This window comes from Streptomyces sp. NPDC093097 (assembly GCF_044754325.1).
GTDB lineage: Bacteria > Actinomycetota > Actinomycetes > Streptomycetales > Streptomycetaceae > Streptomyces.
In genome coordinates this window covers 1-57,671 of the sequence record NZ_JBIVOW010000022.1, presented here as the reverse complement: position 1 = coordinate 57,671, position 57,671 = coordinate 1, and the positions used below count along the sequence as shown (strand labels likewise).

Genomic DNA, 57,671 nt, shown 5'->3' with positions numbered 1-57,671 from the left:
TGTCGGGGACCTCGTCGGCGAACCGGGCGGCGTGGATGCGGCGCTGCTCCTGCCATGCCGCTCCGTACTCGACGGCGTCCGGCCCGAAGCCCAGATGCACAAAGCGCAGCCCCTCGGGTGCGGGGGTCTCCCCCCGAGAGATCGCAGTCACGGCAGCTCCTCTTCGACCCTTGTCGCAGTTGCGTGCGACGTCTCATGCCTCGTGCGAAACACGGGCGATTGCTCGTCGCGCCCATGCCACTGTACGGCCGCCGTGTGCGCCCCCGGCACGGGGCCGGTGCGCCGTGCGGCCGCCGTCGCGCCCACGGCGTGCTCACACGATCGGATGAACGCGAGGCGCAGGCCGCGAGAAAGGCGCCGAAGGCCGTTACATTCACGCCGTTCCACAAGGGCGAAGAGCACGCCGGACTGGGTCAGTCGAGCCCGGCGGCCCAGCCCGGAAGGCAGGAGACCGGTAAAGCTGATGACGGAACGACCCCCGCACCACACGCCCAATCGGCAGCTCGCCGCGCTCATCGCCGAGGCGGGCTTCTCCAACGCAGGGCTGGCCAGACGGGTTGATCAACTCGGCATCGAGCACGGCCTCGATCTGCGCTACGACAAGACCTCGGTGACGCGCTGGCTGCGCGGGCAGCAGCCCAGAGGCACCACCCCCGCCCTGATCGCGGAGGTCTTCACCCGCCGGCTGGGGCGCCGGCTGTCCGCCCAGGACCTCGGCCTGGACGCCTGTGCGCCGGTGTACGCCGGGCTGGAGTTCGCCTCGACCCCCAGCGAGGCGGTGGACATCGTCAGCGGGCTGTGGCGCAAGGACTCCGGCAGCCATGCCGAGCTCCGCAAGATCGCGTTCACCCCGGCCGGGCTGGTGGTGCCGAGCCGGGACTGGCTGATCGGCCGGCCCGACGAGCGCGTCGCCCACGGCGACCAGTCGGCCGAGGCCGGCGAGCGGGTCCCCCTCCAGGGCGGGCGGACGGGCGTGCCCCGGCAGCGCCAGACCGAGCGGGTGGACCGCGTCCAGGGCAGCCGGGTCACCTCCGGCGACATCGCGGCGCTGCGCTCGGTCGGCGAGCTGTTCCGCGCCCTGGACCACGCCTACGGCGGCGGCCACGCCCGGCAGGCCCTGGTGCGCTACCTGGAGCACGAGGCCGAGCCGATGCTCCGCGGCACCTACGGGGAGGCGGTCGGCCGCCGGCTGTTCTCGGCCGCCGCCGACCTGACCCGGCTCGCCGGCTGGACGTCCTACGACATCGCCGCGCACGGCCTGGCGCAGCGGTACTTCGTCCAGGCGCTGCGGCTGTCCCAGGCCGCCGGCGACCGGGCCTACGGGGCCTACGTCCTGGTGACGATGAGCCGGCAGGCGGTCTATCTGGGGCACGGCAGGGAGGCCGTCCAACTGGCCCGGGTCGCCCAGCAGGGCGTCGGCAGCGGCGTACCGACCACCGTGCAGGCGCTGCTGCACGCCGCCGAGGCGCGCGGCCACGGCGTCCTGGGCGAGGTCCGGGCCTGCACGGCCGCGCTGGCCCGCGCCGAGCGGGCCCTGGAGAGCGCCCGCCCCGGGGACGACACCCCCTACTGGGCGCGCTTCTTCGACGAGGCCCAGCTCGCCGACGAACTCGCGCACTGCCACCGCGACCTCCAGCAGTACCGCGCCGCCTCCCAGCACGCCGAGCGCTCCCTTCAGCTGCGCGCCGCCGGGTTCGCCCGCAGCCGGCTGTTCTGCCGGGTGGTGCTGGCGACCGCGCGGCTGGGCCTGGGCGAACTGGAGCAGGCGTGCACCCTGGGCGCCGAGGCGGCCCTCCAGGCGTCCGAGATGCGGTCCGTACGGGCCCACGAGTACGTCCGGGACTTCGAGCGCCGGCTGGAGCCCTACCGGGACGCCGCGGCGGTGCGCGGCTACCGGGAGCGGGTGGCCGCGCTGGGGTGACCGACGGGTGGCGGGGCGGCCCCGGTGGGGCGGCCCCGCTCCCTCAGGGCGGCCTAGGCCGCCGCCCGTATGGCGTCCGGTTCCGGGCGGGCCGGCAGGCCGAAGTCCTGGAGCAGTGCGCGGGCGGCCCGGTGGCCGGAGCGCAGCGCGCCCTGGAGCGTGCTGGTGTCGCGGTGGTCGCCGCACACGTACAGCCCGGCCAGGACGCGCACCGTGCGCTGCGGGTCGTGCGGGGCGGCCATCGCGGGTACCGCGTACGGGTCGTGATGGCCGGTCAGCAGCTGCCAGCCGTCGGTCCGCAGGCCGTAGATCCGGTCGAGCTGCGGCCGGACGGTCTTGTCGAGGGCGTCCAGCGGCAGCGCCGCGGCGGAGCCGAGGACGACCGTGGTGACCAGCGGGCGGCCCGGCGGGGTGCGCGACGGGTCGATCGCGCCGGCCAGGTAGCTGAAGGCGACCGGGCCGTCCGTCGGCACGATCAGCGCCGTCTCCCGGCCCGGGCCGCCGCGGGCGCCGGCCGGCGCGTCCGCGGTGTGGTGCAGCACCGTCACGGGATGGAAGGCGGGCAGCCGCAGCCCCGGCAGCAGGTCGGCGGCGGCCCGCGCGCCGGTCGCCACCAGCACCGCCCGGCACGGGATCCGGCCGTGCTCACGGGTGCTGACCCCGTTGGTGGCGACGGCCGTGACCTCCACCGACGTCCGGACCGTGCCCGGTGGCAGGCCGGCCGCCAGCAGCTCGGGGATGGCGCCGGCGCCGCCCGCCGGGAGCGCCAACCGCCCCTCGGCGAAGGCCCGCAGCACCTGCGCGGCGCCCCGGCTGGAGCCGAGCAGCCGGGGATCGCACAGCAGCGCGCCCAGCAGCGGCCGCAGGAAGGTGTCGTGGGTGCGCGGCGGGAACGCCGGGCGGCCGGCCAGGGCGTCGCTGACCGGGCGGTCCGGGGGCGCGACGGTGACGCCGGACCGGTCCGTACGACGGTCGGGGCGCGTGAGGGCGCGCGCGGCGGAGAGTGCGCCCCTTGTGCACCGCAGCGGGCTGATCCGCTGGGTCCGCTGGCCGTTGTGCAGGCCCAGCCCGGCGGCGAACGGACGCAGCGTCAGCTCCGCCAGGCCGGGCGTGCGGCGCAGCGCGGTCGGGGAGACCGCCAACGGGCGGCCGCAGCGGTCCAGGCGGAAGCCGTCCACCTCGTCGGTGACGGACCGGCCGCCGACCCGGGAAGCGGCCTCCAGGACCGTGACCGTGACTCCTGCCCCGGTCAGATGGCGGGCGGCGGCGAGGCCGGCCGGCCCGGCCCCCACGATGACGACGTCGACGGCCGATGAGGTGCGCAGCACATGCCCCTCCCGAGGTCGGTTCCGGCGGCAGCGCACGGTGCTCATGCCCGGTGCGGCCGCCAGGGATGCCAGTGGTGTGTCCGAGGACCGTAGGGAGTGCCGTGGCCCGGCCGACAGGGGCGCCCTGGGGGCGCGCGGGTGCGCCCGGTGCCACAGGGCCGGGCGCCGGGCGGTCTACGCCCCCAGGGCGGCGCGCACCGCGTCGCCGATCCGGGGGTGCGCGAAGGTGAATCCGGAGTCCAGCAGCCGCCGCGGAACGATCCGTTGACTGCCCAGCACGTCGCCCGCGAACTCCCCGAGGACCAGCCGCAGCACCGGCGCCGGCACGGTGCACAGCGTGGGGCGGCGCAGCAGACGGCCCATCACCGCCGTCGCCTCGCGGTTGGTGACCGGTTCCGGCGCGGTGAGGTTGACCGGCCCGGACAGCTCCTCGGTGGCCAGCAGATGGCGGAGCGCGGCGATGTGGTCCCGCAGGGAGATGAAGCTCCAGTACTGGCTGCCGTCGCCGAGCCGGCCGCCCAACCCCAGCCGGAAGACCGGGAAGAGCCGCCCCCAGGCGCCGCCGGAGCCCGCCACGACCAGGCCGGTCCGGGGGAAGACGGTCCGGATGCCGGCGTCCTGGGCGGGTGCCGCGGCGTCCTCCCACGCCACGCAGAGCTCCGGCAGGAAGCCGGTGCCGGCCGGTGCGCTCTCGTCGGTGCGCCGGTCGCCGGTGTCGCCGTAGTAGCCGATCGCGCTGCCCGAGACGAACACCCGCGGCGGGACGTCCAGCGCGGCCAGCGCGGTGGCCAGTGTCCGGGTGCCCAACACCCGGCTGTCGTACAGCTCCTGCTTGTACGCGGCCGTCCAGCGGTGGTCGGCGACGCCCGCCCCGGCGAGGTGGACCACCGCCTCGCAGCCGGCCAGCGCGGCCGGATCGAGCCGGCGGCCCTTGGGGTCCCAGGTCACCTCGTCGGTGTCCGCCGGCTGCCGGCGGACGAGCCGGACGACGTCGTGGCCGTCCGCGCGCAGGTTCCGGACGAGCGCCGTGCCGATGAGTCCGGTCGAGCCGGTGATCGCGATCCGCATGGGAGCATCCTGCCCGCAACCCGGGGCGGCACCGGGGAGGGGCCGGGGCGAGCCGGGCGGGAGTCCGCCGCGGCGCGGGACGGTCAGCGGCGGAAGCGGTCCCACAGCCGCGGGAAGCGCGCGGCGAGGGTCGCGTCGTCGTCGAGGTCGAGGTAGGTGCCGAGCGGTTCCGGCGGGGCCGGGGGGAGCTCCAGGTCGGGCATGACGGTGCCGGTCAGCTGCTCGTACGCCTCGTCGGCGGCGTAGCCGAGTTCCTCGGCGTCGCCGTCGGTCCCCTCGTCGAAGTCCTCGATGAGAACGGCCAGCTGGTCCGGGTCGTGCAGCGCGCCCTCGAAGAGGTGCCGGCCCTGGCCGATCAGCCAGCAGCGGAAGAAGTCGAAGGCGTCGTCGCTGGCGCCGTCCAACATCAGTGCCGCGGCGGCCCACAGGTCCCAGGTGTACGCCCGGTTGTAGCGGGACTCGAAGTGGCGGGCGAAGTCGATGATGCGGTCCGGGTCGAGTCCGAGCAGCCGCTCCACCAGCGCGTCGGCCTGCTCCTCGGGGTCGCCGCCGGCGGCCGCGCGGGAGCCGTCGACCAGCTCCCAGAACTCCGTCTCGTCCATCACCGCTCCAGCATCCGCCCTGCTGACGCGGCCCGCACGCGGAGTGCCCCGGATGCGGCGGGGCGGTGTCCGGGCCGCCGGTCCGGGGCGTCGGGGACGGTGGCCGTGCGGTGACCGTGCCGGGATTTCCTCGTTGTGCGGCATGCAACGACGGCAGCGCAGAACCACCAGCACCCCCCCACCCAGTGATCTCCCCATCCCCCCACCGCACTCCCATTTCGTGAAGGGCGCATCCCGCCATGCCCATGGACGAACGAACCCGGGCCGAGGTCGAACGCGCCGAGGCGGCCCTCGTGGAGCACTATCCGCGGCTGGTCCGCCTCGCCTATCTCGTCCTGCCCCCCTCGATGGGCCGCCACCGCAAGGTCCTCACCGCGCACGGCTTGGTGCAGCGGGCGCTGCCGTGGCGCGTGCCGCGCCGGCCGGCCGGGGCGCTGCCGGCCCAGCGCGGCCCGCAGGACGCCGGCTCCGGCTACGAGCTGATGCGGCAGCGGACCCTGGAACTGGCGCTGGCCTACGAGCAGCGGCAGCGGCCCGCGGTGTGCCTGCCGACGGTGCCGTTCGTCTGGGGGCTGCGGCTCCTCCCGCGGGCCGGCGGCGCCGACGAACTCGCCCTGGACCAGGCCCTGTCGGCGGTCCCCGCGCCCGTACGGGCCGCGCTGGGGCTGTGGTGCCTGGAGGGGCTGGAGACGGACGCGGCGCGCGCCGTCCTGGCGCGGGCCGGGGCCCAGGACCCGGAGGCGGCAGGGCGGGCGGCCGGGCAGCTGGACCAGCGGACCGGGGCCGCCGCGCTGCTGGGCTCGGCGGAGTTCGACCCCTGCACGGTGCAGGCCCGGCCGACCGACCTGCTGCGCCGCCGGCAGCGGGTGCGGGCGACCGCCGTGCTGGCGGCGGTGCTGGCGGCCGGGGTGGCCGCGATGGCGCTGCCCGGCGGCCGGCCCGCGGACGAGCCCGTCCGCACCGCCGCCGGGCAGGCCCTCGACCCCGGACGGCTGCTGCGCGCCCCCGACGAGCAGTGGGCCAGGTCCTCCCGGATGGACTTCACCGCCTGGCCGCCGCGCGGCCGCCAGGCCGGCGACCGGGCGCTGCTGGGGCGGGCGCTGCGGGTCTGGGCCGCACCGCCCGCCGGCACCCGGATCGTCGCCGCGGCGGACACCTCCACCCGGCCGCCCGCCACCTCGCCCCGGCTGCTGTACGCCGGCCTGATCGACAACGTGCGGGTGGTGGTCTTCCACGACGGCGAGCGGCTGGTGCGCTACGCCGAACCGGAAGGCACCACCCCCACCCTGCACTTCGCCCGGGTCGACAACGCCGACCTCACCTCCGCCGGCGGCCTGGTGATCGGCCGCGGCAACGGCTGGCTGCGCTACCTCATCGCGCCCTGGGTCGCCGACGTCGCCACCCGGGACCTGCTCACCCCGGACGCCCGGCCGCACGGGCTGCACCTGGCGCCGGACGGCGTCACCGACCGGATCCCGCTGCCGCCCGCGGACGGCGCCGCCTGCGGGCACTGGCCGGTGGCCGAGTTCCGCTCCTCGCCGCGGATCGACGACCGCCGCTCCTTCCTGGTGACCGACCTCGGCGATCTGGCACCGGTGCACCTGACGTATCTGGCGCACCCCGCGGCGGGTGGTCCGGGCGAGGCCACCGGCGGTCCCGCGCTGCGCAGTTGGGCGCGCACCGCGTGCACCCTGCGGTCGCTGCGCGGCACCGGCGTACGGTCCGTCAACAACTGGGCCTATGCCGCACAGGACCTCCCGGAGGACGGCGGCACCGCGACCTGGGTGTGCAACCGCGCCGACACCTGGCGCGGACCCGGCCGGGTCATGGTCCAGTTCCAGCCGCCCGCCGCCGGGCCGGCCGACCCGGGGCGGGTCACCGGGCGGGAGGCCGGTACGGCGGCGTGCGGCCCGTTCGGCCGGCATGTGCTCAGCGACGTCCACTGGCAGGCGAAGTCCGGGAAGTGGTACCTGCTCGCGGCGGGCAGCAGCGAGGTGGCCGGGATCGACGTGACGGGCGGGGCGCGGGCCGCGGTCGACGCGGCGACGCTGGCGGCCCCGGCCCCGCAGGGCGCCCCGGCGCAGGTCACGGGCCGGCTGCGGGACGGCCGCCCGCTGCGGGCGCTGCGGCCTTAGGGCCGGTCGTCGCACTCCCGGCTGCCTGATCACGAGAAGGGCCCGATCACGGGAACGGCCCGATCACGGAACCGCCCGCCGAATCCCGACAGAAGGTGTCGGGATTGGCTGTCAGGGTCGCCGCGTACGACCGCACAGCAGGCAACAGCGAGGAGCGACACATGACGGCGCAGGAGAAGGCGGCGGGCCGGGCACGGGACGGGCGGACGGCCGCCACGGCACCCGGAGGGCGGCTGCCCGGGGGCGATCTGACCGGCCGGGTGGCGCTGGTCGCCGGGGCGACCCGGGGCGCGGGGCGGGCGATGGCCGTGGAACTGGGCCGGGGCGGTGCGGTGGTGTACGTCACCGGCCGCACGACCCGGGAGGCGGTCAGCGAGGTCGGCCGGGCCACGGAGACCATCGAGCAGACCGCGGAGCTGGTGACCGCGGCCGGCGGGACCGGGATCGCGGTGCCCACCGACCATCTGGACCCGGACCGGGTCAGGGCGCTCGTCGAGCGCATCGATGAGGAGCAGGGGCGGCTGGACGTGCTGGTCAACAGCGTCTGGGGCGGCGACCGGCTGATCCAGTTCGACACCAAGGTGTGGGACCTGGACCTGGCGGGCGGGCTGCGGATGTTCCGGCTCGGCATCGACACCCACGTCATCACCAGCCACTTCGCGCTGCCGCTGCTGATCCGGCGGCCCGGCGGGCTGGTCGTCGAAGTCACCGACGGCACCGTCGAGTTCAACCGCACCTACCGCAACAGCCTCTGCTTCGACGTCACCAAGAACGTCCCGCACCGGATCGCCTTCGGGCTCGCCAGCGAACTGGCGGAGTACGGCGGCACGGCGGTCTCGCTCACCCCGGGCTTCCTGCGCTCCGAGGAGATGCTGGACCACTTCGGCGTCACCGAGGCGACCTGGCGCGATGCGATCGCCCAGGAGCCGCACTTCGCCATCGCCGAGTCCCCGGCGCTCATCGGCCGCGGGGCGCGGGCGCTGGCCGCCGACCCGGACAAGGCCCGCTGGACCGGACAGTCGCTCTCCAGCGGCCAGTTGGCGAGGGAGTACGACTTCACCGACGCCGACGGCTCCCGGCCGGACGCCGACGGCTACTTCAACGACGTGGTGATGGGCGGGAAGGCCGGCACCTACGCTGACTACCGCTAGTGCCGCAACAGGCAACGTTCGCCCCGTCGCGACGCCCGGCACCCACTCTCGCCGCACCGGCCGAAAGCCCGCGTACCTCCCGTACCAGGACTTCCGTCCGGCACGTCGAGAGCACGCACCGGACGCCGCTCCCTGACGGGCAAACGTGCCCGCCGCGGCACTAGCCCTCCGGCGCTGGCTCCTCGGCGGGGGAGTAGAGCGCGGCGGCGCTCCGGGCGGCCGTCGCGAACCGCTCCCGCAGCCCGGAGGGCGCCAGCACCTCGCCCTCCGGGCCGAGCCCCAGCAGTTGGGCGTAGGCGACCTCCTCGGACTCCACGGCGAGGGTGACCGTCAGCCGGCCCCGCTCGTCGGGGCCGCCCCCGGCCATCGCGTGCTCGACGGCCTCCCGGGCGGCGGCCGGCTCGGTGACGTAGGGCAGTTGCCGGACGCCTCGGGGGGTGAGCCGGACCACCGCCTCCTCGCGCAGCAGCGAGCGCTCGAACTGCGCGGCCCGCTCGGCCCAGAACGCCGGCAGGTCGAACTCCGGGTCGCGGACGAAGCGCCCGGCGCCCGCGGCGCTGCGGACCGCCGCGCCGCCGCGCCCGCCGGCCACCGGAGCGCTCGGCTCCGTCGGAAGAAGCGGCGCGGCCGCGGTGAACCGGTCGACGCGGTAGACCCGGAAGCCGGTCCGGTGCCCGTCACCGCTCACGTCACCGCCGGGGGCCGCCCCAGAACCGGCCGCCGACGGGGCCGGCTCGTCCCGCCGCTCGGACGCGGCCCGGGCCGCCAAGTACCAGACGCCCGCCTTCAGTACGAGGCCGTACGGCTCCAGCTCGCGGACCACCGCGCGGTCCGCCCGGAGATAGCGGACCGTCAGCCGGCGGTCGTCCCACACCGCGTCGGCGATCACCGGCAGCAGCTCGGGCGTCTCGGGGGCGTGGTACCAGCGCGGCGCGTCCAGATGGAACCGCTGGGCGGCGCCCGACGCCGCGTCCCGCAGCTCCGGCAGCAGCGCGGCGGACACCTTCAGCCGGGCCGCCGAGGCGGCGTCGGCCAGGCCCATCTCCCGCAGCGCGGAGGGCACTCCGGACAGGAAGAGCGCCTCCGCCTCGCCGCGGGCGAGCCCGGTCAGCCGGGTGCGGTACCCGCCTATGAGGCGGTAGCCCCCGGCCCGGCCGCGGTCCGCGTACACGGGCACCCCGGCCTCCGAGAGCGAGAGCACGTCCCGGGCGACCGTGCGCTCCGAGACCTCCAGCTCCCGCGCCAGCTCGCCGGCCGTCATCGAGGGCCGGGACTGGAGCAGCAACACCATTCTGATCAGCCGTGCGGCACGCATGCATCCATCATGCGGGGCACCACTGACAACGCCCCGAAAACGCGGGACGGGGAGAAAGGGATCCCGTGCGAAGACCCCGGGCGCGGTGGGTGGTCTCCGCACGGGAGCGGGTGGGCGGGCGGCGTCCGGTGTCGGCCGGTACCGCCCGCGTCGTGGGGGCCCGCCGGCCGGCGCGGCCCTGCCGCGCGGCCCTGCGGGCCCGGCCTCACAGCCCGTAGCGCTCGCGGGCCTCCTTGACCGTCTCGGGCTTGACGTCCCCGCGCCGGGCGAGGGCCGCCAGCGCCTGGACGACCACCGACTGCGGGTCGACGCCGAAGTGGCGGCGGGCCGCGTCACGGGTGTCGGACAGGCCGAAGCCGTCCGTCCCGATGGAGGTCCAGTCCTGCTCGACCCACGGGGCGATCTGGTCCGGGACCGCCCGCATCCAGTCGCTCACCGCGACGACCGGGCCGGGCGCACCGGCCAGCGCACGGGTGACGTACGGGACCCGGTCCTCGCCCTCCAGACGGGCCGCGTCGCACTCCAGGGCGTCGCGGCGCAGCTCCGTCCAGGACGGCGCGGACCACACGTCCGCCGCAACTCCCCAGTCGGCGGCGAGCAGTTGCTGCGCCTGGAGGATCCAGTGGATCGCGGTGCCGGAGGCCAGCAGCTGGAGCCGCGGGACCTCGGCGCCCTCGGCGGCGGCGGCCTCCTTGAAGCGGTAGAGGCCCTTGAGAATGCCCTCCTCGACGCCCTCGGGCATCGCCGGCTGCACCTTGGTCTCGTTGTAGACCGTCAGGTAGTAGAAGACGTCCTCGGCGTCCGGGCCGTACATCCGGCGCAGACCCTCCTTGACGATCACCGCGACCTCGTAGGCGAACGCCGGGTCGTAGGAGAGCGCCGCCGGGTTGGTCGAGGCGATCAGGTGCGAGTGGCCGTCGGCGTGCTGGAGGCCCTCACCGGTCATCGTCGTCCGGCCCGCGGTGGCGCCGATCACGAAGCCGCGGCCCAGCTGGTCGGCGAGCGCCCAGAACTGGTCGGCGGTCCGCTGCCAGCCGAACATCGAGTAGAAGATGTAGAACGGGATCATCGGCTCGCCGTGCGTCGCGTACGACGTCGCGGCGGCGGTGAAGTCGGCCAGCGAACCGGCCTCGGTGATGCCCTCGTTGAGGATCTGGCCGTTCTTGGCCTCCTTGTACCAGAGCAGCTGGTCCCGGTCGACCGGGTCGTAGGTCGCGCCCTTGGGGGAGTAGAGGCCGGCGGTCGGGAAGAGCGACTCCATGCCGAAGGTGCGGGCCTCGTCCGGGACGATCGGGACCCAGCGCTTGCCGGTCTCCTTGTCCCGCATCAGGTCCTTGACGAGCCGGACGAACGCCATGGTGGTGGCGATCTCCTGGCTGCCCGAGCCCTTCTTCAACGCGTCGAACGCCTTGTCCGCGGGGAGCGGCAGCGGCTTGGCCGCGACCTTGCGGGCCGGCGCCGGGCCGTCCAGGGCGGCGCGCCGGGTGCGCAGGTACTGCATCTCCGGGGAGTCCTCGGCCGGGCGCCGGTACGGCACCAGGTCGCCCTCCAGCGCGCTGTCCGGGATGGGGAGTTCGAGCAGGTCCCGCATGGTGCGGAACTCCGCCATCGTCAGCTTCTTCATCTGGTGGTTGGCGTTGCGGGACTCGAAGCCCGTGCCGAGGGTGTAGCCCTTGACGGTCTGCGCCAGGATCACCGTCGGCGCGCCCTTGTGCTCGACGGCGGCCTGGTACGCGGCGTACACCTTGCGCGGCTCGTGGCCGGCGCGGGAGGTCTGGAACAGCTCCAGCAGCGTGGTGTCGGAGAGCCGCGCGCCGAGCGCCTTGAGGGCGTCGCTCGCACCGAAGAAGTGCTCGCGCAGATAGGCGGCGTCCCGGGTGGCGTACGTCTGGAACTGCGCGTCGGGGGTCTCGCGCAGGCGCTGGACGAGCACGCCGTCGGTGTCGAGCGCGAAGACCTCGTCCCACGCCCGGCCCCACAGCGCCTTGACGACGTTCCAGCCGGCGGCGCGGAACTGGGCCTCCAGCTCCTGCACGATCTTGTAGTTGGGGCGGACCGGGCCGTCCAGGCGCTGGAGGTTGCAGTTGATGACGAAGGTCAGGTTGTCCAGGCCCTCGCGGCCGGCCAGCGCCAGTGCGGCGGTCGACTCCGGCTCGTCCATCTCGCCGTCGCCCAGGAAGGCCCAGACGTGCGAGTTGCCGGTGTCCTTGATGCCGCGGTGCTCCAGGTAGCGGTTGAAGCGCGCCTGGTAGATCGCGGAGAGCGGGCCCAGCCCCATCGAGACGGTGGGGAACTCCCACAGCCAGGGCAGCCGCCGCGGGTGCGGGTACGAGGGCAGGCCCTCGCCGCCGGCCTCCTGGCGGAAGTGGTCGAGCTGCTCCTCGGTGAGCCGGCCCTCGAGGAAGGCGCGGGCGTAGATGCCGGGGGAGGCGTGGCCCTGGATGTAGAGCTGGTCGCCGGAGCCGTCGCCCTCCTTGCCGCGGAAGAAGTGCTGGAAGCCGGTCTCGTAGAGCCAGGCCGCCGAGGCGAAGGTGGCGATGTGGCCGCCCAGGCCCAGCCGGGAGCCGCGGGTGACCATGGCCGCCGCGTTCCAGCGGTTCCAGGCGGTGATCCGGGCCTCCAGGGCCTCGTCACCGGGGTACGCCGGCTCGGCGGAGGTCGGGATGGTGTTGACGTAGTCCGTCTCCAGCAGGGAGGGCAGGTCGGTGCCCTCGGTGCGCGCGGCGTGCTCCAGGGCGCGGCGCATCAGGTACGCGGCGCGGTGCGGCCCCGCCTGCTCGGCGACGGCGTCCAGCGACTCGCGCCACTCGGCCGTCTCCTCGGGATCACGGTCCGGGAGCTGGTCGAGCTGGCTGTACGGCAGACGCACGGGATCGGGCATGGGTGGCCCCTTTCCGGACGGGTGGAGATGCGAGTTCGGCAGGCGTTGGGCAGGCAGGGGTATCGGCCCCGGTCATCGACGATAACGCTCCGATCGATGATCGATCAACGTCGTCTGGAGGAAAAACCGCAGGTCGGCACGGGGTGCCGCAATTCGGGGCACGCCGTGCCAGCTCCGGAGCCTCCCTCCGTTACGCTGCGGAGCCCGCCCGGTACGTCCCGGAGCCGGCGGCCCTTCGGCCCCTCGCCGCGGCACGGCGAAGCGGCCCCGCGGAACACCCGCGAGGCCGCTTCGGCGACGTCTTTCCCGCCCCGCTCAGACCCGCGGCGCGCAGCTCAGCACATGCGCCTTCAGCAGCGCGCCGATCCGCGGGTCGCGCCGCCGGAACGCGTCCACCAACTCCTGGTGGTCCTGGGCGTGCGAGCGCGGCTCCGGGCTGAACCAGCGGATCGACAGCGTCGTCCAGACCTCCACGCCCAGCGACTCCCAGGTGTGCAGCAGCACGGCGTTCCGGGCCGCCCGCACGATCTCCCGGTGGAAGGCCACGGTGTGCCGCACCTGCGCCTCGCCGTCGCCGGCCGCGTCCGCCTCCCGCAGCGCCGCCACCTCGCGCTCCAGCGCCGCGGTGTCCTCCGCCAGCCGGCCCGCCGCCAGCTCCGCGGCCACCTGCTCCAGCCCCGCCCGGACCGGGTAGCTCTCCTTGAGGTCGTCCGCGGTGAGGTTGCGCACCCGGACGCCCTTGTTCGGCGCCGACTCGATCAGCTGGAGCGACTCCAGCTCCCGCAGCGCCTCCCGGACGGGCGTCTGGCTCACCTCCAGCTCCACCGCGATCCGCCGCTCGACGATCCGCTCGCCCGGCTGCCAGCGGCCGCTGACGATCCCCTCAAGGATGTGCTCGCGGATCTGTTCGCGCAGCGAGTGGACGACGGGCGGGGTCATGACGTGCTCCTTCAGAGCGGGTGGGCCCGCAGGGGGCGGTGCGGGGCCATTATTCCCGGATACGGACGCGCGAAAGGGCCGGCCCCGGCTCGTCGGAACGAGTCGGGGCCGGCCCCTTTCGCAACTACCGTTTCCCCAGGGGGAGTCGGGGCTGCCGTGGTCCTTGCTCACTGGGTGAGCGAGCGCGACCGTCGGATCACAAGACCGATCTCGGTCCCGTTGCGATCCTCGCTCACGCCGGGGGCACGAGCGCTCAGAGACCGATCTCGGTCTCGAACTCCGCGGCCTCCAGGATCTGCTTGACCGTGGTCAGGTAGCGGGCCGCGTCGGCGCCGTCCACCAGACGGTGGTCGTAGGAGAGCGACAGGTACGTCATGTTGCGCACCGCGATGGTCTCGCCCAGCTCCGGGTGGTCGATGACGACCGGACGCTTGACGGTGGCGCCGATGCCCAGGATGGCGACCTGGTTCGGCGGCACGATGACGGTGTCGAACAGGGCGCCGCGCGAACCGGTGTTGCTGATGGTGAAGGTCGCGCCGGACAGCTCGTCCGGGGTGATCTTGCTGGCCCGGACCTTGCCCGCCAGCTCCGCCGTCTTACGGGCGATGCCGGCGATGTTCAGGTCACCCGCGCCCTTGATGACCGGGGTCATCAGGCCCTTCTCCGCGTCCACCGCGATACCGACGTTCTCGGTGTCGAAGTAGGTGATGGTGCCCTCGGCCTCGTTGATCCGGGCGTTGATGACCGGGTGGGCCTTCAGCGCCTGGACAGCGGCCTTGACGAAGAACGGCATCGGGGAGAGCTTGGCGCCCTCACGCTGCGCGAAGGCGTCCTTGGCGCGGTTGCGCATCCGCATGATCGCGGTGATGTCCACCTCGACCACGGAGGTCAGCTGCGCCTGGCTGTGCAGGGCCTTCATCATGTTGTCGCCGATGACCTTGCGCATCCGCGGCATCTTGACGGTCTGGCCGCGCAGCGGCGAGACCTCCAGGACCGGGGCCTTGGACGGCGCGGCAGCGGCGACCGGGGCGGCCGGGGCGGCCGGGGCCGGCACGGCGGCCTTGAGGGCCTCGGCGGCGGCGAGGACGTCCTGCTTGCGGATCCGGCCACCGACACCGGTGCCCTTGACCGTGGCGAGGTTGACGCCGCTCTCGGCCGCGAGCTTGCGGACCAGCGGGGTCACGTACGCGCCGTCCGCCTCACCGGCCGCCGGGGCGGGGGTGACGGGGGCGGGCGCGACCGGAGCCGGGGCCGGAGCCGGCGCGGGGGCCGGAGCCGGGGCAGCGACCGGAGCCGGGGCCGGGGCCGGGGCGGGGGCCGGAGCGGGCGCCGGGGCGGGCGCGGGCGCGGCGGCCGGAGCCGGGGCGGCCGGGGCAGCGGCCGGAGCCGCACCCTTGGCGCCGATCACCGCGAGCTTGGCGCCGACCTCGGCGGTCTCGTCCTCGGCCACGAGGATCTCCAGCAGGGTGCCGGAGGTCGGGGCCGGGATCTCGGTGTCGACCTTGTCGGTGGACACCTCCAGCAGCGGCTCGTCCTCGGAGACCTCCTCGCCGACCTCCTTCAGCCAGCGGGTGACGGTGCCCTCGGTGACGCTCTCGCCGAGCGCCGGGAGGAGCACCTCGGTGCCCTCGGCACCGCCCGCGGGGGCGGCGGCGGGGGCCGGGGCCTCGGCCACGGGGGCCGGGGCGGGCTCGGGCTGCGCGGCCGGGGCCGGAGCCTCGGCGGCGGCCGGAGCCGGGGCAGCGGCGGGGGCGCCGGTGCCGTCGTCGATGATGGCCAGCTCGGCGCCGACCTCAACGGTCTCGTCCTCGGCCACCTTGATGGAGGCCAGCACACCGGAGGTCGGGGCCGGGATCTCGGTGTCGACCTTGTCGGTCGACACCTCCAGCAGCGGCTCGTCGGCCTCGACGCGCTCGCCCTCGGCCTTCAGCCAGCGGGTGACGGTGCCCTCGGTGACGCTCTCGCCGAGCGCCGGCAGGGTTACGGAAACCGCCATGGTTTCAGTTGCTCCTATCGCAAGTACGGATGTGGTCGCGCCCGGAACGGGAATCAGTCGTGGGAGTGGAGGGGCTTGCCGGCCAGGGCCAGGTGGGCCTCGCCGAGCGCCTCGTTCTGCGTCGGGTGCGCGTGGATGAGCTGCGCAACCTCGGCCGGCAGGGCCTCCCAGTTGTAGACCAGCTGGGCCTCGCCGACCTGCTCGCCCATACGGTCACCGACCATGTGGACGCCGACCACGGCGCCGTCCTTGACCTGGACGAGCTTGATCTCGCCGGCGGTCTTGAGGATCTTGCTCTTGCCGTTGCCCGCAAGGTTGTACTTCAGCGCCACGACCTTGTCCGCGCCGTACAGCTCCTTGGCCTTGGCCTCGGTGATGCCCACCGACGCGACCTCGGGGTGGCAGTACGTGACGCGGGGGACGCCGTCGTAGTCGATCGGGACGACCTTCTGGCCGGCCAGTCGCTCCGCCACCAGCATGCCCTCGGCGAAGCCGACGTGCGCGAGCTGGAGGGTCGGGACGAGGTCGCCGACGGCCGAGACGGTCGGCACGTTGGTCTGCATGTACTCGTCGACCAGGACGTAGCCGCGGTCCATCGCGACGCCCTGCTCCTCGTAGCCCAGACCGGCGGAGACCGGGCCGCGGCCGATGGCGACCAGCAGCACCTCGGCCTCGAAGGTCTTGCCGTCGGCGAGGGTGACCTTGACGCCGTCGGCGGTGTACTCGGCCTTGTCGAAGAAGGTGCCGAGGTTGAACTTGATGCCCCGCTTGCGGAAGGCCCGCTCCAGCAGCTTGGAGCTGTTCTCGTCCTCGACCGGGACGAGGTGCTTGAGGCCCTCGACGACGGTGACGTCGGTGCCGAAGGACTTCCACGCCGAGGCGAACTCGACGCCGATCACGCCGCCGCCCAGGATGATCGCCGACTTCGGGACGCGGTCCAGCGTGAGCGCGTGGTCCGAGGAGATGATGCGGTTGCCGTCGATCTCCAGGCCCGGCAGCGACTTCGGCACGGAGCCGGTCGCGAGCAGGATGTGACGGCCCTCGACCTGCCGGCCGTCGACCGCGACGGAGGTCGGCGAGGACAGCCGGCCCTCACCCTCGATGTAGGTCACCTTGCGGGAGGCGATCAGACCCTGCAGGCCCTTGTACAGGCCCGAGATGACCTCGTCCTTGTACTTGTGGACCGCGTCGATGTCGATGCCCTCGAAGGTGGCCTTGACACCGAACTGCTCGGCCTCACGGGCCTGGTCCGCGATCTCACCGGCGTGCAGCAGTGCCTTCGTGGGGATGCAGCCGTTGTGCAGGCAGGTGCCGCCGACCTTGCCCTTCTCGATCAGGGCGACGTCCAGACCCAGCTGGGCCCCGCGCAGGGCGGCCGCGTAGCCGCCGCTACCGCCTCCGAGGATCACTAGGTCGAAAACGGTGCTGGCGTCGTTCGCCACGTCACGTCCTCCATGCATGGGTGCGCCGGAACCGGTCTTCGATGACCGGACCGCGGCTGTCGTTCGGCCGCTTTAACTCGGCCCTGGGTAAGGGGGGCCCTGTCCTGCCGAGAACCCATCTTCGCACTTGTTCAACGAAGGCGGGACGCGGGGCCGGACTCGGGGCGGTCGATCAGCCACTCGAGCTGGGGTACCTGTCCATACTCACGTGCGGATTTCGTTGAGGGCGAACACGCGGTGGCCGGCACCGGCGGCCCCGGGCGGCTGCCCGGGGCCGTACCGGCGCGACGGACCGGGGCCGCGGTCAGCCCAGCTCACCCTCGGCGGTGAGCTCGGCCAGCCGCACCAGGGTGCGCACCGCGGAGCCGGTGCCGCCCTTGGGGGTGTAGCCCCAGGGCGCGCCCTCGTGGAAGGCCGGGCCGGCGATGTCCAGGTGGGCCCAGGTGATGCCCTCGCCGACGAACTCCTCCAGGAAGAGGCCGGCGACCAGGCCGCCGCCCATCCGCTCGCCCATGTTGGCGATGTCGGCGACCGGGGAGTCCATGCCCTTGCGCAGGTGGGAGGGCATCGGCATCGGCCAGGAGTCCTCGCCGACCTCCTCGGCGATCTCGTGGATCGCGGCGCGGAAGGCGTCGTCGTTCGCCATGATCCCGAAGTGGCGGTGGCCCAGGGCCAGCACCATCGCGCCGGTCAGCGTCGCCACGTCCACGATCGCGTCCGGCTCCTCCTCGGAGGCCCGGGTCAGCGCGTCGGCCAGGACCAGCCGGCCCTCGGCGTCGGTGTTGAGCACCTCGACGGTCTTGCCGCTGTACATCGTCAGGACGTCGCCGGGGCGGGTGGCGTTGCCCGAGGGCATGTTCTCGGCGAGCGCCAGCCAGCCGGTGACGTTCACCGGGAGGTCCAGGCGGGCGGCGGCCACCACCGTGGCGAAGACCGCGGCGGCGCCGCTCATGTCGCACTTCATGGTCTCGTTGTGGCCGGCCGGCTTGAGCGAGATGCCGCCCGAGTCGTAGGTGATGCCCTTGCCGACCAGCGCCAGCGTCTGCTCGGCGTCGGCGTGCGTGTGCGCGATCCGCACCAGCCGCGGCGGCGCCTCCGAGCCCTGGCCGACGCCCATCAGGCCGCCGTAGCCGCCCTTCTTGAGCGCCTTCTCGTCCAGCACCTCGACGGTGAGGCCGAACTCCTTGGCGGCGGCCTGCGCCTGCGCCGCGAACTCCTTGGGGTCCAGGGCGTTGGAGGGCATGTTGATCAGGTCGCGGGCGCGGTTCATCTCCGCGGCCACCACCTCGGCGCGCTCCGCGGCGGCCTTGAACTCCTTGTCCCGCGGCTTGCCGCCGAGGATCGCGACCTCGGCCAGCGGCGCCGACTTGGCGTCGTTCTTCCGGGCCTTGGCGCCCTTGCCGTTCTCGCCGTTGCTGCGGAACGCGGTGAAGGTGTACGAGCCCAGCAGCGCGCCCTCGCCCACCGCGGCGGCGGCCCAGGCGTCCGCCACCGGCAGTGCGAAGGCGGCCTTCTTGGAGCCGGTCAGCGTCCGGGCCGCGCTGCCCGCCGCGCGCCGCAGCGCCTCGTGCTCGTAGTCCTCGCCCTTGGCCGGCGCCTCGCCCAGGCCGACCGCCAGCACGACCGGCGCCTTGATGCCGTCGGCCGCCGGGAGCTTGGTCACCTCGCCCTCGGCACCACTCGCGCCGAGGGTCTCCAGCACGGCGGCGAGCTTGCCGCCGAACGCCTCGTCCACGGCCTCGGCGCCGGGTGCCACCACAGCGCCCTTGGCGCCCTTGGCCACGCCGACGACGACGGCATCCGCGCGCACCGTTGCGGCGGAAGAAGTACTGAGGGTCAGTGCAGTCACGGTGATGAAAGTCCTGTTCCGTCCGGGGATTCCGATTCGCGCGTACGCGCTGCTGCCGCTGAGCCTACGCGCGGCGGCGCCGCCTGGCCCGGGTGGTTACCACACCGGGACGTGACAGGTCGTCGGTCAATAGCGGACGTAGCGGTTAAATCCCCGCAAAAGGACGGGAATTGAGGGTCTGGTGGTTCAGCCGAGGGTGAGGAATACCAGTGCGGCGAGGCCCGCGCTCTCCGCCAGGGCGCCGAAGACATCGCCGGTCACCCCGCCGAACCGCCGCCGGCAGTGCCGCAGCAGCACCTCCCCGGCCGCCAGGCCCAGCAGCGCCGCCAGCCCCGAGTGCAGCGCGCCGGACGGGCCGCCGACGACCGCGCCGAGCGCCGCGCAGCCGGCCGCCACCAGCGCCGCGCAGCCCGCCGCCGCCGGCACCGGAACGGCTCCGGCGACCGCCGCGCCCAGACCCTCGGGACGGGCCGGGGGCACCCCCGCCCGGGAGGCCAGGGTCAGCGCCGCGCGGGCGGTGACCGCCGCGACCACCGCGCCGGCCGCGCCGGCCGCCCACCCCGCCGCGTACAGCCCGGACAGCGCGGCCACCTGGGCGAGCAGGGCGAACAGCAGGGTGATGACGCCGAACGGCCCGATGTCGGACCGCTTCATGATGCGCAGCGCCTCCTGTGCGGGCTTGCCGCTGCCCAGGCCGTCCGCGGTGTCCGCGAGCCCGTCCAGATGCAGGCCCCGGGTGAGCACGGCGGGCACCACGGCGCTGCCGGTCGCGGCCAGCAGCGGCCCGCCGCCGAGCAGCAGCACCGCCCCGCCCAGCGCCGCCGCGCACAGGCCGACCACCAGCCCGGCCACCGGCGCGCACAGCATCCCGCCGCGGGCCGCGGCCCGGTCCCAGCGGGTCACCCGTACCGGCAGCACGGTCAGCGTGCCGAAGGCGAAGCGGAGGCCGTCGAGGAGGGAGCGGGGGGAGCGGGGCGCGGGGGCGGTGTCGTTCACCGCGGCAGGGTACCCGGGGCGGCGGGCCGGGACGGCGCCGCGCCCGGGCCGCTCACCAGCGGAGGTCCCCGCCGCGCCAGCCGTACCGCACGCCGTACGGGGTGCGCGGCCGCCACCGGTCCCACACCACGCACACCGCCAACACCACCAGTACCGCGGCGACATGCTCCTTGCCCGCCAGGTTGTTCTTGATGAACGCCACCTCGACGACCATCGCGACGACCACCGCGACACAGGTCAGCCGGGCCCGGTAGCGCCAGCAGACCACCACCGCCAGGCCGACCACCGCCGCCGACGGACCGGTGTCGACCACGAACTTGTCGGCGTCCGGCAGCCCGATCGGGCTGTCCGGGCCGATCCACAGGCCGATCCGCGCGTACGTCGTCCCCGCCAGCGTGGCCGCGTAGGCGACCAGCAGCGTCTGCCACCGGCCCAGGCAGATCTCGGCGGCCCCGAAGACCACCAGGATCTGCACCAGCGCGCCCCACACCGGCAGGTCCAGCGCCGGGACGAACAGCGACAGCGGGGTCCGCAGCAGCGCCAGCCACAGGTGCTCGTACGCCTGCACCGAGCCGATGTTCTGTACGGTGTGCAGCCCCCAGGACTGCTTCTGGACGAGGTGGAGGGACGACGTCAGGCAGACCGCGGTCAGGGTCAGCGGGATCGCGCGCAGCCGGCGCACCGCCAGCGTCGACCGCACCGTCGTCAGGAGCGGGCCCCACTCGGCGCGCGCGGCGTGCCGCAGGGCGGCGGCCCCCCGCCGCGCCGCCCGGGGCCCGCTCACCTCACGTTCTCCAGATGCCTGCGGTTCAGCCACTTGGGCAGGCCCGGCGCTTCGAGGAACCCCTCGGCGCGGGCCGCGGCGATACCGATCCGCAGCACGTCGGTGCTCTTCTCGAAGAGCATGTACCGCGGCTCCCAGACCGGCCGGTACTTGGCGTTGGCGCGGTAGAGCGACTCGATCTGCCACCAGCGGGAGAAGAAGCCGAGCAGGGAGCGCCACAGCCGCAGCACCGGGCCCGCGCCCAGCCGCGACCCGCGCTCGAAGACGGAACGGAACATCGCGAAGTTCAGCGAGAGTTGCGTGATCCCCACCTCGTCCGCCCGCTGGATCAGCTCCAGCACCATGAACTCCATGAGTCCGTTGTCGGATTCCCGGTCCCGCCGCATCAAATCCAGCGACAGCCCCTTCGCGCCCCAGGGTGCGAAGCTCAGCAGCGCCCGCAACTCCCCTTCGGCGTCATGGCATTCGAGCATCACGCAGCGGCCGTCCGCCGGGTCGCCCAGCCGCCCCAGCGCCATCGAGAAGCCCCGTTCGGTGTCCCCGTCGCGCCAGTCGTCGGCCAGGCGCACCAACCGCGCCATCGCGTCGGCGGGGATGTCCTCGTGCCGCCGGATGCGGACCGTGTAACCGGCCCGCTGGACGCGGTGGTAGGCCTGCCGCACGGTGCGCATGGCCCGGCCGCTCAGGGTGAACTCCGCGGTCTCCACGATCGCCTCGTCGCCCAACTCCAGCGCGTCCAGCCCGTGCCGGGCGTAGATCGTGCCGCCCTCCTCGCTCGCGCCCATCACCGCGGGCGCCCAGCCGTGCTCCCGGGCCTCGGCCAGCCAGCGCTCGATCGCCCCCGGCCACGCCTCCGGATCGCCCAGCGGATCGGCCGACGCCAGCGACACCCCGCCGACCACCCGGTACGTCACCGCCGCCTTCCCGCTCGGCGAGAACACCACGCTCTTGTCCCGGCGCAGCGCGAAGTACCCCAGCGAGTCCCGGTCGCCGTGCCGGGCCAGCAGCCCGCGCAGCCGCTCCTCGTCGTCCGCGGTGATCGGGTCGGTGGTGCGCACGGACCGGAACGCCGCCCACAACACGGCCACCAGCAGCAGCGCGCTCAGCACGTTGATCGTGCCGTTGACCCAGTTCGGCGTGGCGATGCCGGGGAAGTCGGCGTCGTCGGGGGCCAGCGACACCAGCCGCAGCAGGCCGTACTGCCAGCGCTCGGCGAACGTCGAGGCGCCCGGGGCCGCTCCGTTGGTGACCGTCACCAGCAGCGCCGCCAGCACCGAGGTGACCAGCAGCCCGCCGACCGCGGTCAGCGCCGCCAGCTTGGGGTTGGCCCGGTCGCCCTTGGCGTAGAACTCCCGCCGGCCGGCGATCAGGGACCCGGTGAACAGCAGTGTCAGCGCCAGCGACACCCAGTTCTGCGCGTGCGTGCGGAACTCCGGGGCGAGCACCATCACCACGGCCACCAGGAGCAGGAAGGCCCCGGACAGCACCAGGTTCAAGATCCACGCCGCCCGTTTCCGCCGGCGCAGCGTCACCGCCAGGAACAGCGAGAAGGCGCCGGACGCGAACCCGGCGGTGAGCAGGTACGGCGTGAACAGGTCCTCGACGTTGTGGCGCCGGATGTCGTTGCCGAACGACACCCACACCGCCCCGAGGACGTTGACGAACGTGACGGCGCGCAGGTACCAGATGCCGAACGCGGCGCCGCGCCGCGCCCACCGGCCGCGAGGGTGGTCTTCCTCCGGACTCAAGCGATGTCTCCCGATAAAAACGTCCAAAACGCGATCTTACGGGGGAGCCGTCGCCGGGCCGGTCGGTGCGGTCGCGGACGGGTGGCGCGGGGCGCGCCCGGCAGGATCAGTCGCGCACCGGAAGCTCCGCCGCCAGGGCGGCCGCCGCCCGCACCAGCGGGAGGGCCAGCAGCGCCCCGGTCCCCTCGCCCGCTGTGACGCCGTGATCGAGCAGAGGGTTGAGCGCGATCCGGTCGAGCGCCTTGGCCTGCGCCGGCTCCCCGCTCGCCTGCCCGGCCACCCACCAGTCCGGCGCCCGGAACGCCACCCGCTGCGCCACCAGCGCGCAGGCCGCGGAGACCACGCCGTCCAGGATCACCGGGGTGCGGCGCACCGCGCTCTGCAGCAGGAAGCCGGTGGCCGCGGTCAGGTCCGCGCCGCCGATGGTCCCCAGCAGCTCCAACTGGTCGCCCAGGACCGGCCGGGCCCGGCGCAGCGCGTCCCGGATCGCCGCGCACTTGCGCATCCAGGCCAGGTCGTCGATGGGCCGGCCGCCGCGCCCGGTGACGACCGAGGCGTCCGTCCCGCACAGCGCGGCGATCAGGGTGCCCGCCGCGGTGGTGCCGCCCACGCTCAGATCGCCCAGGACGACCAGGTCGGTGCCGGCGTCCGCCTCCTCGTCCGCGAGCGCCGTCCCGGCCCGGAACGCCGCCTCGGCCTCCTCGGCGGTCAGCGCGTCCTCGACGTCGATCCGCCCCGATCCGCGCCGTACGCGATGCCGGGTGACCTCCGCCGGCAGCTCTTCCGGGTCGCAGTCCACCGCCATGTCCACCACCCGCACCGGCACCCCGGCGCTGCGCGCCAGCACCGCCACCGGGCTCGCCCCGTCCAGGACGGCCCGCACCAGGTCCTTGGTCCCGCCGGCCGGCCGGGCCGAGACGCCCAGCCGCGCGATCCCGTGGTCGCCCGCGAACAGCAGCACCTTGGGCTGCTCGACCGGCCGCACCGGCACCTGCTGCTGGACGGCGGCCAGCCACCCGCCCAGGTCGTCCAGCCGGCCCAGGGCGCCGGGCGGCACGGACGTCCGGGCCCGCCGCTCCTCGGCGGCACGGCGCGCGTCGCCGTCGGGGCGCTCGATCAGTTGGGCGAAGTCATCGAGGTTCAGGGCGCTCATTGGGCGCAGATTACCGGCAACGGCGCACCGGTGTGACGTGCGCCGGGGCCGGTGCCGCGGGTGCCGCCGGGGCCGGTGCGCGCCGCGGCCGCCGACGGACCGTCACCGGGCGCCCCGCGCCGCGAACCGCACCACGCAGACCACCAGCCGCGGCGCCCACCGAGGCCGGCCACCGGACCGGCCCTCCGCGACCAGGGGGAGGGTGTGCACCGCGGCGACGGCCGGGTGGAGCCGGGCCGGGTATGCCATCGCCGCGGCCCACCGGGGCAGCGCGTCCACCACCAGCGCGCCGCCGGGGAAGCGCGCCGCGCAGACCGCCAGCAGGTCCCGCAGCACGCCCGCGACGGGCCCCGCGGGCGCCCCGGGCAGCGCCACCACGACCCCGCGTTCCACCGCGCCCACCAGGGCCGGCCAGTCGGCGCCGGCGCCGGTGCGGCCGACGGTGTGCCGCCGCGGTGCGTCCGGCAGCACCATCCGGCGGGCCGCGGCGTCCGCCGCCGGCAGCACCGACAGCCAGGTCAGCCGCCCGTTGTCGAGCCGCTGGAAGGAGGTCCCGAGCCCCTCGCCGAGCACCACCACGGTGGCGTCCGGACGGCGCCGCAGATAGCCGCGGACGGCCGCCTCGGCGGTGGCGCTCAGCTCACCGGGGCCGCCGGGCCGGCCGCCGCCGGGGCCGGCCGCACCGTACGGACGGGAGAGGACGGCCCGGAAGGGGAGGAGCGGTGCGTGCAGCCGGACGGCGCGCGTCAGGGCGGTATGTCCGTCATGTCGGGAAGGTTCGGTCACCTGCCCAGCGCACCCGTTGCCGGGCCCGGGGGCAAGCGGACACGGGCCGCGCCGGGCCGCCGTCAGCCGCGCAGCGCAAGCGCCTGGCCCGCGACCACCAGCAGCAGCTGCTCGCACTCCGCGCCGAACGCGGCGTTCAGCCGCCCGAGTTCGTCCCGGAAGCGACGGCCCGCCGGGGTCGCCGGGACCACCCCCGAACCGACCTCGTTGCTCACCGCCACCACCCGCCGCCGGGTCTCCCGCACGGCCGCCACCAGCGCCTCGCAGCGCTCCCGCAGTGCCCGCCGGCCGCCCGCCTCCCAGGCCGCGTCGTCCCACGCCCCGGCCTCGTCCATGGCATGCGTCAGCCACAGCGCCAGGCAGTCGATCAGCAGCGGCGGCGCGGTCCCGGGCTCCGCCAGCAGCGGCACCAGGTCGCAGGTCTCGGTGGTCCGCCAGCCCGCCGGGCGCCGCTCGCGGTGCAGCGCCACCCGCAGCGCCCAGTCCTCGTCGCCCTCCCGGGTGCCGCCGGTGGCCACGTATTCCACCTCGGGGAACGCCAGCAGCCGCCGCTCGGCCTCCACCGACTTCCCGCTGCGCGCCCCGCCCAGCACCAGCGTCCGGCGCGGCAGATCGGGCACCGCGTGGTACTCGCCGACCACCAGGGAGGTGCCGTCCGGCACCGCGCGGGCGCCCAGCGCCGCGAGCCGGCGGTGGAGTTCGGGCCCGGGCGGAACCGTGTGGTCCAGGTGCACCGCGACCACGTCGGTCGCCGCGTCCACCGCGCCGCTCGCCCGCAGCCGGGCCAGCGCCTCCGGCCGCGCCAGGACGTCCAGCAGCACCAGGTCGTAGGGGCTCGGGCCGCCCGCGGCCGGGGAGGTGCTGTCGGCCTCGCCCAGTCCGGCCGGTGCCGCGCCCGGCGGCAGGTACAGCAGCCGGGCGCCGTCGCCGCCGGTGACCTCGTAGCCGGTCCCCGGGACGTCCACCGCGACCGCCCGCACCCGGTGCCCGTCCAGCAGCGCCAGTTCCCGGCCGTCGGCGACCCGGGCCGGCTGCGGCAGCCCCGCCGGCACCTCCAGCGCCGGCCCGTCGTGCGGATGCGAGAGCAGCACCTGACGCACCCCGGTCAGCGACCGGCCCGCACGGGCCGCCGCGAACGCCGGTCCCGGGGTCAGGTCGAGCAGGAGCGCGCCGTCGACGAGCAGGGCGGTCGCCGCCCGCGCCTCGTCGCCGACGGCGGTCGCACAGGCGGCGCACGGGCAGTCGGGGCGCGGCAGCCCCAGCGGGGCCCCGGTGCCGAGGAGAGTCAGGTCCACGCGGGTAAGTCTCTCGTGTCCGGCTGGCGTCAGCGCGCGGGACGCCTCCGGGCGCCGCCGCCGTCCCTCCGGAGCGCACCGGCGCGCCGTCGCCGCGTCACCGGAAGGACGCCCGGAGCGCGTCAGCGCCCCTGCCGGGCACCGCCGTTGGGCCTCCGCGGCGGGCAAGGGTGCCTCTCGACACGGCCGTTAGGCTTCCGATCAAGTGGGGAAGCACGATCAGCAGGCACGGCGCGGGGCGGGGTGTCCGGCCCGCGCGGTGGGATCGGCGACCCGGTGGGATTCCAGGAGGCGCACATGGCGTGGACGTGGCGGTTCGAGAAGACGGACGGTTCGGAGGCGGTGCCCACCGTGGAACCGGAGGAGTTCACGACCCAGGGGGACGCCGAGTCCTGGATCGGGGAGCAGTGGCGCAATCTCCTCGACGGCGGCGTCGACCAGGTCCGGCTGTTCGAGGACGGCGACGAGGTCTACGCGGGGCCGATGAGCCTGCACGCCGACGAGGAGTGAGCGGGGTGGGGGCCGGCATCGCCGGCCCCCGTGTCCGACCGCTGGGGAAGGTGCGGCAAGGTCCGCTGGATCAGGGCCGCTGGCCGCGCTTGACCTGCGGCTTGGGCAGCCGCAGTCGACGCATCTGGAGCGTGCGCATGATCGCGTAGGCGCGGGCGCCCTTGGCGTTCTCCTTGGGGAAGCGCTCCTGGAGCAGCTTGCCCAGCCGCACCCAGATCACCGCCGAGTCCAGGACGATCAGCACGATGATCACCAGCCACAGCAGCAGCGCGATGCTCTGGATCTGCGGCACCCGGATCATCGTCAGCACCAGGATGACCACGGCCATCGGCAGGAAGAACTCCGCCACGCACCATCGGGCGTCGACGTAGTCACGGGCGAATCGGCGCACCGGGCCCTTGTCGCGCACCGGCAGGAAGCGCTCATCGCCGTTGGCGAGGGCCTCGCGCTGGCGGGCCATGTCGGCGCGACGGGCCTCCCGCTGCGCCTTCATGGCGTCCTTGCGGTTGGCCGGTGTCTGCGCGCGCGTACGGCGCTGCGACTGGGAGTCGCTGCGCTTGGGCGTCGGGCGGCCCTTGGGGGCCTGCGGATCGCGGGGCTGCTGGGGCTGGGACGCGGTCACCTTGGCGGCCGCGGCCCGCTCATCCTTCGAACGGCTTCGGAACACAACACCCAAGAGTACGTGGTCGCCGGGAATGAGCCATGGGCCGACGGGGAACGATCCGGCAACGGCACCGGCTTTCCCGCAGGGGCACATGCGGACAGACCGGGCGGTGCGGCGGCGTTCCGGGGCCGCTCTACTCCCTGGGCTGGAGAAGTCGGGTGGCCCGATCGTCCTGGAGGAGGAGCACATCCGGGCCCGAACAGTGCGGTAATGGAACCAGGGCCCGTACTGTGGGGTCTGTAGATGTGCTGGAGCCTAAGCCCGATGCAAGTCGGTCAGAAGGGGGCGCGCGAGGCCCATGAGCGATGGTGTCATGAAGCGGATGGGGATGATCTTCCGCGCGAAGGCCAACAAGGCCCTTGACCGGGCTGAAGACCCGCGCGAGACCCTCGACTACTCGTACCAGAAGCAGCTCGAACTGCTGCAGAAGGTACGCCGCGGAGTCGCCGACGTGGCGACCTCCCGCAAGCGCCTGGAGCTGCAGCTCAACCAGCTCCAGGGCCAGTCCGCCAAGCTGGAGGACCAGGGCCGCAAGGCGCTGGCGCTCGGCCGCGAGGACTTGGCCCGCGAGGCGCTGACCCGGCGCAGCGCGCTGCAGCAGCAGGTCACCGACCTGGAGACGCAGCACCAGACGTTGCAGGGTGAGGAGGAGAAGCTCACGCTCGCCGCGCAGCGGCTCCAGGCCAAGGTCGACGCCTTCCGTACGAAGAAGGAGACGATCAAGGCCACGTACACGGCTGCCCAGGCGCAGACCCGGATCGGCGAGGCGTTCTCCGGCATCTCCGAGGAGATGGGCGACGTCGGTCTGGCGATCCAGCGGGCGGAGGACCGCACCGCGCAGCTCCAGGCCCGGGCCGGTGCCATCGACGAGCTGATGGCCTCCGGCGCGCTGGACGACCCGTCCGGCATGGCCAAGGACGACATCACCGCCGAGCTGGACCGGCTCTCCGGCGGCACCGACGTCGAGCTGGAGCTCCAGCGGATGAAGGCCGAGCTGGCCGGGCCGTCCGCCCAGCAGCAGGCCATCGAGGGCGGCCAGGGCGGCGCCGCCCAGCAGGCCCCGCAGCAGCAGCACCCGCGTCTCGACAAGCAGTGACCGACGGCGGCGGACCGCGCCCCTCCGGGAGCGGTCCACCGCCGCCGCGATCCCGCCCGACCGGAACAAGGGAGACCGTCGTGATCGTACGGATCATGGGGGAGGGCCAGGTGAAGTTGGACGACGCCCACTTCATCGAGCTCAACAAGCTGGACGACGAACTGCTCGCCGAGATGGAGAGCGGTGACGAGGCCGGGTTCCGGCGCACCCTCGGCGCCCTGCTGGACTCGGTCCGCCGCCTGGGCACCCCGCTGCCCGACGACGCCCTGGAACCCTCCGAGCTGATCCTTCCCGGGCCGGACGCCGGTCTGGAGGAGGTCCGGGAGATGCTCAGCGACGACGGTCTGATCCCCGGCTGACGGGCCGGTGCCCCTGCTCACCCAGCGCATTCCGGCAACGCCCCGGCCCCACCAGGGACCGGGGCGTTACCGTTGCTTCCCGTGACCCTCCCGAGCCCGAGCCCCCGCCCCGCGCGCCGCGACACCGTCCCGGACGCGACCCGGGTCGCCCGGCTCCGGCAGTGGCACCTGACGCATCCGCTCACCTTCGACGCCGCCGTCGCCGCGGTGGCCTTCGTGGCGATCGTGTGCGGCGCGACGACCGGGCCGCACGGCGTGCACGGCTCGCACCTGCCCCGTTTCGGCGGCCGCGAGCTCACCGCCGCCACCGTGGTGCTGGCCGTCCTCGCCTGCGGCGCGCTGGTGCTGCGCCGCCGACTGCCCCGTACGGTGCTGGCCGCGACCGGCGTGCTGACCATCGTCGAACTGGTCCTCCAGTCCGACGACCCGCGCGCCCCGGTGGCCGGTGCGTCGGTGATCGCCCTGTTCACCGTGGCCTCCCGCACCGACCGGCCCACCACCTGGCGGATCGGCGCCCTCACCTGCGTCGTCCTGACCGCCGCGGCGATGTTCTTCGGGCACCGCGCCTGGTACGCCCCGGAGAACCTCGCGATCTTCGCCTGGACCGGGATGGCCGCGGCCGCCGGCGACGCCGTCCGCAGCCGCCGGGCCTACATCGACGCCATCCGCGAGCGCGCCGAACGCGCCGAGCGCACCCGCGAGGAGGAGGCCCGCCGCCGGGTCGCCGAGGAGCGGCTGCGCATCGCCCGCGAGCTGCACGACGTGGTCGCCCACCACATCGCGCTGGTCAACGTCCAGGCCGGGGTCGCCTCGCACGTCATGGACAACCGTCCCGACCAGGCCAAGCAGGCCCTGGCGCACGTCCGGGAGGCGTCCCGGTCGGCGCTGGAGGAGCTGCGCGCCACGGTCGGCCTGCTGCGCCAGTCCGACGACCCGAAGGCGCCCACCGAGCCGGCGCCCGGCCTCGGCGTCCTGGACCAGCTCATCGAGGGGTTCGTCCGGGCCGGTCTGCCGGTCGCCCTGGAGCTGCCGTCCGAGCCCCGGCCCGCGCTGCCCGCCTCGGTGGACCTGACCGCCTACCGGGTCGTCCAGGAGGCGCTGACCAACGTCCACAAGCACGCCGGCGACGGCGCCCGCGCCACGGTCCGGATCGCCCGCACCGACGCCGCGCTCACCGTGGCCGTCCTCGACGACGGCCGCGGCGCCGGGCCGGACGGGCCGGCGGAGGGGGCCGTGGCCGAGCCCGGCGGCGGCCATGGTCTGATCGGGATGCGCGAACGCGTCCAGGCGCTGCGCGGCACGGTCGTCACCGGCCCCCGCGCGGCCGGCGGCTTCCAGGTGCGGGTCACCCTGCCGCTGGGCGGCGCGCGCACCCAAGAGGACGACCTGAGGTGGGAGACGGCGCGATGACCGTGAAGGTGCTGTTGGCCGACGACCAGACGCTGCTGCGCAGCGCGTTCCGCATCCTGGTCGACTCCGAGCCGGACATGCGCGTGGTGGGCGAGGCGTCCGACGGGGCGCAGGCCTACGAACTGGCCCGCCGGGAGCGCCCCGACGTCGTCCTGATGGACATCCGGATGCCGGGCACCGACGGCCTGGCCGCCACCCGCATGATCAGCCAGGACCCGGAGCTGACCGACGTCAGGGTGGTCATCCTGACCACCTTCGAGGTCGACGACTACGTGGTGCAGGCCCTGCGGGCCGGCGCCAGCGGCTTCCTGGGCAAGGGCGCCGAGCCGGACGAACTGCTGCACGCGATCCGGATCGCGGCCGGCGGGGAGGCGCTGCTCTCACCGGCCGCGACCAAGGGCCTGATCGCCCGGTTCCTCGCCCAGGGCGAGGGGACGGACACCGCAGGGCCCGGCGGCCCGAAGGCCGAGCGGCTGACCACGCTCACCGGCCGGGAGCGCGAGGTGCTGGTGCTGGTGGCCGGCGGACTGTCCAACGACGAGATCGCCGAGCAGCTCGACGTCAGCCCGCTCACCGTCAAGACCCACGTCAACCGCGCGATGGCCAAGCTCGGCGCCCGCGACCGGGCCCAACTGGTCGTCCTCGCCTACGAGTCGGGACTGGTCCGCCCGCGGGCCGACTGACCGGCGCCCTTCGCTCCTACGCCCAGGGGTGCAGAGCGGGTGGAGGCTCCCGTACTGCGGACGCGGTACGGGCCGCGGCCGGAAACCGACCTGCGAGCGAGGAAAACCGGTCTGAGCGTGGCGGAGGGTGTAGGTGGGCCGGTGTCGGCCCTCCCGCCGGGCCCGGGCGCGGTCCCCACAGCCGTTCCCCGCCCTCGATCCCCGCTTTTCAAGAACAGAAGAGAGAGACCGCCACCCATGTCCTGGCTGTCCAGAATCAGCCTCGTACAACGGGGCCTGATAGCGCTGATGTCGATCGTCGCGATCGCCTTCGGCGCCCTCGCGATCCCGCAGCTCAAGCAGCAGCTCCTGCCCTCCATCGACCTGCCGATGGTCTCCGTGATCGCCCCGTACCAGGGCGCCTCGCCCGACGTCGTCGAGAAGCAGGTCGTCGAGCCGTTGGAGAACGGCCTCCAGGCGGTCAACGGCATCAAGAGCGTCACCTCGACGTCGAGCGAGGGCTCCGGCATCCTGATGGCGCAGTTCGACTACGGCAACGACTCCAAGCGCCTGGTCGCCGACGTCCAGCAGGCCGTCAACCGGGCCCGCGCGAAGCTGCCCAAGGACGTGGACCCGCAGGTGGTCTCCGGCGGCACCGACGACATGCCCGCCGTCGTCCTCGCCGTCTCCTCCACGACGAAGGACCAGCAGACCCTCGCCGACCAGCTCGACCGCACCGTCGTCCCGGACCTGAAGAACATCGACGGCGTCGCCCAGGTCAACGTCAGCGGCGTGCAGGACCGGATCGTCGCGGTCACCCCGGACGACGCCAAGCTGGCCGCGGCGGGCCTGAACTCCGCCGCGCTCGGCCAGGCGCTCCAGGCCGGCGGCACCTCCGTACCGGCCGGCGCCTTCTCCGAGGCCGGCCGCAGCAGGACCGTGCAGGTCGGCGCCGGCTTCACCTCCGTCGCGCAGATCAAGGACCTGATGGTCACCCCCGCGGCCGGCGCGATGGGCGGCGGCCAGGGCGGCAAGGCCGTCCGGCTCGGCGACCTCGCCACCGTCAAGGAGACCGCGGCCACCCCCACCTCGATCACCCGCACCGACGGCCGGCCCAGCCTCTCGGTCGCTGTGACCATGAACCAGGACGGCAGCGCGGTCGCCATCTCCGACGCCGTCAAGGGCAAGCTGGACGGCATCCACAAGGACCTGGGCGCCGGCTCCCGCGTCACCATCGCCTCCGACCAGGGCCCGCAGGTCTCCAAGTCGATCGAGTCGCTGACCACCGAGGGCCTGCTCGGCCTGGTCATGGCCGTGATCGTGATCCTGGTCTTCCTGCTGAGCCTGCGCTCGACCCTGGTCACCGCGGTCTCCATCCCGCTGTCCGTGGTCCTCACCCTGATCGTGCTGTGGACCGGTGACCTCTCCCTGAACATGCTCACCCTGGGCGGTCTGACCATCGCCATCGGCCGGGTCGTCGACGACTCGATCGTCGTCCTGGAGAACATCAAGCGGCACCTGGGCTACGGCGAGGAGCGCCGCGAGGCCATCCTCACCGCCGTCAAGGAGGTCTCCGGCGCGATCACCTCCTCGACCCTCACCACCGTCGCGGTCTTCCTCCCGATCGGCATCGTCGGCGGCATGGTCGGCGCCCTCTTCGGCTCCTTCTCGATCACCGTCACCGTCGCGCTGCTCTCCTCGCTGCTGGTCTCGCTGACCGTCGTCCCGGTGCTCTCGTACTGGTTCCTGCGCGCCCCGCAGCTCCCCGAGGGCACCGACGTCGAGGAACTGCGCCGCAGGGCCGAGGAGAAGGAGAGCCGCAGCGCGCTCCAGCGGCTCTACGTCCCGGTGCTGCGCTTCGCCACCCGCCGCCGCGCGGTCAGCCTGCTGATCGCCGTGGCCGTCCTGCTCGCCACCTTCGGCATGGCCCCGCTGCTCAAGACCACCTTCTTCGACCAGGGCCGGCAGGACACCCTCAGCATCAAGCAGGAGCTGACGCCCGGCACCAGCCTCAGCGCGGCCGACGCCCAGGCCAAGCGGGTGGAGAAGCTGCTCGCCGCCAACAAGGACGTGCAGGACTACCAGGTCACCATCGGCTCCTCCGGCATGATGGCGGCCTTCGGCGGCGGCTCCAGCGCCAACCAGGCCGGCTACCAGGTCAAGCTCAAGAACGCGGCCGACTCCGACAAGGTCACCGCGGACCTCCGCGCCGCCCTGGCCAAGCTCGGCCCGTCCGCCGGCACCACCTCCGTCAGCGCGGGCGGCGCCGGCTTCGGCAACCAGAACCTCAGCGTGCAGGTCAAGGCCGGCGACGCCGCCGTCCTGAAGCAGGCCAGCGAGCAGGTCCGCAAGGCCGTCGCCGGCCTGGACCACGTCACCGACGTCCAGAGCGACCTCTCGCAGAGCGTGCCGCGGATCTCCGTGACGCCCAACGACAAGGCCGCCGCGGCCGGTTACACCCAGGCCACGCTCGGCGCCGCCGTCGCCCAGGCGGTCAGCGGCACCCCCAGCGGCAAGGCCGTGCTGGACGACACCGAGCGCGACGTGGTGATCAAGTCGGCCCACCCGGCCACCACCGAGGCCGAGTTGAAGGACCTGCCGCTGCCGACCCCCTCCGGGATGGCCCGCCTCGGCGACCTCGCCACCGTCAAGACGGTGGCCGGCCCGGTCCAGATGACCCGGATCGACGGCGCCCGCTCGGCGACCGTCACCGCCAAGCCGACCGGCGACAACACCGGCGCGGTCTCCGCCGAGCTCCAGAGCGCGATCAGCGGGCTGAAGCTGCCGGCCGGCGCCACCGCCACCGTCGGCGGCGTCTCCCAGGACCAGTCGGACGCGTTCGGCAAGCTGGGTCTGGCCATGCTGGCGGCCATCGCGATCGTCTTCCTGCTGCTGGTGGGCACCTTCCGGTCCATCGTCCAGCCGCTGATCCTGCTGATCTCGATCCCGTTCGCGGCGACCGGCGCGATCGGCCTGCTGGTCGCCACCGGCACCCCGATGGGCGTCCCGGCCATGATCGGCATGCTGATGCTGATCGGCATCGTGGTCACCAACGCCATCGTGCTGATCGACCTGATCAACCAGTACCGGGCACAGGGCTACGGCGTCGTCGAAGCGGTCATCGAGGGCGGCCGGCACCGCCTCCGCCCGATCCTGATGACCGCCCTGGCCACGATCATGGCGCTGCTGCCGATGGCGCTGTCGATCACCGGCGACGGCGGCTTCATCTCCCAGCCGCTGGCCGTGGTCGTGATCGGCGGACTGATCACCTCCACCCTGCTCACCCTCCTCCTCGTCCCGACGCTCTACGCGATCATCGAGCTCCGCAAGGAGCGCCGGGCGCAGAAGAAGGCGGCCAAGCGGGCCGGGAAGGACGGCGGCCCCGCGACCCCCGCGGACGCCGACCGGACCCCGGAGCCGGCCGGGGTGTGACACCCGTCCACACCCTCTGATCCCGACGAGCCCCCGCGGCGCGCCCCGGCGCCCGCGGGGGCTCGCCGCATCACGACCCCGCCCCGCCCCCGCCCCCGCTCACCACCGCACCGCAGTGAAGTCCACCGGCCGCGGCTTGAGCGTCTGCGTCCGGGCCGTCAACTCCCGCATCCGCCGCCCCATTTCTGCCTCCGGCAGATGCCGGCGGTCCCCGTGCCCGGGCAGCAGCCAGGAGAAGCGCAGCCCGCCCGCGGTCCGCGCCAGCGACGCCGCCAGCTCCGTGATGGAGTACCAGGTGACGCTCTCCGCCACCTCGATGTCCCCGAGCTCCCGCGACCAGAAGAAGCTGTCCCCGCTGAAGCAGTACCGCTCGTCCGCGACATAGAGCACGCTGCCCAGCGTGTGGCCGGGCAGCGGATGCGCCACCACCCCCGGGGCGACCTCGGTGGGTTCGATGCCCCGCAGCACGCGGTCCGCGTCCGGCGCCGCCTCCAGATCCCCCTCGTGGATCCACAGCCGGGCCCCGAACCGGTCGGCGTAGCGCCGCCCGTGCGCGGCGTGGTCCCGGTGGGTGAGCAGCACATCGGTCACCGCCCCGTCCGCCAGGAACCGCACGGCCAGCTCCTCGCTGAACCGCGGGGTGTCCACCATCACCTGGGTCCCGCCCGGCCGCCGCAGCAGATACGCGTTGGCCCCGGCGGTCTGCCGCGCATTGTGCCCGCACAGGCTCACCGCGTCATCGAGCCGCAACGGGAACGGATCGAGCTCCGCCGCCACCCGCCCGCCCTTCCGCCGCACCGAACGCGTCGGACAGGCGAACGCCACCGCGTGCAACTGCCCTTCCTCCACCGCCCCCTGCGGCTGCCGGACCACCTCCGACCGCCCGTCGATCTCCTCGATCAGCCCCGGCGCGAGCTGCCGCGCCACATCGCAGTTGGTGCACCGGTCGTCCACGTACCAGTCGCCCGCACCGTCCCCCGCCGGCGGCGTCGAGCGGTCGTCCTCTGAGCTGCTCACGGTCCGTCTGCCTCCTCGGCCCCAGGGCCCCGCCGGGCCCGTCCGTGCTTCCCGTCCCTACGAGCCTCCCTCGCCCCGCCGGAAAAGCGGAAGAGGCGCCGGGGCTTGTTTCTGCTGGTCACTACCTCTCTCACGCGGCCTGCCACGAGGCCGACGGCCCGCCGCGAAACGCCCGGAAACGCGTCAGCCCGTCCCGATGGTGGGCCGGGACGGGCTGAACCGGGCGGGTGAGGAACCCCTTCAGGGCCGGCCACCCGCACGTTGACATCGATCCAGGAGTTCCTTGGCGTCGCATGTCCAAGGATGAGATGGGCCCAGCACCTTGGTTCGGCCCGCCACGAGTGCCTCGGCGTGCTCAACTGCCTCCGCATAGTGGCCCAGCGCTGCCAGAACAGCGCTCAACGTGTGCCGCGCGTTCAGCGCGATGGGGTAGTCCGGGCCGAAACGTCGGACGTACTCCGTGAAGGCCGTCCGGGCATGATGCAGCGCGTCCGTCGACCTCCCCATGTTCTGGAGGGCGAACGCATAGTTGAGTTCCGCTTGGAGGGTGATCGTGTGGGCTTCTCCCATTTCACGGCGGCAGTCCATAAGCAGGGCTGGTCCCGCCGCAATATCGTCCTGCCGGGTGGACATCTCCAAGAGGGAGGACCGCGCAAGGAGCGTCAGGGGATGTGTGGGCCCGAAGGCGCGAGTGCACCCCTTCACCGATCGCCGGATCAGCGAGACCCCGTCTTGCCGGCGGTCGAGGTTGATGAGGGGACTCGCCAGTTTGAGGCACGTTCCCAGCGTTTCCGGCGCTTCGGGGCCGAGTACCTCTTCACAGATGTCCAGCACCTGCTGGTACAGGACTTTGGACTCCTCGAACCGACCCAGACGGAACAGGGCCCGCCCCATGCGGTGTCGCAACCTGATGATCAAACAGTGCTGTTCGCCCAGCCTGGGAGTGAGTTTTTCCACGGCTTCGGTAGCCAGGGAGAGAGCCGAGGCGTAGTCGCCGGCCCGGTGGATCGCGGTGACAAGCCGGAGAGCGCATTCTGCCGCGGTCTCCACAATCGACTGGTCGGGTGCCCATTTCTCCAACCGCCGCAAAAGCGCGATCACATGGGGTGCGAGGAGCTTCGCGCCGAGTTCCTGCGCCCTGCGGTCCGGTACTTCCGGCAATGCGGCGAGAAGGAGGCGGGCGGCCTCGGCGGCGAACCGTTCGCGTTGTTCCGCGGGGATGGTCCGGGCCACGCTGTCGAGCAGGACGCCGTGCGTGCGAAGGCAGCGGATCGTCTGGGACACGATCTCGGTGAGGGAGTGATCGACGAGACCGCGCAAGGCTGATTCAACGCGAGAGGGAGGAAGTTCAGGCCCCAGATCGACGCCGAAGAGGATCGACAGCGGCAGCGGGTCCCCGGCCCAGCAGGCGAGGAGACGTAGGAGACCGCCGGCTTCGGGCATGCCCTGCGTGCTGAGGGCGTCGAGGGAGAGTTGCCACGTGCGGCTGATCAGTTGACGGTCCTCGTCGCCCACTGCCGCAGCGCCTTGGTCGATGAGTTCCACGGGATCCAGCCCGGCGCCGCCGAGCCGACGGCCGTAGTCGGCGAGGGTCCAGGGGCTGATGATCTGGTGAGCGAGGAATCCGCCGGCGAGGGTGAGCGCCAGGGGCAGCCGCCCGAGACGATCGGCGACCTCCGCGGCCTCCTCGACCGTTCCGGCGTGGGGTGCGAGGTCTCGCAGGACCAGGGCTGCTTCCTCGCGGGGAAGCACACCGAATTGGAGGAGTTCGGCACCGGGCCACCAGTGGGCCGCCGCTTGTCGGGTCGTGACGACGACGATGCCGGCTGGGCTGGTGCGCAGCCAACCGCCGTCACGGAGGATGGCGGGAGCATCAGCGTTGTCGATGATGAGCAGCCAGGGCCGATCGGAGTGGTCGAGGTAGTGCCAGACGAGGTCGGCGGCGGGACGTAATCCGCTACGCGCTCCCATCAGCTCGCCATCGGTGGCCCCGCGGTCGGCTGCGACGGCGAGCATGCCGGCGCGCAGGGAGGCGGGGTCGGAAGCGTTCACCCACAGACCGATACGGCCCGCGTGGTTCGTGGCGTGCTGAAAGAGGGCGTGCGCGACGGCGGTCTTGCCGCAGCCGCCGAGGCCGTGGAGAACGTAGACGCGGTTGCCGCCGCCCGGTTCGACGGCGGCGCGCAGCCGGTCCATTTCTGCGGCACGGTCGCGCAGGACCACGGGGACGCGACCGACGGCGGGCAGACGCACGGAATCGGGGCCCACCCAGTCGGGGGCATGGTGGTGGTGTTCGGTGATGTACTGGTCGCCGGAGGCTTGGTAGACACGGCCCTGGCCGTCGGCCCGGGCGTCGTTGCTGCCGCTCGTCTGCGGGTCCATGAGCCTGCCCTCCCGTTGGACGCCGTTTGATGGACCCAGGCTAGCCAGCCGGCCACGCGGTCGCAGGAAAGCCCACAGGACACCCACCAGATCCGGATCAGCCCGTCTCGCCGGCGGGGCGGGACGGGCTGAACTGGGCTTCTGCTGCTCTTCGTTCAGCGCTTGAGTGTCTGAACGAAGGCCATCCAGGGGGCGGTTGGGACGACAAGCGCGGGTCCATCGGGGTTCTTGCTGTCGCGGACGGGGACGATTCCGGGGAAGTCCTCGCTGATCTCGACGCAGTTGCCCCCGTTGGGATTGCTGTAGCTGCTCTTTCGCCAGCGGGCAGTGCTCAGTTCGGGGTTGTGTCGCATGGCCTGTACTCCTCCATCGCCTTCCGGATCAACTCCGCTGACATCACCAGCGATAGGGCGTTCGCTCGCAGTTCCTCGAACTGCCACCGCCACTTCCTCGCCGCTTGCGCGTCCTCGTAGAGATGGCCGGCCTTGATGCCCTCTTCGTAAGCCACGGTGGAATCGTTGGGAAGTGCCAGCAGGGTCAGCGCGCCGCCCATCAACGAGTGCCCACCCGCGGCGAACGGCATCACCTGAACCTTACTGTTGGGAGTATCTGCCTCCTCAAGCAGTCGAGCCAGCTGTTTGTACATGCAGTCCTTGGAACCCATCTGGCGCCGGAGCACGGCCTCGTCGAGGATCGCCCATCGCTGTGGCGGCGTCTCCGAGCGCTGCCTTTCCTGGCGGGACATCCGGGCGGCGACCAACTCCTCGACCCGTTCTGGCGAGAGGTCTGGCTGGCAGCTCAGGAACGCACGGGCGTAAGCCTCTGTCTGGAAGGGCCCAGGCACCACTTGCGGCTCGTAGTTCTCGATGACCGTTGCTTGCGCCTCGCAGTCCATGAACCGTCGGTACTGATCCGGGTGCACCTCCCGTTTCGCCAACTGGAAGAGCCCATGGAAGTGCTGCCCGGTCCCGAACGCCGCGTCCAGCGCCGCCGGAAGCTCCGGTGGCGGCATCATCTCCGCCGTCTCGACGCGGGCCAGATTGCTCTTGCTGGAGTTCACGATGTCGGCCAGCTGGACCAGCGACATCCGGACCTCCTCGCGGTGGCGCCGCAGCTCGGAGCCGAAGTAGTGCCGGGCCGACACGTACGGCGTCAGGGTCTTGGGCGCGAACTTCATGCGCTTCCGCCTTTCGAAACATCCCGTGCTCAACGCGGGGACGACAGGCGCCTGTTGAGGCCGCATCCCACAGCGCGACGATGGCGATACAGACGGTAAGCACAGCCGAGATCCGAACTCCAGCCCCCACACGTGTGCTTCCCGCCCGGTGGCGGCGCCCGTCGAAAGGACAGTTCTCCATGGCCCAACGCACCACCCCGCCACGGCTGTTGCCCTGGACACGGGACGACGGGGCGCCGTGCTACCTCCTCACGGACGACCCGCACAGCCGGCTCTCGCTGCTGGCCGACGACGTGGAGGAGGAGATGCTGGCCGCCGCGGGGAAACTGCTCGCGGACACCGACCCGCTGCCCGGACCGGAGGCGGACCGGCGGGAGTTGTACGGGCTGGCCGCCGGGCTGCGCGCGGCGCTCTGCGACATCCGGCGGATCGCCGTCAGCCGGGGCGAACGGCTGCCGGAGCCCTGCGACCACGGCGCGACCGAGAAAAGCGGCGACGGCAAGACGCACTGCGCGTCCTGCCGTCAGCAGCTCTATCTCTGAAGTTGTGGTGCGGGCCTCCGCCTACGGCAGGGCCAGCATCCGCTCCAGCGCCAGCTTGGCGAAGTGCTCGGTCTCCTTGTCGACCTGGATGCGGTTGACGACCTTGCCGTCCGCCAGCGACTCCAGCGCCCACACCAGGTGCGGCAGGTCGATGCGGTTCATCGTCGAGCAGAAGCAGACCGTCTTGTCGAGGAAGACGATCTCCTTGTCCTCGGCCGCGAAGCGGTTGGCCAGCCGGCGGACGAGGTTCAGTTCGGTGCCGATCGCCCACTTCGAGCCGGCCGGGGCGGCCTCCAGGGCCTTGATGATGTACTCGGTCGACCCGACGTGGTCCGCCGCCGCCACGACCTCGTGCTTGCACTCGGGGTGGACCAGGACGTTCACGCCGGGTATCCGGGCGCGGACGTCCTCGACCGACTCCAGCGAGAAGCGGCCGTGCACCGAGCAGTGGCCGCGCCACAGGATCATCTTCGCGGCCCGCAGCTCGTCCGCGGTCAGCCCGCCGTTCGGCTTGTGCGGGTTGTAGACCACGCAGTCGTCCAGGGACATCCCCAGGTCCCGTACGGCGGTGTTCCGGCCCAGGTGCTGGTCGGGGAGGAACAGCACCTTCTCGCCCTGCTCGAAGGCCCACTCCAGCGCCCGCTGGGCGTTGGAGGAGGTGCAGATCGTGCCGCCGTGCCGGCCGGTGAACGCCTTGATGTCCGCCGAGGAGTTCATGTACGAGACCGGCACCACCTGCTCGGCCACGCCCGCCTCGGTCAGCACGTCCCAGCACTCGGCGACCTGCTCGGCGGTGGCCATGTCGGCCATCGAGCAGCCGGCGGCCAGGTCGGGGAGGACCACCTGCTGGTCGTCGCCGGTGAGGATGTCGGCCGACTCGGCCATGAAGTGCACACCGCAGAAGACGATGTACTCGGCGTCCGGCCGGGCCGCGGCCTCCCGCGCCAGCTTGAAGGAGTCACCGGTGACGTCCGCGAACGCGATGACCTCGTCGCGCTGGTAGTGGTGCCCGAGGACGAAGACCTTCTCGCCCAGTTTGGCCTTGGCGGCGCGGGCGCGCTCGACGAGATCCGGGTCGGAGGGGGCCGGCAGCTCGCCGGGGCATTCCACGCCGCGCTCGCTCCTGGGGTCGGCCTCGCGACCGAGGAGGAGCAGCGCCAGCGGGGTCGGCTGGACGTCCAGGGGCTGGGCGGTGGTCACGACACGCACCCTCTCTTCTCTGCGGAAAGTCCTTGCGGACGGGCTCTGCGGGGACGACGGGATGCGCTGCGGCATCGCCTTTTCGTCTATTTGACGCTATCTATCATAGTCGGTTCACGTCACTTTGACGATGGGCATAGTGTCGATGTGACGCATCAGGCCCGGGGGCCGATCGGCCCTTGTGTGCACGGACGCACACCGGTGTCCCCGCTTGGGTGTGCGAGCATGAAGAAAGAGCAAGGACAGATCACGCGCAGCCGGAATTAATCCGGGACGCCGCCGGTTGGAGTTGTTCGCAACCGATGGCAAGCGGTCCGTACAACCCGGGAGAGATGTAGATGAGCGTTCAGGACGAGACCACCGTCACCGACGGCATCATCCTGTCCGACGCGGCCGCGTCGAAGGTCAAGAGCCTGCTGGAGCAGGAGGGTCGGGACGACCTCGCGCTGCGCGTGGCGGTCCAGCCCGGTGGCTGCTCCGGTCTGCGCTACCAGCTCTTCTTCGACGAGCGCTCGCTCGACGGTGATGTCGTCAAGGACTTCGACGGCGTCAAGGTCGTCACCGACCGGATGAGCGCTCCCTACCTGGGCGGCGCCTCCATCGACTTCGTCGACACCATCGAGAAGCAGGGCTTCACGATCGACAACCCCAACGCCACGGGCTCCTGCGCCTGCGGCGACTCCTTCAGCTGAGTCGGGCCCACCCGTCACGACGGAGGCGGCGCTCCCACCCGGGAGCGCCGCCTCCGTCGTGCCGTGCCGCGGCTACCGCGCCGCGACCGCCTTGCCGGACGAGCCGTCCACGACCTTCCGGCCGTCCAGCGGCTGCTCCAGCGTCACCGTCTTGGTGAAGTCCTTGGCGATCTTCACGCAGATCTGCCCGGGGTGCTTCTCCTTCCCGGTGACCGAGACCCGCACCGCGCCGGCCGACTCCGTCACGCTCGCCTCATAGGTGCTGCACACCCCGCCCCAGAAGTGGACGGTCAGCGTCCGGCCGCCGTCGCCCGTCGCGTAGCCGGTCAGCGCCATGCTCCTGGTCCCGGGCGCGGACGGCCGCGGCGACGCCGGCTCGCTGCCGCGCAGATACGCCGGGTCCACCGCCGTCCCGGCGAGCGTCGAGGTGCTCGCCGGCCCGCCCGCGGCGCCCGGCGTGCGCACCGTGTAGAGCCAGGACGGCACCAGCACCTCCCCGCCCTGCGAGAACCGCCCGGCGAGCCCGAAGACCGCACCGGTCACCTCGCCGGCCGGCTGCTTCCCGTTCGGCGCCGGCTCGCACGGCGCGATACCGCCGCCCGGCGCGGCCTTGGCGTCCTTGTGCTGGAAGGTGGGCACCGAGGGGCAGTGGGCCAGCGGCTGCATCGTCCGGCCGCCGCCGCCGTTGAGCTCGCCGAGCGTGGTCCGGGCGTCCCGGACGGGGTACGCAGCGCCCTTGACCGGCGTGGCCAACTCGCCGCTGGCGCCGACCAGTTGCCCGTCCGCGCCGACCTGTATCCGGCTCTGCCAGCCGAACGTCGGCAGCCCGCCGATCACCGGGTCGGCGGTCACCACCCGCACCGCGGCGTACGTCTGGTGGGCGTCGAGCCGGGCGCCGGTCTGCCCGACCGCCGCCAGCACCGGCCGGACCGCCTCCCGGGCCTTCGCCTCGGACACCGGACCGCTGCCGGCGTCCCCGCCGTCCGTACCGCCGCGGTAGGACGGGCAGCCCGACCCGTCGTCCGTCAGCGGGCACTTGGCCCCGCCCCCGCCGCCGTACCGGCTGAACGTCCAGCTCCCGGTGCCGGACTTGCCGACCCGCAGCGTGCTGCCCCGGCCGTCCGGCCCCGGCCCGCCGACCTGCCACCAGGCGCCGTCCGACCGCACCGTTCCGGACACATCCAGCGCCTTCGCCAGCCGTTCCACCGCCGGGCGGCCGATCTCGCCGGCCGGCCGGTAGACGGGCGCGGACCGCGGCCCCTCCGGCAGCTTCCCCGTCACCCGGTACGCGGCGTGCTGCGGCCCCGGCTCGCCGACCGCGATCGAGGCGGAGTCCAGCACCAGCGGCGGCGGGCCGCCCTTGGCCGGGCCCGCCGGCCCGCTGCCGCCGGACGCGGACGAGGCCCAGTACGCCGCGCCGCCGCCGGCCACCAGCACCGCGCCGGCCACCGACGCGACCACCAGGGGAGTGCGCCGCCCGCGCCGGGCCGGCCGGGGGGACTGCGGGGTGTCCTGGGTCTCCGGGGTGTCCTCGGTACTCACCGCATCGCTCCTTTAAGCTCCGCCGGTCTTCGGATGCGCCACCCAGCGGGGTGGACGCCGATGGGACGGAAAGGGGGCGCGTGCGGTTCCCCGCACGCCGACCGCCCACCGCTCCTCGGCGCCTGTGACGGCCCTCACAGGCCGGGCCGCGCACTACGGGACGGGTTCCCCCCTCGCGAGCAAAACGCCCTACTATGAGATGTTTTCCCGCTGTCCAAATGGCCGGGAAGCGGCAGCTGCCGGAATTCCTGCCGGGTAGCGTTGCCCTCCGTCCGCCAACCCCGCCCTCCCCCAGGAGCAGACCCGTCGTGCGTATCGCAGTCTCCGGCTCCATCGCCACCGACCACCTGATGACCTTCCCCGGCCGCTTCGCCGACCAGCTGGTCGCCGATCAGCTGCATACGGTCTCCCTCTCCTTCCTGGTCGACCAGCTCGACGTCCGCCGCGGCGGGGTCGCGCCCAACATCTGCTTCGGCATGGGGCAGCTCGGCATCCAGCCGATCCTGGTCGGCGCCGCCGGCAACGACTTCGAGGAGTACCGCGCCTGGCTCGACCGGCACGGCGTCGACACCCGCTCGGTGCGCATCTCCGAGGTCCTGCACACCGCCCGCTTCGTCTGCACCACCGACGCCGACCACAACCAGATCGGCTCCTTCTACACCGGCGCGATGAGCGAGGCCCGGCTGATCGAGCTGCACGCCGTCGCCGAGCGGGTCGGCGGCCTGGACCTGGTCCTGATCGGCGCGGACGACCCCGAGGCGATGATCCGGCACACCGAGGAGTGCCGCACCCGCGGCATCCCCTTCGCCGCCGACTTCTCCCAGCAGATCGCCCGCATGAACGGCGACGACATCCGCTCCCTCATGGAGGGCGCCACCTACCTCTTCTCCAACGAGTACGAGAAGGGCCTGATCGAGTCCAAGACCGGCTGGACCTCCGAGGAGATCCTCACCAAGGTCGGCACCCGCATCACCACCCTCGGGTCCAACGGCGTCCGCATCGAGCGGGTGGGCCAGCCGGACATCGAGGTCGGCGTCCCCGAGGAGAAGGAGAAGGCCGACCCCACCGGCGTCGGCGACGCCTTCCGGGCCGGCTTCCTGACCGGTCTGGCCTGGGGCGTCGGTCTGGAGCGCGCCGCCCAGATCGGCTGCATGCTGGCCACCCTGGTCATCGAGACCGTCGGCACCCAGGAGTACGAGCTGCACCGCAGCCATTTCATGGACCGCTTCACCAAGGCGTACGGCCACGAGGCCGCCGCCGAGGTCCAGCAGCACCTGCTCTGAGCCACCGGGGCCCGTCCGCCGGGGCCGCGCGCACCGCGCCGCCCCCGGACGGGCCCGGGGCCCTGCCGGCCGGCCCCCGCCCGCCGGGCGAACGACGGGAGCCAGCCGCCAGGCCCCGGCTCACCCGAGCCGCCGCACCACGTACGCCGCGCCGCGCTCCGCCGGCTCCTCGCCGACGTACTCCTGCTCCCGCATCGCGCACCACGCCGGGATGTCCTGCCGCGCCGCCGCATCGTCGGACAGCACCGTCACCGTGCCGCCGACCGGCACCTGGTCGATCACCTTCGCCAGCTCGATGACCGGCACCGGGCAGCGCCGGCCGAGCGCGTCCACCACGATCCCCGGCGCGGCCTGCGGCGCCGCCGGGCGCGCGGGCCCCTCCGCCGGCGCACCGAACCGCTCGCGCACCGACCGCACCACCTCCGGCAGCACCTCCAGGAACCGCGCCACATCCGCCTCCGCGGTGCCCCACGGCAGCGACACCCGGACGTTCCCCTCCGACAGCACCCCCATCGCGCGCAGCACATGGCTCGGCGTCAGCGTGCTGGACGTACAGGACGAACCGGAGGAAACGGAGAATCCGGCCCGGTCCAGCTCGTGCAGCAGCGCCTCCCCATCGACATAGAGACAGGAGAAGGTGACCAGATGCGGCAGCCGCCGCTCCGGATCGCCCACCACCTCCACGTCCGGCACCAGCTCCGGTACCCGCTCCCGGATCCGGTCCACCAGCCCGCGCAGCCGCCCGGCTTCGTCCGGCCCGCTCTCCGCTGCGGCCCGCAGGGCGCGCAGCGACGCCGCGGCGGCCACCACCGCCGGCAGGTTCCCGAACCCCGGGCTGCGGCCCGACTCCCGCTCGTCCAGTGGCCCCTGGGGCGCGAACCGGGTCCCCTTGCGGACCACCAGCAGCCCCACCCCGGGCGGCCCGCCCCACTTGTGGGCGCTCGCTGTCAGTACGGACCAGGCGCCGGGCACCGGCCCCCACGGCAGCGACTGCGCCGCGTCCACCAGCAGCGGCACCCCGGCCGCCCGGCAGTGCGCGGCCACCTCGTCCACCGGCTGCTCGGTGCCCACCTCGTGGTTGGCGGACTGCAGACACACCAGCGCGGCGTCCTCGCCGAGCGCGGCGGCCACCTCCTCGGCGGCCACCCGCCCCCGGCGGTCCACCGGAACCTCCGTCACCGTGCCGCCGGCCGCCGTGTGCACCTCGGCGGCGTGCAGGACGGCGGAGTGCTCGACGGCGGAGTGCACCAACCGCCGCCCGGCGCGCCGCCGGGCCGCCAGTACGCCGAAGATGCCCGAATGCACCGCATGTGTCCCCGAAGGGGTGAACGTCAGCTCGTCGGGACGGCATCCGACCGCCCCCGCGGCGGCCTCCCGCGCGGCGTCCAGCAGCATCCGGGCCCGCCGCCCCTCCCGGTACAGCCGGGCCGGGTCGGCCCAGCCCTCGTCGAGGGCGGCGAGCAGGGCCTCCCGGGCGACGGGATGGAGCGGGGCGGAGGAGGCGGCGTCGAAGTACGGCACGTACGAGACGGTAGAGCACCGGAGTTGCCGCCGCCGGGCGGGCCGTCAGATGCCCCGCTGCGGCGGGCGCTCGGGGCCCGAAAGCGCGGCGCCACAAGGGCTCCGCCACCCCTTAGGGGTGGCTCGCGGCGCGTTGGGCACCCTCCCCGCGCGACCCCAAATAGCGTCCAGTAGGGTTTGGTCCGCATAAACATCCAAACCCCTGCCCGAAGCAGGGCGGCGACCGACCAGCGAGTAAGGCCGCAGCCGACCGCTCGGGCGAGACTCTCGGGAAGGCGCTACGTGAGTCCCAACGGCTCCGACCGCTCGTCGCGGCGCCCGATGCGGCGGAAGCTGCCGCAGGTGCTTGCTGCGGGCCTGGTCCTGGCGACCGCCACTGGTTGCACATACAAGGACTTCCCCCGCCTCGGCATGCCAACGCCCGTCACCGACGAGGCGCCGCGGATCCTCTCTCTTTGGCAGGGCTCCTGGGCCGCCGCCCTCGCAACGGGCGTGCTGGTGTGGGGCCTCATCCTCTGGAGCGTGATCTTCCACCGCCGTAGCCGGACCAAGGTGGAGGTCCCCGCCCAGACGCGCTACAACATGCCGATCGAGGCGTTGTACACCATCGTCCCGTTCATCATCATCGCGGTGCTGTTCTACTTCACCGCGCGTGATGAGAGCGCGCTCCTCAAGACCTCCAAGAAGCCGGACCACGTCGTCAACGTCGTGGGCTTCCAGTGGAGCTGGGCGTTCAACTACCTGGAGAACGTGGACGGCAACAAGTCGACCACGAACATCAACTCTCCGGAGCTCGCCGCTATTCCGGACCGCATGAAGAAGGCGGCCCCGGCCGGCGCGGAGGGCGTCTACGACTACGGCACCCCGGCGACGCGCAACCCGCAGACCGGCAACCCCGGTCCGACGCTCTGGCTGCCGAAGGGCGAGACCGTCCAGTTCGTGCTGACCTCGCGTGACGTCATCCACTCCTTCTGGGTGGTGCCGTTCCTGATGAAGCAGGACGTCATCCCCGGCCACACCAACGTCTTCGAGGTGACCCCCAACAAGGAGGGCACCTTCATGGGCAAGTGTGCTGAGCTCTGCGGCGTGGACCACTCGCGGATGCTCTTCAACGTCAAGGTCGTCTCGCCTGCCAAGTACCGGCAGCACCTGAAGGACCTGGCGGCGAAGGGTCAGACCGGGTACCTGCCGGCGGGTATCAAGCAGACTGACCACGCCAGGAATGCGGAGACCAAGAACCAGTGAGCATCCTCAACGAACCTCAGGGTGCCGCCGCCGAGTCGGCTCCGGCAGCACCACCCGTACGCAAGAAGCAACCCGGTATCGCTGCCGTCAAGTGGCTCACGACCACTGACCACAAGACCATCGGCACGATGTACCTGGTCACGTCGTTCGCGTTCTTCTGCGTCGGCGGCCTCATGGCGCTCCTCATGCGCGCCGAGCTGGCCCGCCCGGGTACGCAGATCATGTCGAACGAGCAGTTCAACCAGGCGTTCACGATGCACGGCACGATCATGCTGCTGATGTTCGCGACGCCGCTGTTCGCCGGCTTCGCGAACTGGATCATGCCGCTGCAGATCGGCGCGCCGGACGTGGCGTTCCCGCGGCTGAACATGTTCGCCTACTGGCTCTACCTCTTCGGCTCGCTGATCGCGGTCGCCGGCTTCCTCACCCCGCAGGGTGCCGCGGACTTCGGCTGGTTCGCCTACTCGCCGCTCTCGGACGCGGTGCGTTCGCCGGGCGTCGGCGCCGACATGTGGATCATGGGTCTGGCCTTCTCCGGCTTCGGCACGATCCTCGGTTCGGTCAACTTCATCACCACCATCATCTGCATGCGCGCCCCCGGCATGACGATGTTCCGGATGCCGATCTTCACCTGGAACGTGCTGCTGACCGGTGTGCTGGTCCTGCTCGCCTTCCCGGTGCTGGCGGCCGCGCTCTTCGCCCTGGAGGCGGACCGCAAGTTCGGAGCCCATGTCTTCGACGCGGCAAATGGCGGTGCATTGCTCTGGCAGCACCTCTTCTGGTTCTTCGGCCATCCAGAGGTGTACATCATCGCCCTGCCGTTCTTCGGCATCATTTCCGAGGTCATTCCGGTCTTCTCCCGGAAGCCGATGTTCGGTTACATCGGTCTGATCGCCGCGACGATTTCCATCGCCGGCCTTTCGGTGACGGTCTGGGCGCACCACATGTACGTGACGGGCGGGGTACTGCTCCCGTTCTTCTCCTTCATGACGTTCCTGATCGCCGTTCCGACCGGTGTGAAGTTCTTCAACTGGATCGGCACGATGTGGAAGGGCTCGCTGTCCTTCGAGACGCCGATGCTCTGGGCGATCGGCTTCCTGATCACCTTCACCTTCGGTGGTCTGACCGGCGTCATCCTGGCGTCGCCGCCGATGGACTTCCACATCTCCGACTCGTACTTCGTGGTGGCCCACTTCCACTACGTCGTCTTCGGCACGGTCGTCTTCGCGATGTTCGCCGGATTCCACTTCTGGTGGCCGAAGTTCACCGGCAAGATGCTCGACGAGCGGCTCGGCAAGATCACCTTCTGGACGCTGTTCGTCGGCTTCCACGGCACGTTCCTGGTCCAGCACTGGCTGGGCGCCGAGGGCATGCCCCGCCGCTACGCGGACTACCTGGCCGCCGACGGTTTCACCACGCTGAACACCATCTCGACGATCGCCTCGTTCGTGCTCGGCCTGTCGATCCTGCCGTTCTTCTACAACATCTGGAAGACCGCCAAGTACGGCAAGAAGGTCGAGGTGGACGACCCGTGGGGCTACGGCCGTTCGCTGGAGTGGGCGACCTCCTGCCCGCCGCCGCGGCACAACTTCCTCACCCTGCCGCGTATTCGCTCCGAATCCCCGGCGTTCGATCTGCACCACCCCGAGATCGCGGCGCTGGACGCGCTGCACAACGGTCACGAGGGTGACAAGGCGCTGGCCGGCGGCAAGGAGGCGGGCAAGTGAAGATCCAGGGCAAGATGTTCATCTGGCTGAGCGTCTTCATCCTCGCCATGGCGGTCGTCTATGGCGTGTGGTCGAAGGAGCCGGCCGGTACCACGGCGCTCTTCCTGGCCTTCGGCCTGTGCATCATGGTCGGCTACTACCTGGCCTTCACGGCCCGGCGGGTCGACGCGGGCGCACAGGACAACGAGAACGCCGAGGTCGCCGACGACGCCGGTGAGCTGGGCTTCTTCAGCCCGCACAGCTGGCAGCCGCTCTCCCTGGCCGTCGGTGGCGCGCTCGCCTTCATGAGCGTCTGCTTCGGCTTCTGGCTGCTGTACTTCTCCCTGCCGGTGATCCTCGTGGGTCTCTTCGGCTGGGTCTTCGAGTACTACCACGGTGAGAACCGCACCCAGTAGTACGCACCAGGCGAGAACCGCGGCCGACGCGCCGCAGGGTCGGGCCCGGACACCCCAACAGGTGTCCGGGCCCGACCCGTTTGCAGTCCTCCAGCGCGCCGCCGAAGGGGATACTTCGTACGTTTGGGGCATGAGTCACAGACCTCGAACCCGGACGGTGCTGAGCTGCGGCCTCCTGCTCGTGCCCCTCGCGGTGAGCACCACCGCGTGCGGGGGCTCGGCGTCGGAACCCCTCTCGGCCAATCCCTACGACGCGTCCGACCAGATATCGGCGAACACCCCGACGGACGGCAGGCAGAAGGCCGACCCCGACAAGCCGCTTGAGGTCTCCCTCAAGGGCCATGACTCCCGGATCACGGATGTGACCGCCACCGACACCACCGGCCGCTACGTGCGCGGTGAACTGAGCGCCGACGGCAGGCACTGGCGCACCACCGTGCCGCTGGCCGCCGGCAGCCGCTACACGGTGCAGGTCAGCACCGAGCAGGAGGACGGCACCCCGGGCCGCAAGACCCTGGTGGTCAACACCAAGGACGTCGCCGGCCAGCTGACGGTCAAGTTCGGCCCGGAGAGCGGGGAGTACGGCGTCGGCCAGCCGGTCACCGCCGAGCTCAGCCAGCCGATCACCGACCCCAAGGCCCGGGCCGTCGTCGAGAGCGCCCTGAAGGTCGACTCCTCGCCCCGTGTGGAGGGTTCCTGGCACTGGGTGGACGCCAAGAAGCTGCACTTCCGCCCCAGGGACTACTGGCCCGCCCACGCCACCATCGCCGTCCACAGCAACCTTGGCGGACTGAAGATCGCCAAAGGGGTCTACGGCGGCACCGCCAAGCCGATCCGGCTCACCACCGGCGACCGGATCGAGGCCGTCACCGACGCCGCCGCGCACGTGATGACGGTGCTGCGCAACGGCAGGGCCATCAACAGCATCCCGGTCACCACTGGCAAACCGGGCTTCTCCACCCGCAACGGCGTCAAGGTCGTGCTCGGCAAGGAGAGCTTCGTGCGGATGCGCAGCTCCACCGTCGGCATCGCCGACGGCAGTTCGGACGCCTACGACCTGCCGGTCCACTGGGCCACCCGGGTGACCTGGAGCGGCGAGTACGTGCACGCCGCCCCCTGGTCGGTCGGCTCCCAGGGCGCCGCCAACGTCAGCCACGGCTGCACCGGCATGTCCACCGGCAACGCCGAATGGTTCTTCAACACCGTGCGGGTCGGCGACGTCGTCAAGGTCGTCAACAGCGGCGGCGACACCATGACGCCGTTCGACAACGGCTACGGCGACTGGAACATGCCGTGGAAGGACTGGCGGGCCGGCAGCGCGCTCAGGAACAAGGCCGCCACGACCACAGGCGCGGCCGAGCGCGGGCAGAACCCCGCCGCGGACGCCCGGCTGCGCCCACAGGTCTGAGGGCCGCTCAGCGACCGCTCAGGGCCCGTCTCAGGCCGGCACCACGTCCTGGGCGAGCCGCCGCCGACGCAGCAGCCCGGCCAGCGCCTCGGCGAACGCCACCGGGTCCAGCGGATGGGTCACCGCGGCGTCCGCGCGGCTCCAGGTGGCCAGCCAGGCGTCCTGCGGGCGGCCGATCAGCAGCAGCACCGGCGGGCACCGGAAGACCTCGTCCTTGATCTGCCGGCAGACGCCCATGCCGCCCGCCGGCGCGGTCTCGCCGTCCAGCACGCAGACGTCGACGCCGCCCTGCTCCAGGGCTTCCAGGACGGCCGGGGCGGTCGCGCACTCCAGGATCTCGATCTGCGGGGCGTCGGGGGCCGGGCGCCGTCCGACCGCCAGTCGGACCTGCTCGCGGGTGTTGGCGTTGTCGCTGTAGACCAGCACCGTGGCAGTCGCCTGCATCGTTCCTCCACCTTTGTCGCGGACGTTCGTAGCGGTACGGCTCCTGATCAAACCGTTGCGCGATGCTACTCCCGGAGGGGCCCTCGGCAGGAGAGGCCGTACGGCCCCGGCAGGCGGCCGACGGCCCGTCAGAAGCGGCTTTCCCGGGGCCCGTGAGGGGAGCGGCGGCGCATGCTTCCCCCCTTCGAGCGACCGCCGGGACGCCGGGAACGAGCAGGCCATATGGCCTTGACACACCGAACGGCACCCCCCGGAGTGAGGGCGGGATAAGCGACCGACATAATGTCGGTCGTGGCGACAGCAACGACAGTAGAAACCGGGCACGCGCACCCGTCGGTCAATCGGCCGAACCTCACCAGCGTCGGAACCATCATCTGGCTGAGTTCCGAGCTGATGTTCTTCGCGGCCCTCTTCGCGATGTACTTCACCCTTCGGTCCGTGACGGGGGAGGCGTATTGGAAGCATTCCGCCGATGCGCTGAATCTCCCGTTCTCCGCGACCAACACCACGATCCTGGTGCTCAGCTCACTCACGTGCCAGCTCGGCGTTTTCGCCGCCGAGCGCGGCGACGTGAAGAAGCTGCGGACCTGGTTCGTGATCACCTTCATCATGGGTGCCATCTTCATCGGCGGTCAGGTATTCGAGTACACGGATCTGGTCAAGCACGAGGGCCTCTCGCTCTCGTCCGGTCCGTACGGCTCGGTGTTCTACCTGACCACCGGTTTCCACGGACTGCACGTGACAGGCGGTCTGATCGCCTTCCTGCTGGTCCTGGGCAGGACGTACGCGGCCAAGAGGTTCACCCACACGCAGGCCACCGCGGCCATCGTCGTGTCCTACTACTGGCACTTCGTCGATGTCGTCTGGATCGGCCTCTTCGCCACGATCTACCTGATTCGGTAACGGGTCCGACCGGACTCGCATATCGGACAGATACAGACACAGCCAAAGCATCGACGCAGAAGATCCTGACACCGGGGTAATCCGTGAAAAAGCTCTCCGCACGACGGCGCCATCCGCTGGCGGCGCTCGTCGTCCTACTCTTCGCGCTGGCGGTCACTGGGGGGCTGTACGCCGCGTTCGCGCCGGCGGACAAGGCTCAAGCCGATGACACCGCCCAGTCTCTTGCCATCAAGGAGGGCAAGAAGATCTTCGCCGTGGGCTGCGCAAGCTGCCACGGCACCGGCGGTCAGGGCACCTCCGACGGCCCGAGCCTGGTCGGCGTGGGCGCTGCCGCCGTCGACTTCCAGGTGGGCACCGGCCGTATGCCGGCCCAGCAGCCCGGCGCCCAGGTGCCGCGGAAGCGGAACATCTACACCAACGCCCAGATCGACCAGCTCGCGGCCTACGTCGCGTCGCTGGGCCCGGGCCCGTCCGTGCCCGACAAGTCGCAGTACAGCGCCGAGGGTGCCGACATCGCCAAGGGTGGCGAGCTGTTCCGCACCAACTGCGCGCAGTGCCACAACTTCACCGGTAAGGGCGGCGCCCTCACCAACGGCAAGTTCGCACCGACGCTGGAGGGCGTGGCCCCGAAGCACATCTACGAGGCCATGCAGACCGGCCCGCAGAACATGCCCTCCTTCGGTGACGGCAGCCTGAGCTCGCAGAACAAGAAGGACATCGTCGCGTACCTCGGCGCCGTCAACGGCGACAAGACCGCGACCCCGGGCGGCATGGAACTCGGTGGTCTGGGCCCGGTGACCGAAGGCCTCTTCGGCTACATCTTCGGTCTGGGTGCGTGTGTCGCGGTCGCCATCTGGGTCGCAGCCCGGACTACGAAGGCCAAGAAGTCATGAGTGAGACAGAAGAAAACCTTCCCAGTGAGCGGGAGACGGCTCACGAGGGCGCGGTAGGGAAGGCGGACAACCCCTTCGCCGACCCCGGGCTGCCGCCCCACGAGCACCGCATGCAGGACATCGACGAGCGGGCCGCCAAGCGCTCCGAGCGCACCGTCGCCCTCCTCTTCCTGGTGTCCATGATCGCCACCGTCGCGTTCATCGCGTCGTACGTGGCCATCCCGATCGACAAGATCGTCTACATCTTCCCGCTCGGGCACATCAGCGGGCTGAACTTCGCGCTCGGCCTGACGCTGGGCGTGGCGCTCTTCTGCATCGGCGCCGGCGCGGTCCACTGGGCCCGCACGCTGATGTCGGACGAGGAGGTCGCCGACGAGCGGCACCCGATCGAGGCCACCCCCGACGTCAAGGCCAAGGTCCTGGCGGACTTCGCCCAGGGCGCCAAGGAGTCGCAGTTCGGTCGGCGCAAGCTGATCCGCAACACGATGTTCGGCGCGCTGGCACTGGTGCCGCTCTCCGGCGTCGTGCTGCTGCGCGACCTCGGTCCGCTGCCCGAGAAGAAGCTGCGCACCACCGGCTGGAAGAAGGGCATCCGCCTGGTCAACCAGTCGACCAACCTCCCGCTGCGTCCCGAGGACATCGCGGTCGGCTCCCTCACCTTCGCCAAGCCCGAGGGCCTGGAGGAGACCGACGAGGACTTCGGCAACAAGATCGCCAAGGACGCCCTGATGCTCGTGCGGATCCAGCCGCAGAACATCAAGGACAAGCAGGAACTCGCCTGGTCGCACGAGGGCATCGTGGCGTACTCGAAGATCTGCACCCACGTGGGTTGCCCGATCAGCCTGTACGAGCAGCAGACCCACCACGTGCTCTGCCCGTGCCACCAGTCGACCTTCGACCTCTCTGACGGTGGTCGCGTGATCTTCGGCCCGGCCGGTCACGCCCTGCCGCAGCTGCACATCACGGTGAAGGACGGCTATCTCGAAGCCGTAAGCGACTTCGCGGAGCCCGTCGGCCCGAGCTTCTGGGAGCGCGGATGAGTAACGAGACAACCGCGACCACCACGCGCCGTGGCCAGGCACCACGGGGCGAGCGGATCGCCGACTGGGCCGACGGCCGGCTGGGCATCTACAGCCTCGCCAAGGCCAACATGCGCAAGATCTTCCCGGACCACTGGTCCTTCATGCTGGGTGAGGTCGCGCTCTACAGCTTCGTCATCATCATCCTGACCGGTGTCTACCTGACGCTGTTCTTCCACCCGAGCATGGCCGAGGTGACCTATCACGGGTCCTACGTGCCGATGCACGGGATCAGGATGACCCAGGCCTTCGAGTCGACGCTGAACATCAGCTTCGACGTGCGCGGTGGTCTGCTGATCCGGCAGATCCACCACTGGGCCGCGCTGGTCTTCCTGGCCGCGATGATGGTCCACATGATGCGGGTGTTCTTCACCGGTGCGTTCCGCAAGCCGCGTGAGGTCAACTGGGTCTTCGGCTTCCTGCTGTTCGTCCTGGGCATGTTCACCGGCTTCACCGGTTACTCGCTCCCCGACGACCTGCTCTCCGGTACGGGTGTCCGCTTCATCGAGGGCGTCATCCTGGCGATCCCGCTGGTCGGCTCGTACCTGCAGATGTTCATCTTCGGTGGCGAGTTCCCGGGGCACGACATCATCCCGCGGTTCTTCACCGTCCACGTGCTGCTGCTGCCGGGCATCATGCTCGGTCTGCTGGTGGCGCACCTGATCCTGGTCTTCTACCACAAGCACACGCAGTTCCCGGGTGCCGGCAAGACCAACAACAACGTGGTCGGCATGCCGCTGCTGCCGGTCTACATGGCCAAGGCCGGAGGCTTCTTCTTCCTGGTCTTCGGTGTGATCTCGGTGATCGCCGCGGTCGCCAGCATCAACCCCGTGTGGGCCATCGGCCCGTACCGGCCGGACCAGGTGTCCACCGGTGCCCAGCCTGACTGGTACATGGGCTTCGCCGAGGGCCTGGTGCGTGTCATGCCGGGCTGGGAGTGGGACTTCTGGGGCCACACCATCAACTTCGGTGTGCTGATCCCGATCGTGATCTTCCCGCTGGTCCTGGTCGCCATCGCGGTCTACCCGTTCATCGAGTCCTGGGTCCGCGGCGACAAGCGCGAGCACCACATCCTGGACCGCCCGCGCAACGTCCCCACCCGCACCGGCTTCGGTGTGGCCTGGCTCGTCGCGTACTTCGTGATGCTGATCGGTGGCGGCAACGACCTGTGGGCGACGCACTTCCACCTGTCGATCAACGCGATCACCTGGTTCGTCCGTATCGCGTTCTTCGTCGGGCCGGTGGTGGCCTTCATCGTCACCAAGCGGATCTGCATGGGTCTCCAGCGCCGCGACAGGGACAAGGTGCTGCACGGACGCGAGTCCGGCATCATCAAGCGCCTGCCGCACGGTGAGTTCATCGAGGTCCACGAGCCGCTCAACCAGGAGCAGCTGCACGTTCTCACCCAGCACGAGCAGCCCGAGGCGCTCGAGCTCGGTCCTGAGGTCGACGAGAACGGCGTCCGGCGCAAGGTCACGCGCTCGCAGAAGCTGCGCGCCAAGCTCTCCAAGGGCTACTACGGCGAGGACAACGTCATCCCGAAGGCGACCGTCGAGGAGTACAAGGAGATCACCAGCGGCCACGGCCACCACTGATCCCCGCGGGCGCGCATGCGCGCACCGCTGGTAGTACGCCACCCAGAGGGCCTCGTCCATTCCTGTGGACGGGGCCCTTCGGCATGCCCGGAGGTCGATAGGGTGACGGCACAGGCAAGAGACGATCCAGGAGCGTGGACCATGAACGTTGTGACCCCGACAGGCGGCGTCAGCGTGGCGGACCGTTCCTGGCCGGCCGTGCTGAACGCCCTCCTCGACGGCCGGAACCTCACCGCGGACGACACCGCCTGGGTCATGGACCGGATCATGCGCGGTGAGGCCACCGACGCACAGATCGCCGGCTTCGCGGTGGCGCTGCGCGCCAAGGGCGAGACGGTCGCGGAGATCTCCGGTCTGGTGCGGACGATGTACGCGCACGCCAGCCTGATCGACGTGCCGGGGCCCAGCGTCGACATCGTCGGCACCGGCGGCGACGGGGCGAAGACCGTCAACATCTCCACCATGTCGGCGATCGTGGTCGCCGGCACCGGCGCCAAGGTCGTCAAGCACGGCAGCCGGGCCGCGTCCTCGGCCAGCGGCGCCTCCGACGTCCTGGAGAAGCTTGGCGTCAATCTGGACCTGTCCCCGCGCCGGGTCGTGGAGGTCGCCGAAGAGGCCGGGATCACGTTCTGCTTCGCGGCCAAGTTCCACCCCGCGCTGCGCCATGTCGCCGCCGCCCGCGGCCAGCTGGGCATCCGCACGACCTTCAACGTGCTCGGCCCGCTGACCAACCCCGCCCGGGTCAAGGCCCAGGCCACCGGGGTCGCGGACGCCAAGATGGCGCCGATCATCGCCGGGGTGCTCGCCGAGCGCGGCTCCTCGGCGCTGGTCTTCCGCGGCGACGACGGGCTGGACGAGCTGACCACCACCGCCACCTCCCGGGTGTGGATCGTGCGCGACGGCACGGTCGTCGAGGAGCCCTTCGACCCGCGGGACGTCGGCATCGGCCTGGTGCCGGTGTCGGCGCTGCGCGGCGCGGACGCGTCGTACAACGCGGAGGTGGCCCGGCGGCTGCTGGACGGCGAGACCGGCCCGGTGCGGGAGGCGGTGCTGCTGAACGCGGCGGCCGCGCTGGCCGCGCTGGAGCCGTCCGACGCCCCGCTGACCGAGCGGATCCGGGACGGTCTGGACCGGGCGGCCGAGTCCATCGACTCCGGGGCGGCCAAGCGGGTCCTGGAGCACTGGGCGGCGGCCAGCAACGCCTGACGGCAGGCGGAGACGGCGCGCAGGCCCCGGTCCCGGAATACGGACCAGGGCTTGCGCGCCGATGATCGTGTGGCATGATTCAGCCCAGGTCACGAGTGACAGCGACACAGGCCCCGGCCCGCTGTCCGGCAACCCTCCTTCCGTGGCGGGGTGCCCCGGGTGATGACCAGGTCGCAGGCAGCGAGGTCTGCGGCAAGCGCGGATCCCTCGCCAGGGATCCTGGTCCTCGAGGGAGTCCTTCCGTGATGCAGCGAATGCGCTAGGGCCCGCCGGCCCCCTTCCCGCGCTTTTTCCTCTCCTTCACGCTGCGGTGATGCCGCGCCCGACGGTGGCGCCTCCGTACCCTGGTGCGCCCACGCGGGCGCTTCCACCGCAGCGAACTCGCTCACCTCTCACGGGAGTTCGCCATGTCTGTCGACACCGCTGCCACCGACCGTTCCGTTTGTGCCCCGCTGCCCGTTCTGGGGTGTGAGGTCGCCGTCCCGTTGGCCTCCGGCGGCGAGGCCGTCTACGCCGCGCTGGACTACGCCGCCAGCGCCCCGGCGCTCCAGCGGGTCTGGGACGACGTCGCCGCCTACGCGCCGTACTACGGCAGCGTGCACCGCGGCGCCGGGTACCTCTCGCAGCTCTCCACTGACCTCTTCGAGAACAGCCGCGCGACGGTCGCCGACTTCCTCGGCTGCCGCCCCGACGACCAGGTGGTCTTCACCCGCTCCACCACCGACTCGCTGAACCTGCTGGCCGCCGCGCTGCCCGAGGGTGCCCGGGTGTTCGTCTTCGAGACCGAGCACCACGCCGCGCTGCTGCCCTGGGAGCGCCGCGCGGACCTGGCCGTGACCTACCTCGACGCGCCGCGCACTCCCCGACAGGCGGTGGACATCCTGGAGAAGGCGCTGGCGGACCGCGAGCCGTACCGCGCGGCGCTGGTCTGCGTCACCGGGGCGTCGAACGTCACCGGTGAGCTGTGGCCGGTACGGGAGTTGGCGGCCGCCGCGCATGCCCACGGCGCCCGGATCGTGCTGGACGCGGCCCAACTCGCCCCGCACCGCCCGGTGGACCTCGCCGGGCTCGACGTCGACTGGGTCGCGTTCTCCGGCCACAAGCTGTACGCGCCGTTCGGCGCGGGGGTGTTGGCCGGCCGCGCCGACTGGCTCCGGGAGGCCGCGCCGTACCTGGCCGGCGGCGGTGCCAGCCGCACGGTGGCCCGGCGCGCCGATGGCGGGCTGGACGTCGAGTGGCACACCTCCGCCGCCCGGCACGAGGCCGGTTCCCCCAACGTCATCGGCGCCTACGCCATCGCCTCCGCCTGCCGGGCGCTCACCGAGGCCGGTTTCGACGCCCTGGCCGCCCGCGAACAGGAGCTGATCACCGCGGTCCGGGAGGGCCTGGCCGACGTCCCCGAGGTCCGCTTCCTCTCCCTCTTCGGCGACGATGCGCCGCGCGTCGGCGTCCTCTCCTTCGTCGTCGAGGGCCGGAACAGCGCGGACTTCGCGGCCGCGCTCTCCGCGGAGTACGGCATCGGCGTCCGCGACGGCCTGTTCTGCGCGCACCCGTTGGTCCGGACCCTGCTCGGCAGTGATCCGCGGCACCCGGGGGAGTGCGGGGCGCCTGCGGCGGCTCCCGGGGCGACCCCCGGGGCGACCTCCGGGGCGGCCCCCGAGGAGCGCTCGCTGGCCGCGATCCGGGTCAGCTTCGGGGTGGGCACCCCCGATGAGCACATCGCCCGATTCATCCGAGCGGTCAAGGAACTCGTGTAGCCCGGCGTGACGCTTGCGCTTGGCCCGGCTTCCCACGTTGTCGGCTTTCCCGCCGTGCCTGTCCGCTGCGCGGGGCTTGTCGGGTGTGGTGCCGGTCCGCTGCGCGGGGCTGTTGGGTGCGGTGCCGGGTCTGTGGGGCGG

The 57,671-nt window shown here is 72.4% G+C and carries 47 protein-coding genes and 1 riboswitch (1 of these 48 running past the window's edge); of the genes, 22 read left to right on the top strand and 25 right to left on the bottom strand.

Features of this window, described 5'->3' with window-relative positions; genetic code table 11:
* Positions 1-151 carry the beginning of a lipoyl(octanoyl) transferase LipB gene (gene lipB, locus ACIQE0_RS30430; RefSeq protein WP_384099952.1) on the bottom strand. 665 nt of this gene lie to the left of the window's left edge, so the window shows 151 of its 816 coding nt (coding positions 1-151); it begins with the start codon at positions 149-151; its stop codon lies beyond the left edge, outside the window.
* 312 nt (positions 152-463) lie between these two features.
* Between lipB and ACIQE0_RS30425 the strand changes: the two genes are divergently transcribed.
* Positions 464-1,921 (top strand): regulator, encoded by a 1,458-nt coding sequence (locus tag ACIQE0_RS30425; RefSeq protein WP_402338308.1) that lies wholly within the window; start codon positions 464-466, stop codon positions 1,919-1,921.
* Positions 1,922-1,974: 53 nt separating this feature from the next.
* Here ACIQE0_RS30425 and ACIQE0_RS30420 read toward each other — a convergent pair whose 3' ends face one another.
* From ACIQE0_RS30420 to ACIQE0_RS30410, 3 genes are all read right to left on the bottom strand, one after another.
* On the bottom strand, positions 1,975-3,249 hold the full coding sequence (locus ACIQE0_RS30420; RefSeq protein WP_402338305.1) for an FAD-dependent oxidoreductase: 1,275 nt from the start codon (positions 3,247-3,249) through the stop codon (positions 1,975-1,977).
* Between the two features lie 174 nt (positions 3,250-3,423).
* Positions 3,424-4,317 carry a TIGR01777 family oxidoreductase gene (locus ACIQE0_RS30415; RefSeq protein WP_384099954.1) on the bottom strand — a complete coding sequence of 298 codons (894 nt, stop codon included), beginning with the start codon at positions 4,315-4,317 and terminating at the stop codon, positions 3,424-3,426.
* A gap of 83 nt (positions 4,318-4,400) precedes the next feature.
* Positions 4,401-4,919 carry a DUF4240 domain-containing protein gene (locus ACIQE0_RS30410; protein ID WP_366331896.1) on the bottom strand — a complete coding sequence of 173 codons (519 nt, stop codon included), beginning with the start codon at positions 4,917-4,919 and terminating at the stop codon, positions 4,401-4,403.
* Positions 4,920-5,164: 245 nt separating this feature from the next.
* Between ACIQE0_RS30410 and ACIQE0_RS30405 the strand changes: the two genes are divergently transcribed.
* Positions 5,165-7,054, top strand: coding sequence for a hypothetical protein (locus ACIQE0_RS30405; RefSeq protein WP_402338301.1), 1,890 nt, complete (start codon positions 5,165-5,167; stop codon positions 7,052-7,054).
* A gap of 161 nt (positions 7,055-7,215) precedes the next feature.
* Positions 7,216-8,205 (top strand): SDR family oxidoreductase, encoded by a 990-nt coding sequence (locus ACIQE0_RS30400; protein ID WP_402338501.1) that lies wholly within the window; start codon positions 7,216-7,218, stop codon positions 8,203-8,205.
* Positions 8,206-8,365: 160 nt separating this feature from the next.
* On the opposite strand, the gene ACIQE0_RS30395 is transcribed toward ACIQE0_RS30400, so the two are convergent.
* The 12 genes from ACIQE0_RS30395 to ACIQE0_RS30340 form a co-directional block, all read right to left on the bottom strand.
* A complete protein-coding gene (locus tag ACIQE0_RS30395; protein ID WP_402338298.1) occupies positions 8,366-9,520 on the bottom strand; it encodes a helix-turn-helix transcriptional regulator in 1,155 nt (384 codons plus the stop codon).
* A 205-nt stretch (positions 9,521-9,725) separates the two neighbouring features.
* The gene (aceE, locus tag ACIQE0_RS30390) at positions 9,726-12,401 is read right to left on the bottom strand and encodes a pyruvate dehydrogenase (acetyl-transferring), homodimeric type (protein ID WP_402338295.1); all 2,676 of its coding nucleotides are present in this window, start codon (positions 12,399-12,401) and stop codon (positions 9,726-9,728) included.
* A 315-nt stretch (positions 12,402-12,716) separates the two neighbouring features.
* The gene (locus ACIQE0_RS30385) at positions 12,717-13,340 is read right to left on the bottom strand and encodes a GntR family transcriptional regulator (RefSeq protein WP_366331892.1); all 624 of its coding nucleotides are present in this window, start codon (positions 13,338-13,340) and stop codon (positions 12,717-12,719) included.
* A gap of 253 nt (positions 13,341-13,593) precedes the next feature.
* A complete protein-coding gene (gene sucB, locus ACIQE0_RS30380) occupies positions 13,594-15,336 on the bottom strand; it encodes a 2-oxoglutarate dehydrogenase, E2 component, dihydrolipoamide succinyltransferase (RefSeq protein ID WP_402338291.1) in 1,743 nt (580 codons plus the stop codon).
* 53 nt (positions 15,337-15,389) lie between these two features.
* Positions 15,390-16,778 (bottom strand): dihydrolipoyl dehydrogenase, encoded by a 1,389-nt coding sequence (gene lpdA / locus ACIQE0_RS30375; protein WP_366331890.1) that lies wholly within the window; start codon positions 16,776-16,778, stop codon positions 15,390-15,392.
* A gap of 304 nt (positions 16,779-17,082) precedes the next feature.
* On the bottom strand, positions 17,083-18,627 hold the full coding sequence (locus tag ACIQE0_RS30370) for a leucyl aminopeptidase (RefSeq protein ID WP_402338288.1): 1,545 nt from the start codon (positions 18,625-18,627) through the stop codon (positions 17,083-17,085).
* A 186-nt stretch (positions 18,628-18,813) separates the two neighbouring features.
* Positions 18,814-19,623, bottom strand: a complete 810-nt coding sequence (locus ACIQE0_RS30365) for an adenosylcobinamide-GDP ribazoletransferase (RefSeq protein ID WP_402338285.1) — start codon at positions 19,621-19,623, stop codon at positions 18,814-18,816.
* Between the two features lie 52 nt (positions 19,624-19,675).
* Complete coding sequence (locus tag ACIQE0_RS30360) at positions 19,676-20,407, bottom strand: hypothetical protein (RefSeq protein WP_402338282.1); 732 nt, start codon at positions 20,405-20,407, stop codon at positions 19,676-19,678.
* Complete coding sequence (locus tag ACIQE0_RS30355; protein ID WP_402338279.1) at positions 20,404-22,155, bottom strand: phosphatidylglycerol lysyltransferase domain-containing protein; 1,752 nt, start codon at positions 22,153-22,155, stop codon at positions 20,404-20,406. Before ACIQE0_RS30355 ends, ACIQE0_RS30360 begins: the two co-directional genes overlap by 4 nt.
* 106 nt (positions 22,156-22,261) lie before the next feature.
* The gene (gene cobT / locus ACIQE0_RS30350; RefSeq protein WP_402338276.1) at positions 22,262-23,308 is read right to left on the bottom strand and encodes a nicotinate-nucleotide--dimethylbenzimidazole phosphoribosyltransferase; all 1,047 of its coding nucleotides are present in this window, start codon (positions 23,306-23,308) and stop codon (positions 22,262-22,264) included.
* Positions 23,309-23,410: 102 nt separating this feature from the next.
* Positions 23,411-24,094: a class I SAM-dependent methyltransferase gene (locus tag ACIQE0_RS30345; protein ID WP_402338273.1), complete on the bottom strand. Its 684-nt coding sequence runs from the start codon at positions 24,092-24,094 to the stop codon at positions 23,411-23,413.
* Positions 24,095-24,156: 62 nt separating this feature from the next.
* The gene (locus tag ACIQE0_RS30340) at positions 24,157-25,389 is read right to left on the bottom strand and encodes a bifunctional adenosylcobinamide kinase/adenosylcobinamide-phosphate guanylyltransferase (protein ID WP_402338270.1); all 1,233 of its coding nucleotides are present in this window, start codon (positions 25,387-25,389) and stop codon (positions 24,157-24,159) included.
* A gap of 297 nt (positions 25,390-25,686) precedes the next feature.
* On the opposite strand from ACIQE0_RS30340, the gene ACIQE0_RS30335 reads away from it, so the two are divergent.
* A complete protein-coding gene (locus ACIQE0_RS30335; RefSeq protein ID WP_366331882.1) occupies positions 25,687-25,899 on the top strand; it encodes a hypothetical protein in 213 nt (70 codons plus the stop codon).
* A gap of 70 nt (positions 25,900-25,969) precedes the next feature.
* Here the strand turns inward: ACIQE0_RS30335 and ACIQE0_RS30330 are convergent, their stop codons facing one another.
* Complete coding sequence (locus ACIQE0_RS30330; RefSeq protein ID WP_366331881.1) at positions 25,970-26,566, bottom strand: DUF3043 domain-containing protein; 597 nt, start codon at positions 26,564-26,566, stop codon at positions 25,970-25,972.
* A 310-nt stretch (positions 26,567-26,876) separates the two neighbouring features.
* On the opposite strand from ACIQE0_RS30330, the gene ACIQE0_RS30325 reads away from it, so the two are divergent.
* From ACIQE0_RS30325 to ACIQE0_RS30305, 5 genes are all read left to right on the top strand, one after another.
* Complete coding sequence (locus ACIQE0_RS30325) at positions 26,877-27,659, top strand: PspA/IM30 family protein (protein ID WP_366331989.1); 783 nt, start codon at positions 26,877-26,879, stop codon at positions 27,657-27,659.
* An 80-nt stretch (positions 27,660-27,739) separates the two neighbouring features.
* A complete protein-coding gene (locus ACIQE0_RS30320; protein ID WP_366331880.1) occupies positions 27,740-28,018 on the top strand; it encodes a hypothetical protein in 279 nt (92 codons plus the stop codon).
* Between the two features lie 81 nt (positions 28,019-28,099).
* Positions 28,100-29,428, top strand: a complete 1,329-nt coding sequence (locus tag ACIQE0_RS30315) for a sensor histidine kinase (RefSeq protein ID WP_402338266.1) — start codon at positions 28,100-28,102, stop codon at positions 29,426-29,428.
* Positions 29,425-30,111, top strand: coding sequence for a response regulator (locus tag ACIQE0_RS30310; protein ID WP_402338263.1), 687 nt, complete (start codon positions 29,425-29,427; stop codon positions 30,109-30,111). The genes ACIQE0_RS30315 and ACIQE0_RS30310 overlap by 4 nt, the downstream gene beginning before the upstream one ends.
* Before the next feature lie 237 nt (positions 30,112-30,348).
* On the top strand, positions 30,349-33,522 hold the full coding sequence (locus ACIQE0_RS30305; protein ID WP_402338261.1) for an efflux RND transporter permease subunit: 3,174 nt from the start codon (positions 30,349-30,351) through the stop codon (positions 33,520-33,522).
* A 99-nt stretch (positions 33,523-33,621) separates the two neighbouring features.
* Here ACIQE0_RS30305 and ACIQE0_RS30300 read toward each other — a convergent pair whose 3' ends face one another.
* From ACIQE0_RS30300 to ACIQE0_RS30285, 4 genes are all read right to left on the bottom strand, one after another.
* The gene (locus ACIQE0_RS30300) at positions 33,622-34,539 is read right to left on the bottom strand and encodes an MBL fold metallo-hydrolase (protein WP_402338258.1); all 918 of its coding nucleotides are present in this window, start codon (positions 34,537-34,539) and stop codon (positions 33,622-33,624) included.
* A 240-nt stretch (positions 34,540-34,779) separates the two neighbouring features.
* Complete coding sequence (locus ACIQE0_RS30295) at positions 34,780-36,921, bottom strand: tetratricopeptide repeat protein (protein WP_402338255.1); 2,142 nt, start codon at positions 36,919-36,921, stop codon at positions 34,780-34,782.
* Positions 36,922-37,076: 155 nt separating this feature from the next.
* Positions 37,077-37,274, bottom strand: coding sequence for a DUF397 domain-containing protein (locus ACIQE0_RS30290; RefSeq protein WP_402338253.1), 198 nt, complete (start codon positions 37,272-37,274; stop codon positions 37,077-37,079).
* Entirely contained in the window at positions 37,253-38,098 is an 846-nt protein-coding gene (locus tag ACIQE0_RS30285) for a helix-turn-helix domain-containing protein (RefSeq protein ID WP_402338251.1), read from the bottom strand. Before ACIQE0_RS30285 ends, ACIQE0_RS30290 begins: the two co-directional genes overlap by 22 nt.
* Before the next feature lie 179 nt (positions 38,099-38,277).
* Here ACIQE0_RS30285 and ACIQE0_RS30280 point away from each other — a divergent pair, with 179 nt between their 5' ends.
* Entirely contained in the window at positions 38,278-38,640 is a 363-nt protein-coding gene (locus ACIQE0_RS30280; protein WP_366331872.1) for a hypothetical protein, read from the top strand.
* 21 nt (positions 38,641-38,661) lie between these two features.
* Here the strand turns inward: ACIQE0_RS30280 and nadA are convergent, their stop codons facing one another.
* The gene (gene nadA, locus ACIQE0_RS30275; RefSeq protein ID WP_366331871.1) at positions 38,662-39,840 is read right to left on the bottom strand and encodes a quinolinate synthase NadA; all 1,179 of its coding nucleotides are present in this window, start codon (positions 39,838-39,840) and stop codon (positions 38,662-38,664) included.
* A 338-nt stretch (positions 39,841-40,178) separates the two neighbouring features.
* Here nadA and erpA point away from each other — a divergent pair, with 338 nt between their 5' ends.
* Entirely contained in the window at positions 40,179-40,532 is a 354-nt protein-coding gene (gene erpA, locus ACIQE0_RS30270; RefSeq protein ID WP_043264013.1) for an iron-sulfur cluster insertion protein ErpA, read from the top strand.
* Positions 40,533-40,604: 72 nt separating this feature from the next.
* On the opposite strand, the gene ACIQE0_RS30265 is transcribed toward erpA, so the two are convergent.
* A complete protein-coding gene (locus ACIQE0_RS30265; RefSeq protein WP_402338246.1) occupies positions 40,605-42,074 on the bottom strand; it encodes a hypothetical protein in 1,470 nt (489 codons plus the stop codon).
* Positions 42,075-42,382: 308 nt separating this feature from the next.
* On the opposite strand from ACIQE0_RS30265, the gene ACIQE0_RS30260 reads away from it, so the two are divergent.
* Positions 42,383-43,357: a carbohydrate kinase family protein gene (locus ACIQE0_RS30260; protein WP_402338243.1), complete on the top strand. Its 975-nt coding sequence runs from the start codon at positions 42,383-42,385 to the stop codon at positions 43,355-43,357.
* Positions 43,358-43,477: 120 nt separating this feature from the next.
* On the opposite strand, the gene ACIQE0_RS30255 is transcribed toward ACIQE0_RS30260, so the two are convergent.
* Positions 43,478-44,878, bottom strand: a complete 1,401-nt coding sequence (locus ACIQE0_RS30255; protein ID WP_402338240.1) for a cysteine desulfurase/sulfurtransferase TusA family protein — start codon at positions 44,876-44,878, stop codon at positions 43,478-43,480.
* A 282-nt stretch (positions 44,879-45,160) separates the two neighbouring features.
* On the opposite strand from ACIQE0_RS30255, the gene coxB reads away from it, so the two are divergent.
* From coxB to ACIQE0_RS30235, 4 genes are all read left to right on the top strand, one after another.
* Complete coding sequence (gene coxB, locus ACIQE0_RS30250; protein ID WP_366331867.1) at positions 45,161-46,123, top strand: cytochrome c oxidase subunit II; 963 nt, start codon at positions 45,161-45,163, stop codon at positions 46,121-46,123.
* Entirely contained in the window at positions 46,120-47,850 is a 1,731-nt protein-coding gene (gene ctaD / locus ACIQE0_RS30245; RefSeq protein WP_402338237.1) for a cytochrome c oxidase subunit I, read from the top strand. The genes coxB and ctaD overlap by 4 nt, the downstream gene beginning before the upstream one ends.
* A complete protein-coding gene (locus tag ACIQE0_RS30240; protein ID WP_366331865.1) occupies positions 47,847-48,245 on the top strand; it encodes a cytochrome c oxidase subunit 4 in 399 nt (132 codons plus the stop codon). The genes ctaD and ACIQE0_RS30240 overlap by 4 nt, the downstream gene beginning before the upstream one ends.
* Positions 48,246-48,375: 130 nt before the next feature.
* The gene (locus ACIQE0_RS30235) at positions 48,376-49,653 is read left to right on the top strand and encodes an Ig-like domain-containing protein (RefSeq protein WP_366331864.1); all 1,278 of its coding nucleotides are present in this window, start codon (positions 48,376-48,378) and stop codon (positions 49,651-49,653) included.
* Positions 49,654-49,683: 30 nt separating this feature from the next.
* Here the strand turns inward: ACIQE0_RS30235 and ACIQE0_RS30230 are convergent, their stop codons facing one another.
* Positions 49,684-50,097 carry a hypothetical protein gene (locus ACIQE0_RS30230; RefSeq protein WP_366331863.1) on the bottom strand — a complete coding sequence of 138 codons (414 nt, stop codon included), beginning with the start codon at positions 50,095-50,097 and terminating at the stop codon, positions 49,684-49,686.
* A gap of 282 nt (positions 50,098-50,379) precedes the next feature.
* Between ACIQE0_RS30230 and ACIQE0_RS30225 the strand changes: the two genes are divergently transcribed.
* From ACIQE0_RS30225 to ACIQE0_RS30200, 6 genes are all read left to right on the top strand, one after another.
* On the top strand, positions 50,380-51,000 hold the full coding sequence (locus ACIQE0_RS30225) for a heme-copper oxidase subunit III (RefSeq protein WP_366331862.1): 621 nt from the start codon (positions 50,380-50,382) through the stop codon (positions 50,998-51,000).
* An 83-nt stretch (positions 51,001-51,083) separates the two neighbouring features.
* Entirely contained in the window at positions 51,084-51,893 is an 810-nt protein-coding gene (locus ACIQE0_RS30220; protein ID WP_366331861.1) for a c-type cytochrome, read from the top strand.
* Positions 51,890-52,933, top strand: a complete 1,044-nt coding sequence (locus ACIQE0_RS30215) for a Rieske 2Fe-2S domain-containing protein (RefSeq protein WP_366331860.1) — start codon at positions 51,890-51,892, stop codon at positions 52,931-52,933. The genes ACIQE0_RS30220 and ACIQE0_RS30215 overlap by 4 nt, the downstream gene beginning before the upstream one ends.
* Positions 52,930-54,567 (top strand): ubiquinol-cytochrome c reductase cytochrome b subunit, encoded by a 1,638-nt coding sequence (locus tag ACIQE0_RS30210; RefSeq protein WP_366331859.1) that lies wholly within the window; start codon positions 52,930-52,932, stop codon positions 54,565-54,567. The genes ACIQE0_RS30215 and ACIQE0_RS30210 overlap by 4 nt, the downstream gene beginning before the upstream one ends.
* Before the next feature lie 141 nt (positions 54,568-54,708).
* The gene (gene trpD, locus ACIQE0_RS30205; RefSeq protein ID WP_366331858.1) at positions 54,709-55,773 is read left to right on the top strand and encodes an anthranilate phosphoribosyltransferase; all 1,065 of its coding nucleotides are present in this window, start codon (positions 54,709-54,711) and stop codon (positions 55,771-55,773) included.
* An 87-nt stretch (positions 55,774-55,860) separates the two neighbouring features.
* Positions 55,861-55,978, top strand: a riboswitch (SAM riboswitch).
* 202 nt (positions 55,979-56,180) lie between these two features.
* On the top strand, positions 56,181-57,530 hold the full coding sequence (locus tag ACIQE0_RS30200; RefSeq protein ID WP_402338232.1) for an aminotransferase class V-fold PLP-dependent enzyme: 1,350 nt from the start codon (positions 56,181-56,183) through the stop codon (positions 57,528-57,530).
* Positions 57,531-57,671: the final 141 nt, after the last annotated feature.

Coding starts and splice junctions, on each gene's coding strand:
- cobT (WP_402338276.1), bottom strand. CDS start 23,308: ATGAGCGCCCTGAACCTCGATGACTTCGCCCAACTGATCGAGCGCCCC.
- ACIQE0_RS30225 (WP_366331862.1), top strand. CDS start 50,380: ATGTCGGTCGTGGCGACAGCAACGACAGTAGAAACCGGGCACGCGCAC.
- ACIQE0_RS30235 (WP_366331864.1), top strand. CDS start 48,376: ATGAGTCACAGACCTCGAACCCGGACGGTGCTGAGCTGCGGCCTCCTG.
- trpD (WP_366331858.1), top strand. CDS start 54,709: ATGAACGTTGTGACCCCGACAGGCGGCGTCAGCGTGGCGGACCGTTCC.
- sucB (WP_402338291.1), bottom strand. CDS start 15,336: ATGGCGGTTTCCGTAACCCTGCCGGCGCTCGGCGAGAGCGTCACCGAG.
- ACIQE0_RS30415 (WP_384099954.1), bottom strand. CDS start 4,317: ATGCGGATCGCGATCACCGGCTCGACCGGACTCATCGGCACGGCGCTC.
- ACIQE0_RS30310 (WP_402338263.1), top strand. CDS start 29,425: ATGACCGTGAAGGTGCTGTTGGCCGACGACCAGACGCTGCTGCGCAGC.
- ACIQE0_RS30215 (WP_366331860.1), top strand. CDS start 51,890: ATGAGTGAGACAGAAGAAAACCTTCCCAGTGAGCGGGAGACGGCTCAC.
- ACIQE0_RS30425 (WP_402338308.1), top strand. CDS start 464: ATGACGGAACGACCCCCGCACCACACGCCCAATCGGCAGCTCGCCGCG.
- ACIQE0_RS30335 (WP_366331882.1), top strand. CDS start 25,687: ATGGCGTGGACGTGGCGGTTCGAGAAGACGGACGGTTCGGAGGCGGTG.
- ACIQE0_RS30305 (WP_402338261.1), top strand. CDS start 30,349: ATGTCCTGGCTGTCCAGAATCAGCCTCGTACAACGGGGCCTGATAGCG.
- ACIQE0_RS30290 (WP_402338253.1), bottom strand. CDS start 37,274: ATGCGACACAACCCCGAACTGAGCACTGCCCGCTGGCGAAAGAGCAGC.
- ACIQE0_RS30385 (WP_366331892.1), bottom strand. CDS start 13,340: ATGACCCCGCCCGTCGTCCACTCGCTGCGCGAACAGATCCGCGAGCAC.
- ACIQE0_RS30230 (WP_366331863.1), bottom strand. CDS start 50,097: ATGCAGGCGACTGCCACGGTGCTGGTCTACAGCGACAACGCCAACACC.
- ACIQE0_RS30200 (WP_402338232.1), top strand. CDS start 56,181: ATGTCTGTCGACACCGCTGCCACCGACCGTTCCGTTTGTGCCCCGCTG.
- ACIQE0_RS30325 (WP_366331989.1), top strand. CDS start 26,877: ATGAAGCGGATGGGGATGATCTTCCGCGCGAAGGCCAACAAGGCCCTT.
- ACIQE0_RS30400 (WP_402338501.1), top strand. CDS start 7,216: ATGACGGCGCAGGAGAAGGCGGCGGGCCGGGCACGGGACGGGCGGACG.
- ACIQE0_RS30405 (WP_402338301.1), top strand. CDS start 5,165: ATGGACGAACGAACCCGGGCCGAGGTCGAACGCGCCGAGGCGGCCCTC.
- aceE (WP_402338295.1), bottom strand. CDS start 12,401: ATGCCCGATCCCGTGCGTCTGCCGTACAGCCAGCTCGACCAGCTCCCG.
- ACIQE0_RS30285 (WP_402338251.1), bottom strand. CDS start 38,098: ATGAAGTTCGCGCCCAAGACCCTGACGCCGTACGTGTCGGCCCGGCAC.
- ACIQE0_RS30280 (WP_366331872.1), top strand. CDS start 38,278: ATGGCCCAACGCACCACCCCGCCACGGCTGTTGCCCTGGACACGGGAC.
- ACIQE0_RS30295 (WP_402338255.1), bottom strand. CDS start 36,921: ATGGACCCGCAGACGAGCGGCAGCAACGACGCCCGGGCCGACGGCCAG.
- ACIQE0_RS30410 (WP_366331896.1), bottom strand. CDS start 4,919: ATGGACGAGACGGAGTTCTGGGAGCTGGTCGACGGCTCCCGCGCGGCC.
- ACIQE0_RS30210 (WP_366331859.1), top strand. CDS start 52,930: ATGAGTAACGAGACAACCGCGACCACCACGCGCCGTGGCCAGGCACCA.
- erpA (WP_043264013.1), top strand. CDS start 40,179: ATGAGCGTTCAGGACGAGACCACCGTCACCGACGGCATCATCCTGTCC.
- ACIQE0_RS30395 (WP_402338298.1), bottom strand. CDS start 9,520: ATGCGTGCCGCACGGCTGATCAGAATGGTGTTGCTGCTCCAGTCCCGG.